General features: G+C 67.9%; 50 protein-coding genes (1 of these 50 running past the window's edge). 25 read left to right on the top strand and 25 right to left on the bottom strand.

The genetic code is table 11. From position 1 onward, the window contains the following. The first annotated feature begins 478 nt into the window (after positions 1-478). Positions 479-2,143 carry a serine hydrolase domain-containing protein gene (locus KEG38_RS24370; protein WP_272422275.1) on the top strand — a complete coding sequence of 555 codons (1,665 nt, stop codon included), beginning with the start codon at positions 479-481 and terminating at the stop codon, positions 2,141-2,143. A gap of 6 nt (positions 2,144-2,149) precedes the next feature. Here the strand turns inward: KEG38_RS24370 and KEG38_RS24365 are convergent, their stop codons facing one another. From KEG38_RS24365 to KEG38_RS24350, 4 genes are all read right to left on the bottom strand, one after another. Then, entirely contained in the window at positions 2,150-2,710 is a 561-nt protein-coding gene (locus KEG38_RS24365) for a cysteine hydrolase family protein (RefSeq protein WP_272422274.1), read from the bottom strand. Between the two features lie 123 nt (positions 2,711-2,833). Beyond that, complete coding sequence (locus KEG38_RS24360; protein ID WP_272422273.1) at positions 2,834-4,294, bottom strand: DUF2252 domain-containing protein; 1,461 nt, start codon at positions 4,292-4,294, stop codon at positions 2,834-2,836. An 85-nt stretch (positions 4,295-4,379) separates the two neighbouring features. Then, entirely contained in the window at positions 4,380-5,159 is a 780-nt protein-coding gene (locus KEG38_RS24355) for a bestrophin-like domain (RefSeq protein WP_272422272.1), read from the bottom strand. A gap of 587 nt (positions 5,160-5,746) precedes the next feature. After that, on the bottom strand, positions 5,747-8,890 hold the full coding sequence (locus KEG38_RS24350) for a UvrD-helicase domain-containing protein (protein WP_272422271.1): 3,144 nt from the start codon (positions 8,888-8,890) through the stop codon (positions 5,747-5,749). A gap of 393 nt (positions 8,891-9,283) precedes the next feature. Here KEG38_RS24350 and KEG38_RS24345 point away from each other — a divergent pair, with 393 nt between their 5' ends. From KEG38_RS24345 to KEG38_RS24335, 3 genes are read left to right on the top strand one after another with little or no spacing between them, the layout of a single operon-like run. Beyond that, the gene (locus tag KEG38_RS24345; RefSeq protein WP_272422270.1) at positions 9,284-10,492 is read left to right on the top strand and encodes an MFS transporter; all 1,209 of its coding nucleotides are present in this window, start codon (positions 9,284-9,286) and stop codon (positions 10,490-10,492) included. A 21-nt stretch (positions 10,493-10,513) separates the two neighbouring features. Next, positions 10,514-11,410, top strand: coding sequence for a hypothetical protein (locus tag KEG38_RS24340; RefSeq protein ID WP_272422269.1), 897 nt, complete (start codon positions 10,514-10,516; stop codon positions 11,408-11,410). 31 nt (positions 11,411-11,441) lie between these two features. Further along, positions 11,442-11,831, top strand: coding sequence for a hypothetical protein (locus KEG38_RS24335; protein WP_272422267.1), 390 nt, complete (start codon positions 11,442-11,444; stop codon positions 11,829-11,831). Here KEG38_RS24335 and lnt read toward each other — a convergent pair. Genes lnt through KEG38_RS24320 form a run of 3 tightly spaced genes read right to left on the bottom strand, consistent with a single transcriptional unit; the run spans position 11,737 to position 15,369 of the window. Further along, positions 11,737-13,470: an apolipoprotein N-acyltransferase gene (gene lnt, locus KEG38_RS24330; protein ID WP_272422266.1), complete on the bottom strand. Its 1,734-nt coding sequence runs from the start codon at positions 13,468-13,470 to the stop codon at positions 11,737-11,739. The genes KEG38_RS24335 and lnt overlap by 95 nt on opposite strands. Continuing rightward, positions 13,467-14,255, bottom strand: a complete 789-nt coding sequence (locus KEG38_RS24325; RefSeq protein WP_272422265.1) for a hypothetical protein — start codon at positions 14,253-14,255, stop codon at positions 13,467-13,469. The genes lnt and KEG38_RS24325 overlap by 4 nt, the downstream gene beginning before the upstream one ends. A gap of 7 nt (positions 14,256-14,262) precedes the next feature. Then, the gene (locus KEG38_RS24320; protein WP_272422264.1) at positions 14,263-15,369 is read right to left on the bottom strand and encodes an SGNH/GDSL hydrolase family protein; all 1,107 of its coding nucleotides are present in this window, start codon (positions 15,367-15,369) and stop codon (positions 14,263-14,265) included. Between the two features lie 239 nt (positions 15,370-15,608). Between KEG38_RS24320 and KEG38_RS24315 the strand changes: the two genes are divergently transcribed. Both KEG38_RS24315 and KEG38_RS24310 read left to right on the top strand, forming a co-directional pair. Then, positions 15,609-16,280 carry a DUF4230 domain-containing protein gene (locus KEG38_RS24315; protein ID WP_272422263.1) on the top strand — a complete coding sequence of 224 codons (672 nt, stop codon included), beginning with the start codon at positions 15,609-15,611 and terminating at the stop codon, positions 16,278-16,280. A gap of 445 nt (positions 16,281-16,725) precedes the next feature. Then, on the top strand, positions 16,726-17,199 hold the full coding sequence (locus KEG38_RS24310; protein ID WP_272422262.1) for a hypothetical protein: 474 nt from the start codon (positions 16,726-16,728) through the stop codon (positions 17,197-17,199). Here KEG38_RS24310 and KEG38_RS24305 read toward each other — a convergent pair. Next, the gene (locus KEG38_RS24305; protein WP_272422261.1) at positions 17,196-17,849 is read right to left on the bottom strand and encodes a polyamine aminopropyltransferase; all 654 of its coding nucleotides are present in this window, start codon (positions 17,847-17,849) and stop codon (positions 17,196-17,198) included. The two genes, KEG38_RS24310 and KEG38_RS24305, sit on opposite strands and share 4 nt — an antisense overlap. A gap of 49 nt (positions 17,850-17,898) precedes the next feature. On the opposite strand from KEG38_RS24305, the gene KEG38_RS24300 reads away from it, so the two are divergent. From KEG38_RS24300 to KEG38_RS24285, 4 genes are read left to right on the top strand one after another with little or no spacing between them, the layout of a single operon-like run. Next, positions 17,899-19,575, top strand: coding sequence for a Re/Si-specific NAD(P)(+) transhydrogenase subunit alpha (locus KEG38_RS24300; protein WP_272422260.1), 1,677 nt, complete (start codon positions 17,899-17,901; stop codon positions 19,573-19,575). 7 nt (positions 19,576-19,582) lie between these two features. Next, on the top strand, positions 19,583-21,031 hold the full coding sequence (locus KEG38_RS24295; protein WP_272422259.1) for an NAD(P)(+) transhydrogenase (Re/Si-specific) subunit beta: 1,449 nt from the start codon (positions 19,583-19,585) through the stop codon (positions 21,029-21,031). 40 nt (positions 21,032-21,071) lie between these two features. Continuing rightward, a complete protein-coding gene (locus KEG38_RS24290; RefSeq protein WP_272422258.1) occupies positions 21,072-21,860 on the top strand; it encodes an inositol monophosphatase family protein in 789 nt (262 codons plus the stop codon). A 38-nt stretch (positions 21,861-21,898) separates the two neighbouring features. Continuing rightward, positions 21,899-22,750 carry a DUF6891 domain-containing protein gene (locus KEG38_RS24285; protein ID WP_272422257.1) on the top strand — a complete coding sequence of 284 codons (852 nt, stop codon included), beginning with the start codon at positions 21,899-21,901 and terminating at the stop codon, positions 22,748-22,750. A gap of 4 nt (positions 22,751-22,754) precedes the next feature. Here the strand turns inward: KEG38_RS24285 and KEG38_RS24280 are convergent, their stop codons facing one another. Further along, positions 22,755-23,747 carry a Kelch repeat-containing protein gene (locus KEG38_RS24280; protein WP_272422256.1) on the bottom strand — a complete coding sequence of 331 codons (993 nt, stop codon included), beginning with the start codon at positions 23,745-23,747 and terminating at the stop codon, positions 22,755-22,757. A gap of 380 nt (positions 23,748-24,127) precedes the next feature. Between KEG38_RS24280 and KEG38_RS24275 the strand changes: the two genes are divergently transcribed. The 3 genes from KEG38_RS24275 to KEG38_RS24265 all read left to right on the top strand — a co-directional run bounded on the left by KEG38_RS24275 (position 24,128) and on the right by KEG38_RS24265 (position 28,102). Continuing rightward, positions 24,128-24,952: an SDR family NAD(P)-dependent oxidoreductase gene (locus KEG38_RS24275; protein WP_272422255.1), complete on the top strand. Its 825-nt coding sequence runs from the start codon at positions 24,128-24,130 to the stop codon at positions 24,950-24,952. A gap of 308 nt (positions 24,953-25,260) precedes the next feature. Further along, complete coding sequence (locus KEG38_RS24270) at positions 25,261-27,300, top strand: AgmX/PglI C-terminal domain-containing protein (RefSeq protein WP_272422254.1); 2,040 nt, start codon at positions 25,261-25,263, stop codon at positions 27,298-27,300. Between the two features lie 136 nt (positions 27,301-27,436). After that, positions 27,437-28,102, top strand: coding sequence for a lysophospholipid acyltransferase family protein (locus tag KEG38_RS24265; protein ID WP_272422253.1), 666 nt, complete (start codon positions 27,437-27,439; stop codon positions 28,100-28,102). 1 nt (position 28,103) lies between these two features. Here the strand turns inward: KEG38_RS24265 and KEG38_RS24260 are convergent, their stop codons facing one another. Beyond that, on the bottom strand, positions 28,104-29,030 hold the full coding sequence (locus tag KEG38_RS24260; RefSeq protein ID WP_272422252.1) for a LysR family transcriptional regulator: 927 nt from the start codon (positions 29,028-29,030) through the stop codon (positions 28,104-28,106). Between the two features lie 131 nt (positions 29,031-29,161). Between KEG38_RS24260 and KEG38_RS24255 the strand changes: the two genes are divergently transcribed. Both KEG38_RS24255 and KEG38_RS24250 read left to right on the top strand, forming a co-directional pair. Next, positions 29,162-29,647 (top strand): DoxX family protein, encoded by a 486-nt coding sequence (locus KEG38_RS24255; protein ID WP_272422251.1) that lies wholly within the window; start codon positions 29,162-29,164, stop codon positions 29,645-29,647. Between the two features lie 24 nt (positions 29,648-29,671). After that, on the top strand, positions 29,672-30,358 hold the full coding sequence (locus KEG38_RS24250; RefSeq protein WP_272422250.1) for a glutathione S-transferase family protein: 687 nt from the start codon (positions 29,672-29,674) through the stop codon (positions 30,356-30,358). Positions 30,359-30,371: 13 nt separating this feature from the next. Here KEG38_RS24250 and KEG38_RS24245 read toward each other — a convergent pair whose 3' ends face one another. The 6 genes from KEG38_RS24245 to KEG38_RS24220 form a co-directional block, all read right to left on the bottom strand. After that, entirely contained in the window at positions 30,372-30,758 is a 387-nt protein-coding gene (locus KEG38_RS24245; protein ID WP_272422249.1) for a VOC family protein, read from the bottom strand. 60 nt (positions 30,759-30,818) lie between these two features. Beyond that, positions 30,819-32,249, bottom strand: a complete 1,431-nt coding sequence (locus tag KEG38_RS24240; RefSeq protein WP_272422248.1) for an alginate export family protein — start codon at positions 32,247-32,249, stop codon at positions 30,819-30,821. Next, entirely contained in the window at positions 32,249-32,719 is a 471-nt protein-coding gene (locus tag KEG38_RS24235; protein ID WP_272422247.1) for a DoxX family protein, read from the bottom strand. Before KEG38_RS24235 ends, KEG38_RS24240 begins: the two co-directional genes overlap by 1 nt. Further along, positions 32,716-34,365, bottom strand: a complete 1,650-nt coding sequence (locus tag KEG38_RS24230; RefSeq protein WP_272422245.1) for an MFS transporter — start codon at positions 34,363-34,365, stop codon at positions 32,716-32,718. The genes KEG38_RS24235 and KEG38_RS24230 overlap by 4 nt, the downstream gene beginning before the upstream one ends. A gap of 14 nt (positions 34,366-34,379) precedes the next feature. Continuing rightward, the gene (locus KEG38_RS24225) at positions 34,380-36,242 is read right to left on the bottom strand and encodes an amidohydrolase (protein WP_272422244.1); all 1,863 of its coding nucleotides are present in this window, start codon (positions 36,240-36,242) and stop codon (positions 34,380-34,382) included. Positions 36,243-36,795: 553 nt separating this feature from the next. Further along, a complete protein-coding gene (locus KEG38_RS24220) occupies positions 36,796-37,746 on the bottom strand; it encodes a LysR family transcriptional regulator (protein ID WP_272422243.1) in 951 nt (316 codons plus the stop codon). Positions 37,747-37,952: 206 nt separating this feature from the next. On the opposite strand from KEG38_RS24220, the gene KEG38_RS24215 reads away from it, so the two are divergent. The 3 genes from KEG38_RS24215 to KEG38_RS24205 all read left to right on the top strand — a co-directional run bounded on the left by KEG38_RS24215 (position 37,953) and on the right by KEG38_RS24205 (position 41,318). Next, complete coding sequence (locus KEG38_RS24215) at positions 37,953-39,125, top strand: glutathione-independent formaldehyde dehydrogenase (RefSeq protein ID WP_272422242.1); 1,173 nt, start codon at positions 37,953-37,955, stop codon at positions 39,123-39,125. Between the two features lie 19 nt (positions 39,126-39,144). After that, positions 39,145-40,839, top strand: a complete 1,695-nt coding sequence (locus KEG38_RS24210) for a sensor histidine kinase (RefSeq protein WP_272422241.1) — start codon at positions 39,145-39,147, stop codon at positions 40,837-40,839. Between the two features lie 119 nt (positions 40,840-40,958). Beyond that, positions 40,959-41,318 (top strand): GFA family protein, encoded by a 360-nt coding sequence (locus KEG38_RS24205; protein ID WP_272422240.1) that lies wholly within the window; start codon positions 40,959-40,961, stop codon positions 41,316-41,318. Between the two features lie 62 nt (positions 41,319-41,380). Here the strand turns inward: KEG38_RS24205 and KEG38_RS24200 are convergent, their stop codons facing one another. The 4 genes from KEG38_RS24200 to KEG38_RS24185 all read right to left on the bottom strand — a co-directional run bounded on the left by KEG38_RS24200 (position 41,381) and on the right by KEG38_RS24185 (position 45,525). After that, entirely contained in the window at positions 41,381-42,745 is a 1,365-nt protein-coding gene (locus tag KEG38_RS24200; RefSeq protein WP_272422239.1) for an MFS transporter, read from the bottom strand. Beyond that, positions 42,742-43,917, bottom strand: a complete 1,176-nt coding sequence (locus KEG38_RS24195) for an alpha/beta fold hydrolase (RefSeq protein WP_272422238.1) — start codon at positions 43,915-43,917, stop codon at positions 42,742-42,744. Before KEG38_RS24195 ends, KEG38_RS24200 begins: the two co-directional genes overlap by 4 nt. A gap of 23 nt (positions 43,918-43,940) precedes the next feature. Further along, the gene (locus tag KEG38_RS24190) at positions 43,941-44,408 is read right to left on the bottom strand and encodes a MarR family winged helix-turn-helix transcriptional regulator (RefSeq protein WP_272422237.1); all 468 of its coding nucleotides are present in this window, start codon (positions 44,406-44,408) and stop codon (positions 43,941-43,943) included. 76 nt (positions 44,409-44,484) lie between these two features. Then, complete coding sequence (locus tag KEG38_RS24185) at positions 44,485-45,525, bottom strand: pyridoxamine 5'-phosphate oxidase family protein (RefSeq protein ID WP_272422236.1); 1,041 nt, start codon at positions 45,523-45,525, stop codon at positions 44,485-44,487. A 113-nt stretch (positions 45,526-45,638) separates the two neighbouring features. On the opposite strand from KEG38_RS24185, the gene KEG38_RS24180 reads away from it, so the two are divergent. Then, positions 45,639-46,355, top strand: coding sequence for a TetR/AcrR family transcriptional regulator (locus KEG38_RS24180; protein ID WP_272422235.1), 717 nt, complete (start codon positions 45,639-45,641; stop codon positions 46,353-46,355). Further along, the gene (locus tag KEG38_RS24175; protein ID WP_272422234.1) at positions 46,352-47,272 is read left to right on the top strand and encodes an oxygenase MpaB family protein; all 921 of its coding nucleotides are present in this window, start codon (positions 46,352-46,354) and stop codon (positions 47,270-47,272) included. Before KEG38_RS24180 ends, KEG38_RS24175 begins: the two co-directional genes overlap by 4 nt. Before the next feature lie 45 nt (positions 47,273-47,317). On the opposite strand, the gene KEG38_RS24170 is transcribed toward KEG38_RS24175, so the two are convergent. After that, entirely contained in the window at positions 47,318-48,109 is a 792-nt protein-coding gene (locus tag KEG38_RS24170; RefSeq protein ID WP_272422233.1) for a phytanoyl-CoA dioxygenase family protein, read from the bottom strand. A 202-nt stretch (positions 48,110-48,311) separates the two neighbouring features. After that, positions 48,312-49,208: an AraC family transcriptional regulator gene (locus KEG38_RS24165; protein ID WP_272422231.1), complete on the bottom strand. Its 897-nt coding sequence runs from the start codon at positions 49,206-49,208 to the stop codon at positions 48,312-48,314. Between the two features lie 108 nt (positions 49,209-49,316). Between KEG38_RS24165 and KEG38_RS24160 the strand changes: the two genes are divergently transcribed. Continuing rightward, positions 49,317-50,057, top strand: a complete 741-nt coding sequence (locus KEG38_RS24160) for an SDR family oxidoreductase (RefSeq protein WP_272422230.1) — start codon at positions 49,317-49,319, stop codon at positions 50,055-50,057. 157 nt (positions 50,058-50,214) lie between these two features. Here KEG38_RS24160 and KEG38_RS24155 read toward each other — a convergent pair whose 3' ends face one another. Then, entirely contained in the window at positions 50,215-51,069 is an 855-nt protein-coding gene (locus KEG38_RS24155; RefSeq protein WP_272422229.1) for an AraC family transcriptional regulator, read from the bottom strand. A 220-nt stretch (positions 51,070-51,289) separates the two neighbouring features. Here KEG38_RS24155 and KEG38_RS24150 point away from each other — a divergent pair, with 220 nt between their 5' ends. The 3 genes from KEG38_RS24150 (at position 51,290) to KEG38_RS24140 (ending at position 54,832) form a co-directional block, all read left to right on the top strand. Further along, a complete protein-coding gene (locus tag KEG38_RS24150) occupies positions 51,290-52,027 on the top strand; it encodes an O-methyltransferase (RefSeq protein ID WP_272422228.1) in 738 nt (245 codons plus the stop codon). A 373-nt stretch (positions 52,028-52,400) separates the two neighbouring features. Continuing rightward, on the top strand, positions 52,401-52,619 hold the full coding sequence (locus KEG38_RS24145; protein WP_272422227.1) for a hypothetical protein: 219 nt from the start codon (positions 52,401-52,403) through the stop codon (positions 52,617-52,619). Continuing rightward, positions 52,616-54,832, top strand: coding sequence for a ParB/RepB/Spo0J family partition protein (locus KEG38_RS24140; protein ID WP_308216887.1), 2,217 nt, complete (start codon positions 52,616-52,618; stop codon positions 54,830-54,832). Before KEG38_RS24145 ends, KEG38_RS24140 begins: the two co-directional genes overlap by 4 nt. Positions 54,833-54,981: 149 nt before the next feature. Here KEG38_RS24140 and KEG38_RS24135 read toward each other — a convergent pair whose 3' ends face one another. Together KEG38_RS24135 and KEG38_RS24130 are read right to left on the bottom strand one after the other, a co-directional pair. After that, positions 54,982-56,058, bottom strand: a complete 1,077-nt coding sequence (locus tag KEG38_RS24135; protein ID WP_272422226.1) for a hypothetical protein — start codon at positions 56,056-56,058, stop codon at positions 54,982-54,984. A gap of 51 nt (positions 56,059-56,109) precedes the next feature. Continuing rightward, a complete protein-coding gene (locus tag KEG38_RS24130) occupies positions 56,110-56,535 on the bottom strand; it encodes a hypothetical protein (protein WP_272422225.1) in 426 nt (141 codons plus the stop codon). A 50-nt stretch (positions 56,536-56,585) separates the two neighbouring features. On the opposite strand from KEG38_RS24130, the gene KEG38_RS24125 reads away from it, so the two are divergent. Then, positions 56,586-57,083 carry the beginning of a HEAT repeat domain-containing protein gene (locus KEG38_RS24125; protein WP_272422224.1) on the top strand. Its footprint extends 1,503 nt past the window's final position, so the window shows 498 of its 2,001 coding nt (coding positions 1-498); the start codon lies at positions 56,586-56,588; its stop codon lies beyond the right edge, outside the window.

Genomic DNA, 57,083 nt, shown 5'->3' with positions numbered 1-57,083 from the left:
GGCACGTGGGTTTCGTGGGTGCGGGTCGTGAGCACCGCGCGGGCTGTTCGACGCTGCGGCGGAACTTTTTCTGTCCGACTGATTCTTGCTCTCGTGAGGTGGGGGGAGAAGCGACGCCCGCGGCTGCGCCCATGCAAATCGAGCGCGAGCGCCTGCGCGGTCGTCCTTGCACCGGCGCGAAGGCGCCCGGTACACGTGCACAGCGCGGGATGCACTGGCGCAAACGCGGCTGTGACGCCGTGATCCGCGCCCTCGCGTCGATGCAAACGCCGAAAGGAACACGTCAGGGCGACGCTCGGACGCGCGCAAGTGCTCCCGCGCCGCGTGCTCGACGTCCCTTGAACCCGTGCAAGGCACTCGGCGCAGGTCGTTTGGAGCACCTTGCACGCGTGGAACACCCACCGAGCAGCTGCCATCGGGCGATTTGCACGCGTGCAAGGCGCGTGGCATACGAGGCTCTCAACCCCATCTTCCGAATTTGGCCAAACAGCAGGCGCGCATTCCCACTCGACCAAGCGCCTCGGAAACGCTCACGACCGACAGAGGCCTGACCATCATGTGGAACCGCTCGGCAATCCATGTGGCGTGCGCCTGTGCTCTTCTGGCCATGCCCGCGTGCGGCGGCATGAACCAGAAGGAAGCCACGGCGCCCGGCGACACCGCACCCACGGTGCCGAAGACCGATCCCGCTCGAACGCAGACGCCGGCCGCGCCCAATCTGCTCGTTGCCCTCGACCAGGGACTGCGCCCCAACGTGATCGCGCGGGACGATGCCATGCCGCGCTGGTCCTTGGCCGAGCGCATGCGTCACTACAATGTGCCCGGGGTGGCCGTCGCGGTCCTGAGGAATGGCGAGGTGGTGCAGGCGGTCGGTTATGGCGTGCGCGAGAGCGGCACACAGGACAAGGTCGATGGCGATACGCTGTTCTCGGTCGGGTCGATCAGCAAAGTGGTGACGGCGGCGACGACGCTGCGGTTGGTCGCGCAGGGGCAGCTGGATCTGGACCGCAACGTCGACGATTACCTGAAGCGCTGGAAGCTACCGACCTCGGCCGAGATGCCGAAGCCGCAGGTGAGCCTGCGCATGCTGATGTCGCATACTTCGGGGCTGGGCGTGCACGGATTCGCGGATTACCAGCCCGGCGAACCGCTGCCGACCCTGGTGCAGGTGCTCGACGGGCAGAAGCCGGCCAAGGGCCAGGCGGTGCGGTTCGAACACACGTCGGGGCTGCTCAACGATTACTCGGGCGGCGGCGTCACGGTGGAGGAGGTGGCGCTCGAGGACGCGACGGGCAAATCGCTGCGGCAGCTGGCCGAGGAGCAGGTGTTCGTGCCGCTCGGCATGCGGCGAAGCACCTTCGAGAGCCCGCTGTCGGCCGAGCGCGGCAACATTGCCAAGGCGCACGACGGCAATGGCGCACGGACTGCGTTGCCGCGTGGCTTTCAAAGTTTCGCCGAGACCGGGGCGTCTGGCTTGTGGACCAGCGCGTACGATCTGGGGCGGTTCGTATGCGGCTTGATCAAGAGCTACCAGGGACGCGCCGACTTCCTGCCGCAGCCCCTGGCGACGGCAATGATGACCGAGGTATCGCCGAGCGTGTTCGGCCTGGGGCCGCGCCTGGGCGGCACCGGCGTGGGCCGACATTTCTTCCACATGGGCGCCAACGATAGCTACCTGGCCTTCATGGAAGGTTATCCGGAAACGGGCGACGGCTATGTGATCCTGACCAACGGCAGCAAAGGCGGCCAACTGGCCGTCGAGATTCGCAACGCGCTCGCCGACGCGATCGGCCTGGGCGCGCATCCGCCGCTGCGCACCGTGTCGCTGCGTGTGCCGCCGTCGCCGGACTACGCGGGCCGCTACCGGCTCGACGCTGCCGTGCCGATGGACCTGCGCCGCGCTTTGGCCGACAGCTTCGAACACGACTCCATCCAGGTGCGGATTGCTGGCGACGCGATCGAGCTCGCGGTGCCGGGCCAGGACAAGCCGATGCCGCTGCTGCCGCTGGGGCCGGCGCAGTTCGTGCAGGCCGGCCTCTACATGTACGTATTCGATTTCCGCCGCGACGCCTGGGGCAAGGTGCGCGGGGTGACGGTATCGATCCCCGAAGCGGATTCGGTGGCGTACTACACCCGTGAGTGATTCCGCCTACGCGCTCCCGGCCGCGCCGAGGAACTCGTTGGTCGATCGCATCTTCGCATAGGCGAACCCGAGCGCCGCCATGAACGCCGCGTGGGCGTGCGCTGCGGGGACCCGCACGCCGTTGAACTCCAGATCACGCGAGGCGCAGGCGTCGTGAATGACCGTGACGGCGTAGCCGAAGTCGGCGGCCGCGCGCGTCACGGCATCGATGCACATGTGGCTCATGCTGCCGCAGATCACGACCTCGGTGATGCCATGGCGGTCGAGCACCGCCTTGAGGTCGGTGTCCCGGAACGAATTGATCTGGTGCTTCACCACGACATGCTCATCGTCCCGATTGAGCACCTTCGGGTGAATCTGCGCGCCTTCCGAGCCGGGGGCGAAGAAGGGGGCGTCGGCGCTCGGGAATTCGTGGCGAATGTGGACGACGAGGTCGCCCTTGCTGCGGGCAGCGGCGAGCAGTCGAGCCGCATTGTCGGCGGCGGCATCGGCCCCGCTGAGCGTCCACTTCCCTCCAGGGAAATAATCATTCTGGATATCGACGATGATGAGAGCACGCGCGGCCATGTTTCGATCCTTTCCCCCCCGTAGAGCAACGGCACGTCTACCACGATGCTCTGGATTTGGAAAGGGACGGCCCGCGCCTCCGTCCTCCCAGCCGAGGGCGCTCGACGGATTGGAATGACGAGCTCAGACCCCGGTCTCGGCCTGGATGCGCCCGTTCTTCACCGCGGCCACCAGCGCTTGGTGGTCGCGCTCCGTCTGGTCGGCGTAGGCGCTCGCGAATGCGGCGGTCGCCTTGTCGAAGGAGTCCCCCTTCCCGAGGTAGGCCGCGATCGCGATCCGATCGCCCGAGCGCGCATGCGCACGCGCCAGGGTCCAACCGCAGAGACTGCCGTACGTCGTCAATGCGGCCCGATCCAGCGAGGCGATGTCCACCGAGAACTTCCAGTCGCGTAGCTGGCGCACGTAGAAGTCGCGCTCGATCCCGCCTGTGCCCTTCACGCGCTGCCAGCCGAGGAAGATGTCGCTCGCGGCCTGCATCAGCCGCTGGCCCACCACCACGCGCTGGCCGCTGTTGGGGTATCCGCTCTTGCCGAGGAACGGCTCGAGGGCCGACGCATGCGCCTCCTTCGCTTGCAGGAAAAGCGGGTCCTTGTTGTCACGGCCGAGAAGCAAAAGGATCCAGGCGCGCGCGCCGACACTCCCGACCCCGACGACCTTGTGGGCCATGTCCGCGAAGTCGTACTCCTCCAGCAGGTGCCGCCGATCGGCCTCGAGGGTCGAGCGGTAGCCGCGCAGGAGCTCGCGCACCTGCTGCTCGAGCTGCTCGCGGGCCGGGCCCTTCAGGAACTCATCCATCGGGACGATCAAGGGAGGATCGCTGATGATTCGCCGCCGGCCGCCGACCTCGTGCGTCAGCTTCTCGTAGGCATGAATGCTGTCCTTCGTCCGAGCCTTCGCGAGGTTGTGCTCGGTGACGTGCAGACGCTTGTGACCTACCCGCGAGCCGAACTGGTGGAACACCTGCTCGGTGTCGAGGCTCGCGTACCAGACGTCGAGGTTGCCGAGCTGTCCGAAATTCCGCATGGCCTCGCGGTATTCGCGAACGGTCGTCTGGACGATGTCCGAGCGCGCCGACTTCGACAAACCGTTGTCGCGCCCGGCGAGCTCCAGGCTCGCGGCCAGCCGCTTCACATCCCAGTCCCACGGTCCCGGCAGCGTCTCGTCGAAATCGTTGATGTCGAACATCATGCGCCGCTCGGGGGAACCGAAGACCCCGAAGTTCGAGAGGTGTGCGTCGCCGCAGAGCTGTACCCTCAGGGCCGAGCGCGGGGCGGTGGCCAGATCGGAGGCCATGATGTACGCGGCGCCGCGGTAAAACGTGAACGGCGAGACCAGCATCCGGCCGTAGCGGATCGGCACGAGCTCGGGCACGCGGGTCTTTACTTGCTCCTCCAAAAGCGCGATTGGATCGGGCCGGTGGGGCGGCGCCTCCCAGGTCGCGTGGGCGGCGCGTGGAATCTCCGCGCGCGTTGCCTTGCCGCGCGCCGCGCGCTCCTCGGCGGAGAGGTGCGGCATCGCCCACTCCCCCATACCCGTTACGGATCCCTCGATTGATGATCTATCGATGGTGGCGATCTCCGTCATCCGTCCCTCCCTCGGCGCTCCTCCCACGGCCGGACGGGACGCGCCGTTCCGATCCTCGCCGGTCCGTCCGACACACGCGCGATGCTCAAGGGCCCATCGTGCGCCGCACATCGATCATCGCCTGCTGGCTCACCTTCATAGCGCCCTCCTGCGGGTGGTCGAGGTCGGCAGTCAACATCAGGACGACCGAGAGGCTCATGACCACCGTCGCGAGCGTGGGGGACCGGGGCGTCTTGACCAGACCGGCGTGATAACCCACGGCCAAAAGGTTCAGGATCGCGATCAGGTAGAGCGCCGCCCACAGGGCGTCTGGAATACCGCCCCGAACGGCGACCTTGACGCGCATCGCGTGGAGCTCGATCGTCCTGTTCAGCGACTGGATGAAGAGCCCCACGACGGTCGACTCGGGTTGGTCTCGTCCGACGGACTCCGCCTCTTTCCACAGCTCCCGGTGCAGCTCCTCCGAGCGCCGCAATGCGTGCTCGACGTTTCCGAGCCTCACCGCCTCCAGACGCACGTCCACGTATTCACGCAGCATCTCGCGGACCTTCGCGCCGCGGTCGCCGGGGAGCAGGCCGGCGCGCAGGTAGGTCGTCTCGATGGTATTGGCCTCGTCCACGACGATCTGTTTCCTGGCCTCGAAGCGGTTCGCTGCGAGATTGAACGTGAATGCCAGGACGAGCGCCAGCAAGCCCATCGTGGTCGTGACCAGAGCGAGCACGTGGGCCCCGTGCTCCTGCTCGGATCGACGCAGCCGGTACGTTCCCAGCCGATAGCCGCCCTCGACGGCGAGCAGGAGGGTCACGATCGTGCCCCCCAAGAGCATCCAGAGCGGAAATTGGTCGAGCGGTCCAGCCGCGAACATGGGTGCACCTCGCTTCAATCACGACGTTTTGCCGTCGCGAAGACGGAGCATGTCGTCGCGGCGCCGGCACGGGCGGTCGCCTTCCGTCCGATAGCCCGGCTGGCACTTGGCTTTATGGCCGCGATCCCTGGCGTGAGGTCAACCAAGCCAAGCTCGATCTGTCAAGTTCTTTCACCGAGGTTGTGCCCGCGTTCCGCTGACGAGAGCCCATGTGGCTCCGTTGCCGGCAGAATTGGTTTGTCCACGGAAGGCGCTGCGCTGGGGCTTTGCCCCAGGCCCCACCGGGGCTATCCGCCCCTGGACCCGGGGCCTACGCAAGCGCTGGACTCGGGGTCGATGAACTGCGCGATGCGCAGTTCATCGAACAGGCCAGGTCAAGACCAACGACGACCCTGCCCGTCGCCAGCGTGCAACGCACCTTCCTGGTCTTGCCACCGGCCTGTTGGAAGAACTGCGCATCGCGCAGTTCTTCCACGAACGGTCCAGGGCTTGCCCTGGTCCGGGTCGAGGGGCGGATAGCCCCCGCGGGGTCCGGGGCAGCGCCCCGGCACGGCGGCCCCAAGAAGAGACCCATCCTCAGCACCCCATCAAAACAACGTGAGCTGCTTCCTCCGCGGATCCGGCCCCTTCTTCGGCAGATCGGCCCTCTCCTCGGTGAGGAGCCGCTCCTCGATCTCGCGCAGGAACGGCGAGGCCTCCGTCGCCGCGGGTTTGCCGTGACGCACGCGTTCACGCGCGTAGGAAAGGAACAGGCGTTCACGCGCGCGCGTCATGCCCACGTAAAAGAGCCTGCGCTCCTCGGCCACGTCGGCCTCTTCCTCGCGACCTTTGAATCGTAATGGCAAGAGACCGTCCTCGCAGCCCACGACGAGCACCACCCGAAACTCGAGCCCCTTCGAGGCGTGCAGCGTGAGCAGCGAGATCCGATCCGCCCGCGGATCCCACGTGTCCACCTCCACCTCGAGCGCCACCTCCAAGCGGAATCGCTCCGCGTCTTCCCCCGACCGCGCCGCAATGACGAGCAGCACCGCGAGCGCCGCGTCGACGTCCGCCTCTCGGAACGACGGCGCCTCCTCGCCCTCCCCCGGCGTCTTCGAGGCTGCGTCCTCGGGCTCCTGCGGCGCCGCGATCTCCTCCCGCACGCGCGCCGCCGCGGACTCCAGCGAAGGCGCGAGCGGCGTGCCCTGCGTGTATGTCGCGACGAACGACCGCACGATTGCCATCGCCGCCGCCCGCTCCAGCACCCGATCGTGCGTGCGCCGCTGGAATGGCATCCCCGAGCGCCTCAACGCCTCGACGAGTGCGTGTGCCTGCGCGTCGGTGCGATACAGGATCGCCACGTCGCCGAAGGCGTGGCTCCCCTCCCCTTCCGTGGATTCGACACGACCCGAATCCATCGAAAAGAGCGAGGTACCGCCGACGAGGCGCTCGATCACGTGCACGACCCACTCGGCCTCGGCGCGCTCGGTCCGCGCCTCGTGGATCACGATGCGGCTCCGATCCTCGATGAGCGGGCGGAGCACGCGCTCGCCGACCGTCGGCGAGGGCGCGATGACGCCGAGCGCGGCGTCGACGATCGTGCGCGTCGAACGATAGTTTTTCCCAAGGCGCACCACGCTCGCCGCGGGGTAATCCTCCCGGAATCGAAAAAAGAACGAGACGTCCGAGCCGCGGAACCCATAAATGGCCTGATCCGGATCGCCGATCGCGCAGACGTTTTGCGCCTCGCCCGCGAGGAGGAGCAGGAGGCGGTATTGCCGTTCGTCCACGTCCTGGAACTCGTCGACCGAGACGTGCACGAAACGCTCGCGCAAGGCCGCGAGCACGTCGGGGCGGGATTCGAGAAGCTCGACCGCGAGCGTGACGAGGTCGTCGAAATCGACGAGGTTCCGCGCGGCGAGCCCCTCCTCGTACGCGGTCCACGCACGGTCGAGATCGGTCCCCGGGGAATACTCTTCCGGAAACCGTTGCAATGCCTCGGCCCGCCGCGCCACGCGCCGCTTCCACCGCGAGATCGCCGTGCAGAGCTGCGTCGCTTTGCGTTCGGTCACGGAAAGCGCCTCGGCGACGAGGCCGACCCGCTCCCGCTCCCCCGCAATGCCGATCTCCGCGCGGTCGCCATGATCACGCAGGATCAAGAGCCCGAGCGCGTGGAACGTCATCGCCGGCACGCGCTCTCCCGCTTCGCCGAGGAGCACCACGAGCCGCTCGCGCATCTCGTCCGCGGCGCGGCGCGTGAACGTGATGGCCAGGATCCGCTCGGGTGGGACGCCTTGATCGTGGACGAGGTGCGCGATGCGATGCGTGAGCGTGCGTGTCTTGCCCGTGCCCGGACCCGCGACGACGAGCAATGGCCCCCGCACGACCTCGGCCGCCGCGCGTTGATCGGGATCGAGGCCGTCGAGCAAGGACGGGGGCGTTTCCGGCGCCGCATTCGACTCGACGCGCGGCGCAAACAGCGTGACCTCCGGCTCCTCCTCCGTCGTGGCTTTTTTCTTGCGGCCGGGCTTTTCCGCGGAGCGCGCTGATTTCTTCGGCGCCGGCGTCGGGCTCGGCTCGTCCTCGAAGAGGGGCGCGACCACGAGGCGGCGCTTGATCTCGTCCGGCGAAAAGAGCCGGATTGTCCCGTAGAGGCCGTCATATCCGGCCTCGCGGATCACGCGCCCCTCGCGCATCCGCGCGATTCCCTCCGAGAGGAGCGACGAACCCGCCCGCGTGATGTCTTCGAGCGGCGCCTCTTGCAGAATGAAGAGCTCCGGCCCGAGCCGGGACAGCAGCCCCCGATAACTCTGCTCCACCACCTGGCTCGACGGCCCCACGGATGCGAGCTCGGCGAGGACCTCCGGCAGCGGGACGACGCTCCGAAAATCGGGGGGATTCTCCGGCCTGTATCCTTCGTCGCGGTCGGCGAGCGTCTCGACGCGATGGAGCACGCCCACCGTCACGGGGCGCCCGCAGGTCGGGCACATCTCGCCGCGGGCGAGCGTCTCCGAGGGTTCGAGGCGCACGCCGCACGCCCGGTGCCCGTCGAGGTGGTATTTGCCCTCCTCGGGGAAAAACTCCATCGTCCCGACGAACCCCTCGCCCGTCTCCAGGGCGTGGCGGAGCGAGAAATAATCGATGGGACCGTCGAAAACCGTGGTCTCGCGCCCGAGCTTCGGCGGCGAGTGCGCGTCCGAGCTCGACACGAGGCGGTAACGGTCGAGCCCGGAGAGCCGCCAGTTCATCGCCGGATCCGAGGACAAACCGGTCTCCAGCGCGAAGACGTGCGGGGCGAGATCCCCGTAAGCCTCCTCCACCGCGTCGAACCCAGCCTTCGAGCCGAGCACGGAAAACCAGGGCGTCCAGATGTGCGCCGGCACGAGATAACTCCCGGGGCTCGACGCGAGCACCATCTCGAGGAGGTGCCGCGAGTCGAGGCCGAGGATGGGCCGGCCGTCGGCGTTCAGGTTGCCGACGCGCGCGAGGGCCGCGACGAACCGCTCGGCCGCCTCGAAATCGGGCACGTACACGAGGTGATGCACCTTCCGGACGCGCTCGCCTTTCTTGTAAATGGTCGAGATCTCGACCGAGAGCATGAACCGCACGGTCCCCCGGCAAGGCCCTTCGAGCCGCGCCGAAACGGCCTGCTCGACATCACTCTGCAGCCGAAAAAGCCCCGGCTCGGCCGGTACGAGCTGCCGCTTGAGCTCCGCCATCCAGGCCGGATGCGTGAAATCGCCCGTGCCCACGACCGTGATCCCCTTCCGCCTCGCCCACCAGGCGAGGTGAAACAGGTCACAGTCCGAACTCGTAGCGCGAGAGTACCTCGAATGGACGTGGAGGTCTGCGTGGTATCGCATGTTTGTCTCTCGGGAACCCCTACGCCGCACCTAGCCGAGATCCTAGGCCTCGTCAAGCGGGGAAGGTTCGAAATGGTTTGGCGACCTGGAACCTCAGGTTTGGCGCCATGGAACCAGACGCGGCGGAGGTTTTACCGGAAGGACCGCCCCATCCAGAGATAGAACCCGGCGAACACGGCGACGAAGAGGCATGCCCGAAGCCGCTCGCAACCGATCGCAGGAGGGCCGTTGTTCGGCCGTTGTGAAAGGTTCGTTTCCCTGATACGCACGAAAGTGGTCCGGATGAGCGACGATCGATACCACCGCCGCCTCTTCGTGTTCCTCGGCGTGGCGAGCTTCTTCGAGGGGTTCGACACCTTCGCCCTCACCCAGCTCCTGCCCGCGATCCGCGCCGAAATGGGCCTCTCGCCGAGCGACGCCGGCTGGCTCGTCGGGGCCATCTGCGCCGGCTCGATCCTCTCCTACGGCCTCGTCCGGTACGCCGACCGCGCCGGGCGGCGCGGCGTCCTCGCCGTCACGATCCTCGGCTACGCCCTCTGCACCGCGCTCACCGCGCTCGCCCGCGGACCGTTCACCTTCGGCGCCGCGCAGATCGCCGCGCGGTTTTTCCTCATCGCCGAGTGGGCCCTCTCTCTCGTCGTAGCCGCCGAGGAATTCCCCGCCGATCGCCGCGGCCTCTACATCGGCGTTCTCAATGCGCTGACCGGCGTCGGCGCCATCGTCTGCGCGGGGATCACGCCCGCCGTGGTCCAGTCGCCCCTCGGCTGGCGAGGCATCTACGTGCTCGGCACCGCGCCCCTCTTCCTGCTCGCCGTCGCCCGCAGATCCCTGCGCGAGACGCGCCGCTTCACCGAACAGGTCGAGGGCACGAGCCTCGCGAAGCGGCCGTTCACGCAGATCCTCTCCCCGCCCCACCGAAAACGGATGCTCCTGCTCGCGGCCATCTGGATGCTCACGTACGCGTGCACCACGAACGCGATCATGTTCTGGAAAGAGCACGCGATGGGGGAACGCGGGTACACGGAGGGGCGCGTCGGGCTTTACATCTCGATCGCCGCCGTCGCCGGGCTGCCGCTCGCATTCCTCTCCGCGAAGCTGCTCGACGTCATCGGCCGGCGCAGCGCCTCGATCGTCATTTACCTCTCGGTCGTGGCCGGCACGGTGGGCTGTTATCTCGCCGGAGCCCCTGCGCTCGTCCTGATCTCGCTCGTGCTCGCGATGGGCGGCATCACGGCGACGGGCTCCGTGCTCGCCGCTTACAACGCCGAGCTTTTTCCCACGGAACTGCGCAGTGACGCTTTCGGGTGGTCGAACCACCTTTTCGGTCGCACCGCGCAAGTCGTCACGCCCGTCGTCGTCGGGTACGCCGCCGAATCCGTGGGATGGGGCAAGGCCGTGTCTTCCACCGTCGTCTTCCCGGTGATCGCCCTCGCCCTGATCCTCCTCACATTGCCGGAGACGCGTGGTCGCGAGCTGGAGGATATCGCCTGAATCGCGTGCTATCGTGCACGCATGGCCGACGCGCCCGAATCCGCCGCGGAGACGAGCCCCCCTGGGCGAGATGCATTCACCGTCCACGCCTACGGTCCGGCCACGCGGACATTGGCGGTGGCGCTCCGCCTCGCCGCGCTCCTCAACGTCCTCTACGTCGCCGCGCACATCGTACGCGATATCGTGACCGGCTCGAAGACCGCGCCGCCGATCGCCGTCGCTTTCGGCATCGCCTTTTTCTCCGGCGGCCCCCTTCTCCTCGCGCTGCTCCTCGGCCGAAACCATCGAGGCAAAGCCGAGGTCGGACCCGCGCGGCTCGCGCTCACGTTACGCCGCGAGCGATTCGAGATTCCCTTCGATGCCATCCAGGCCATCCGTCCGTGGCGCGTGCCGATCCCCGGTCCGGGCCTCCGGCTCGTCCTCGGCTCGAACCGCTCGTTCCAGCGCCGCCTCGTGCTCCCCGATCCCGCGAGCTTGCTCGAAGCCCTGGGCGAAAAACTCCCCGCGGCAAAATCCGCGCTCGATCACCCGGCCATTCGTTTCGCCGAGGCGCGGCGCGCGCTCGGGCGGCGGCGGTGGCCTTATTTCGTGGTGAAATACGGGCTCATCCCGCTCGGCCTCGCGATCATCCTTTTCCGCCTGCACCAGTACATCGTGTATGGCGGGGCCTTCGGGCAATATCATCTCTTTGGCCTCGGCCCGTACCTCGGCGCATTTTTCGTCCGATGGCTGGGTGTGCTCGGCGCGCTCGTCGTGTACGGGGGGCTCGTGCGGCTCGTCGTGGAGGTGCTCGCGCTCGGCGCGACGTACCTGCTCCCGCGTCGCGCCAAGGGGCTGCGGCGCGCCGCCGAAATCGTCGCGGACGTCGCGTATTTCGTCCTGATCCCCGCGTACGTCCTCGCGCATCTCCTCGCCTGATCCGGGAACCCCTGATACAATCGGGGGACGCATGGCTGGGACGCTGGAGACGACATACCGCACCGCCTCGCCGGGGAGACCTCACACGCCCGAGGCCGAAGCCGAAGCCGCGTCGGAGCTCGCCCGACGCGCGAGCCTTTTGCACAAGCTCGTGATCGTGCCCTGCGTCCTGCTCGGGCTGGGGCTCGGCGTCGCGAGTTATTTCCTGCTCCGGAACCTCCAGTTCGAACTCCTGGGCGCGCACATTCCGTGGCTCACGGCCATCGTCGGCATCGGCGGCCCGCTCGGCGGGTCGTTTTACGTCGCCGAGCGCGTGGCGTCGTTCCTCAAGGCGCTGCGGCGGGGCCCGTGGCTCGAGGACGTCGCCGCTCGGTACGGCGTTCCGGTCGAGACGCTCGAGGATTACGCCGCCCTGCTCTGAACCACCACGCGTGCCCGAGGAGGAGCGCGGCGAGCGCGAGGAATGCAGGCGCGCGCAGGTGCCCGAACGCCATCATTGGCGTCACAAGGCGCGCGGCAAGCTGGACCTCGGCGGCGAGTGTCTCCTCCTCGTCGAAACGCGTCCTTGCGAGGATTTCCCCGTCGGCGGAGACGATCGCCGAAATGCCGGAGTTCGTGGCGCGCACCTGGGGCAGACGCGTCTCGATGCTGCGGAATGCGGCGGACACGAGGTGGAGCCTCGGGGCGCGTCCGTCCGGGAACCACGAGTCGTTCGAGAGCGTGACGATGAGATCCGCGCCCTTCGCCGCGGCCTCGGCGACGAACCCGGGGAAAAGGACGTCGTAGCAGATGAGCGGCAAAGCGGTGACGTCGTCGTGCCCGGACGAACCTACTCGCACGACCGCCGGCCCCGGCCCTCGTTTCCAGTGTCCCGCCCAGGGCATCAGGCTGCGCAGCGAGGGCGAATCGAGCATCGGCGGGACCCACTCGGTGAACGGAAAGAGCATGCGCTTGCGGTAGGAAGCGCGCCGCACCTTGCCATTCCCGTCGTTGGTCAAGAAAAACGCCGCGTTGTACTCGTCGTCTCCTTCGCTCTCGTAAGACCCGAACACGAGCGGGACGCCGGTCTTCGCCACGAAGGCGCCGATCTCCTCGTCGAAGGCCGCGCCGTCCTCGCTCTTCGGCGCGCCGAACGTCGTCGGATAGACGGTCTCGGGCCACACGAGGAGCTCGAGGCTCTTCCGTTCGCGAATCGCGTCGGAGAGCTTGAAATGCGTGTCGAGGATCGTGCGAACGGTCTCGAAGGCGCCCTTTTCGGCGCGTAGCTTGTCGTAGTTCGTGATGTTCGCCTGGACAACCCCGACCAAGATCGCGGGCCTCGTGTTCGCCTCGGCGAGCGCCGCGCGCCGGGCTCGACCATACCCCACGCCGGCGAGGACAGCGAGGATCACGAGCGCCGCCGGCAGAGCCGGATGAGCGAATCCGCGGTCCTTCGGCGCCCGCACGAGGCGCACGATCGAGAGCGCGAGGCCCTCGTTCACGAGGAGCAAGAGGAACGAGAGGCCGTGCGCGCCGACGATTTCGGCCCCCTGGCGCAACGACGCGGCCGGGTGGAGGCCGAGCCCGACGGTATCGAAAAAGAGCTTGGGAAACACGAGCTCGACACCGACGTACGCCGCCGCGGCCGCGAGCGCGGCCCGGAGCGCGGGGTATGGACGATCGGCGCGCCGCACGGCGAGGCGCACGAGGGCAAACACCACGAACTGCGGTTCGAGCACGGGCGCGAGGAGCAAAAAGAGAGGCCAGACGAGGCTCGGCGAGGTCGCCGCGTACGAGGCGGCCGTTTCGGGGAACCAGGGGAAAACAAGCGCGACGAAAAAGACGCTCATCACGAGGCCGGCAAAAAGCGCGTCGCGGCGGCGCTCGGCGCGCTCCAGCGTGAGGAGCCAGGGCACGAAGGCGACCAGACAGGCGAGGTACGACGAGCCCGCCGTGCGGCTGCAAACGCCAAGCAGGTATGCCGAGGCGAATGCGCCGAGCGCGAGGACGAGGAGCCGATCCCGGAGGCGCTTCGAGGTCCAGAATCGGCGCAGTCGCTTCGGGAGCGGGCGCGTGCTCATGGTTCTTCGTCCGCGGGCTTTTCCTCCTCGACGCCGGTTTGTCCGGGATCGGCATTCGAGGCGGGGCCACGTTCGTCGCGGTCCGCATAGGCGTCCGCCGGGACCTCCAGGGAAGCGAGGGGCAACCCCTCCGGGGCCATGTCCGGCGGGACGACACGGTCGGGCGGAATCGGAATCACCTTGCCGTTCGCGTCGACGAGCTCGTAATCGGGGTGGTAGAGCAGAATGGGTTCGAGCATCCGCCCCTTGTCGGTCGCCTGGTAATGCCGCACGTACCCGGGCGGCAGCGGAAAATCGTCGGGGACGACGAGGCCTTGCTTGATACGTTTCGTCCCGGGCGCGGGGAACGCGTGAATGCCCGTCTTGGTTTTCGACGCGGTTCCTGGATTTCCGGCAGGGTCGTCGGAAGCGGAAGCTTCATCCGGAACATCCTCGCCTTCCGGGTCCGGATCCTCGACGCCGATCACGCGTGCATTCGGCGCGACGTCTGCCGCGGGGGCGGCTCGCGTGGCCAAGCGGAGCGTCGGCGCGCCCTTGGGACGCGCAGGCGCGCGGACCTCCGTGGTTTGTCCCGGTTTCGCTGTCGTGCCCGAAGCCACTTCGGCCGGCGTCTCCGCTTGCCATTTCCACGACAGAAACGCGACGATCCCCGCCGCGACGAGGCCGAGGGTGATCGGCCCCATGGGAAGACCGCCCCGCCGGAGCTCGACAAGGACGACGCCGTCCCGGTCGACGGATCGCCTTCCGGCACCACGCGAGCGCTCGGCAGGGCGTCGTTTCGTCATGGATCGCTCAGGGCGCGAGCGGGTTGAAGAGCGAATGCGCCCAGCCAGCGCGCTCGTGGCCGTACCGGTTCCAGACCGGGTTCTTGCCGCCCACGATCTGCGCGCCCGAATACTCCGGCGCGCCCGAGCCGGAGCCCGTACCGCCGAAGAGGCCGACATAAAGGGTGCTGCCCGAGTACGAGGGGTGCGTGTCGTCGGAAAGGATGTAGTCGAAGCTCGTCCCCGAGTTCTCGAAATGGCTGTTCGCGTCCCGGATCGTGCCGCGCAGCGTGCTCGTGATACGCGTCACGTAGGCGTCCTCGGTTTCGCCTGGGATGTAGCGGAGCCCGTCCGAGTCGATTTTGCCATCGCCGTTGGAATCGTAGTCGGCGCCCATGTACTCCGCGAACGCGTCGACGCAGTCGAAGCCGTATTGCGCCGCGAGCTTGCATGCGCGGTAATTGCTACGCGCCAGGCGCGGGAACATGGCGGTTTGCTTGTTGACCTTCTGCCCCGAAGACGCGTCCGTGCAGCTCGACGTGGCGTTGTCGGCGTCGTAGCCGGGGTAGTAGAGGTTCATGATCATCTTCTTCTTCGTCGCGGCGTTCGTGTTCGCGTTGATGAACTGCATCGCGAGCTCCTGGTACTTGGTACAGTTCGCCAGCGCCGTGTCGAGCACGCCGTAGCTACACGTTCCGGACTGATCGGCGAAGCTGTCGCGCGCCTGCAAGAAGTCGTTGCCGCACATCTCGAACGTCACGACGCGCGTGTTCGCCGTCTGCATGTGCGATTTCTCGGCGACGATCTTGTTGTTGTAGATGTCGTCGGCCTTCGCGCCCGACTTCGTGCGCCTGATGACCTCGATGTCGCTGTTCCAGCTATTCGAGAGATATTCACCCTGAACCCAGGTGGCGGCGCGCTTGTCGACGTTCGACAGACTGCCATTGTAGCCCGCGAAGATGGAGTCGCCGTATGCAACGACGCGATATTTTGCCGTCGTGCCCGCCCGGTCGATCGTCCACGAGCTGTTCTGCGTCAACGTATTGGCCAGCGCTTCGCGGCCTCCCAGCAGGATCCCGAGCGAAAGAACGGCCTGGCCGAGGCGAAGGGCCGCGACGTTTCCAATGGTGCGCATGACATTCCTCTCCTCGACGATCGCGAAGGATCGTCATCACATGGTCCGCCGGCATCGGCGCGTGGACAAAGGAAACCACGGGCCGGCGTCTATTCAATAACGTAAGTCCTGATCTGTCAACGCGCGAATCGCTGATGGATTGCGTGCACTTCCCATGGAATGTTGCGTGACCAGTGGAGGCGTTGCTCGCGACGCATTGCGAAATGGAGCGGGGCGCCCTCCGCTGCTACACTCGCGCCGTGCCCGACCCCTCGTCCGAGCGCCCCTCTCCGCTGACCCGGCTCGTCGCATCGCTGCACGGCGCGTGGAGGCTCGGGATCACGATCCTCGTGGCCGCGACGCTCGGCGGCGCGCTCGCCGTGCTCGCGCCGAAGCTCCTGTCCCAGCCGGATCACGTGATCACGGAACGGCCGACGCCGTCCCTGCTCCACGCGATCCGCGAGGTGTCGCGGCTGGAGACGGCCGAGGTGCACGTGGAGAAGGTCGTCGACCTGACGGACCGGCAAAGCGCATTCTTCGGGCTCGTCGAGGCGAAAGACGCGCTGCTCCTGGTCGCCGTCGGGCGCGCAGTCGTCGGCGTGGATCTCGGCAAGATGCGCGAAGAGGACGTCTCGTTCGATCCAAAGACCGGCGCCGCGCGGATCGATCTGCCCGAGCCCGAGGTGCTCTCCGCAACGCTCGACGAGGACGGGACATACGTGTTCTCGCGGTCGACGGACCTGCTCGCGAAGCGGAACGAGCAACTCGAAGCAAGCGCGCGCAGGCAAGCGCAACGCGCAATCGAGGCCGCCGCACGCACGCCCGACGTGATGCGCCGCGCGCGAACACAAGCCGAGAAGCAGCTCTCAGCGCTGGCGAAGGCGCTCGGCGCGAAGCGCGTCGAGGTTCACTTCCAATCCCGAGATCGGTGATACGGCGAGCGGCGCTCCCCGCCACCGCCCCCAACCGCCGCGCCGGGGCGCTGCCCCGGGCCCCGCGGGGGCTGTTCGCCCCTCGACCCGAACCAGGGCAAGCCCTGGACCTCAGGGGGAAGAACTGCGCGATGCGCAGTTCTTCCCACAGGCCGGTGGCAAGACTGCGAAGGTGCGTCTCACGCCGTCGGCGTCATGGGTCGAGACGTCAGCGCTGCTGTCTTGGCTGGCGGGGTCGTCGTTGGTCTTGACCTGGCCTGTTCGATGAACTGCGCAATGCGCAGTTCATCGACCCCGGGTCCAGCGCTTGCGCTGGTCCGGGTCCAGGGGCGGATAGCCCCGGTGGGGCCTGGGGCAAAGCCCCAGCGCAGCGCCTGCCAGTTTGTCGGCGCGCCGAACCGTTTGTCCCTTCTCATCTGCCGTTTGTCCGTGTACCGTCTTCCCCATGACGGAAGCGCGATCCACGGCTCCGCAGCGCGGCGACTCCGCAGGCGCGGAGTTCGTCCGGGCTATGTTCAACCTCATCACAGGCGCGCTGAGCATCGGCGTCGCGGTCATGTGTCTCGTCAACGTCTTCGGCTCCACCATCGAGGTCGACCGTCTGGCGAGCCATACCGCCTGCGAAGGCCAATCGGCGACGTGCCAAACACAATATACGATGTGGGAGCGAACGCCCTGGGCGCACACGCTCCAGTTATCGACGCCCGCGGGGACGAAGTCGGTGCAATGCCAGCGCGAGCACATCCTCGTCGGTGCATGGCACTGCACGGAGCTCGGCAAGGCGGTCACGACGACGCCGAGCGCAAGCGCCGCGCCTGCCGTCGCCTTCTCCACGACCGCGCCGCGAAGCGTGGCGCCGAAAGGCAGGCCCCCGGAGCCTTCGCCGTCGCCTCCCGCGCCAAGCGAGGGCGACCGTTAGCCCCGCCGCCGCCCCACGTAGGCCCGCGCGCGCACGACGCCGCGCTCGTAGAGCGGGACGATCGAAGGCGAAAAGCCCGCCTTGCGCAGCTCGGCGAGGAAGGCGTCGGCGGGATACCCGCTCCACACCGCGTAGGCGCCGCCTGGACGCAGCGCGTTGAAGGCGAGGCCCAAGCCCGCCTGCGTATAGAGGCGTGCGTTCGTCCGGAACGACGCCCAGCCTGGGCCGTTGTCGACGTCGAGCAGGATGGCGTCGAGGTTCGAACGACGGCCGATCTCCTCGGCGACGTCGGCGTGCACGAGCTCGACGCGCGGATCGTCGAGCACGCCTGGGGCCACGTGCGAGAGCTCGCCGCGCACGATCTCCGCCACGGCGCGGAGTTTTTCCACGACGATCACGCGCGTCTCGGGGCCCACGGCCGCGAGTGCCGCGGCGAGCGTCGCGCCGAACCCGAGCCCGCCGATCAGGATCGTCTGCGGCGAACGGTCGTCCCGGGCAGAGCCGGCGAGGGCGCCGAACGCCCGCTCGGTTTCCAGGGCTTTGCTGGAAAGGATGGGAGTTTGGCCGAGCAGGAGCTCATGATGCGTGCCGAGATCACGGAGCACGAGCGTCTGACCGGCTTCTTCGAGGACACGAACGACGGCAACCACCCCCGGAGTTTACCCCGCGCGGACGATTTCTCGTACACTGCGCACCGCAATGGTTGAAGAAGTGAAGGCGGGTGCGATCGCCGTGCTTCCTACGGAGCCGGCGAGCGGGGCGCAAAAGCCTGGGGGTTCGGCGAAGGAGGCCGGAGGCGAGGCGAAGGTCTCCATCGGCGTCCTGAAGGAGATCGAGCCGCGCGAGCGGCGCGTGGCCGCGACGCCGGCGTCCGTCGGGCGGCTCGTGAAGATGGGCCTCGAGGTCATCCTCGAGAGCGGGGCCGGCGCGTCGGCCGGGTTCGAGGACGCGGCGTACGCCGAGGCGGGCGCGCGTATCGTGCCGAAGGCGGCCGATGTGTTCCACGAGGCCGACGTGATCACGAAGGTCCGCCCGCCGGGGGCGCACCCGGAGACGGGCGAGCACGAGGCCGATCAGCTCCGCGCCGGGCAAAAACTCATCTCGTTCCTCTGGCCCGCGCAGAACAAGGAGCTCGTCGAGCGGCTCGGCAAACGCAAGGCGACGGTGCTCGCGATGGACGCCGTCCCGCGCATCACGCGCGCGCAGAAGCTCGACGCCCTGAGCGCGATGGCGAACGTGAACGGCTACCGGGCCGTGATCGAGGCGGCTTCGCACTACGGGCGGCTGCTCGGCGGGCAGGTGACGGCCGCGGGGCGCATCAAGCCCGCGCAGGTCTTCATCATCGGCGCGGGCGTCGCGGGGCTCGCGGCGATCGGCGCCGCGCGCGCGCTCGGCGCGATGGTGAAGGCGTTCGATACGCGGCCCGTCGTGCGCGAGCAGGTCACGAGCATGGGCGCGGAGTTCGTCCCGTTCGAGTTCCAGGGCGAGACGGGCGAAGGCCAGGGCGGCTACGCGAAGGAAGTGAGCGAGGCGTACCTCGCGGCCGAGCAGCAGCTCATCGCGGAGCACTGCCGGACGAGCGACATCGTCATCTCGACCGCGCTGATCCCCGGGAAAAAGGCGCCCGAGCTCATCACGTCGGGCGCGGTCGTGGGCATGCACCGCGGCTCGGTGATCGTGGACCTCGCGGCCGAGCAAGGCGGCAACTGCGCGCTCACCGAGCGTGATCGCACGGTGGAGCGGTACGGCGTGACGATCGTGGGGCACACCGATCTCACGAGCCGGATGGCTCGCCAGGCGAGCGAGCTCTACGCCATGACGATCGTCAACCTGCTCGACGAGATCATGGGCAAGAAGAAGACGTGGGAGCTCTCGCTCGACGACGAGATCCAGCGCGGAATGCTGGTCCTGCTCGACGGCGAGCTCAAGTGGCCGCCGCCGCGCCCCGAGATCCGAGGCGGCGCGCCGGCGCCTGCGCCGAAGCCGCCCGCGCACGCCCATCCGAAGCCGGAGGTCCCGGAGAGTCCGTGGCCCGCGCGGATCGGCACGGGCCTCGCGCTCGCGTTCCTCGCGCCCGTTGGCCTCTTCGGAAGCCAGGAGCTCGTGCAACACCTGACGGTCTTCCTGCTCGCGTGTGTCGTCGGCTGGCACCTCGTCTGGAACGTCACGCCCGCGCTCCACACGCCGCTGATGAGCGTCACCAACGCGATCAGCGGCATCATCCTGATCGGCGGCATGCTGCTCGCGGCGAACGGCGGCGGAGGGGGCGCGCCCGTGGCGGCCCTGCTCGGCGCCGTCGCGGTCTTGCTCGCGTCGATCAACGTGGCCGGTGGTTTCCTCGTGACGCAGCGGATGCTGCGCATGTTCCGCAAGTGAGAGGCCGATGCGCATCACCCTCGTGAACGTCGCTTATCTCGTGGCGAGCCTCCTGTTCGTGATGTCCCTCCGCGGGCTCAGCACGCAGCAAACGGCTCGTCGGGGCAACCTCCTCGGTACGGTCGGCATGCTCCTCGCGGTCGCCGTCACGCTCGGCGCCGTCGTGGCGCCCGAGAACAAGGCCCTCGCGGCCGGCCCTTCGGATCTCGGCCTGCTCGCGGCGGCGATCGGCGTGGGCGCCGTGATCGGCGCGGTGCTCGCGGCGCGCGTCGCCATGACGAGCATGCCCGAGCTCGTGGCGGTGCTGCACAGCTTCGTCGGCGCGGCCGCGGCGCTCGTGGGCATCGCCAGCGAGATGAACGGCGTGCGCGCCGGCGGGGCGCCCGACGTCGCGCACCACGTGGAGATCCACGCGGGCGTGTTCATCGGCGCCATCACCTTCACCGGCTCGGTCATCGCGTTCCTCAAGCTGCGCGGCACGATCGGATCGAAGCCGCTCGTGCTCCCGGCGCGTCACGCGCTGAACGCGTCGATGGTCTTCGCGTGTATCTTCCTCGCCATCGCGGCGTTCCGCGGCGGCGAGGACGTGCGCGTGCCCTACCTGCTCGTGTCCACGGGCGTCGCCAGCGTGCTCGGCGCGCACCTCGTGCTCGCGATCGGCGGCGGCGACATGCCCGTCGTGGTCTCGCTCCTGAACAGCTACTCGGGCTGGGCCGCGTCCGCGGCGGGCTTCATGCTCGGCAACGATCTGCTCATCGTGACCGGCGCGCTCGTCGGCAGCTCGGGCGCGATCCTGAGCTACATCATGTGCAAGGCGATGAACCGCTCCATCTGGAACGTGGTCTTCGCGGGCTTCGGCGAGCAGGGCGGCGCGGTGCCGGCGGCGAAGAAGGGCGAGCCGGCGAAGAAGGTGAACGAGACGAGCATCGACGGCGCGGCCGATCTCCTGCTCGGCGCGAAGAACGTGATCGTCGTGCCCGGCTACGGCATGGCCGTCGCGCAGGCGCAGCACGCGGTCAAAGAGATCACGACGCTGCTCGAGCGGCGCGGCACGAAGGCGCGGTACGCGATCCACCCCGTCGCGGGCCGCCTCCCCGGGCACATGAACGTGCTGCTCGCCGAGGCGAACGTCTCGTACGAGGCCGTGAAGGAGATGGAGGAGATCAACGAGGACTTCGAGGAGACCGACGTCGTCATCGTCATCGGCGCGAACGACATCGTGAACCCGAGCGCGCTCGACGATCCCGAGAGCCCGATCTACGGCATGCCCGTGCTCGAGGTGTGGAAGGCCGGGCGCGTGATCATGCTGAAGCGCGGCATGGCCGCGGGCTACGCGGGCGTCGACAACCCGCTCTGCTACCTCGACAACACGCTCATGCTCTTCGGCGACGCCAAGGCGAGCGTGCAGAAGCTCCTGAGCGCTCTCTCCGCCCGCGCCGAGCAACAAGCGGCCTGACGCCGGCCGCGCGATTCCCGACTCCCGCGTCGTAAATCCCATGAGCGAGATCGATCTCCAGCAAGCAGCCGCCACGGCGCGGGCCGCAGTGGAGGCCGCGTCCGCGGCGAGCCTCGTGCACTTTCGGCGCGGCGTCAGGGTGGAGACGAAGCCCGATCGGACGCCCGTCACGGCCGCGGATCGTGACGCCGAGGCGGCCATCTTTGCCGTCATCCGCGCGCGCTTCCCCGATCATGCCCTGCTCGGCGAGGAGACGGGCGCGCACGAAGGCGCGGACAACGAGGCCCGCTGGATCGTCGATCCACTCGACGGCACGCGCGGGTTTTCGCGCGGCGGCTCGTTCTGGGGGCCGCTCGTGGCCCTCGAGCACCGCGGCGTCATCGTGGCCGGCGCGATGGCCCTCCCCGCGCTCGGCGAAACGTACTGGGCGGCGCGGGGGCTCGGCGCGTTTCGTCAGATCGGAACGGAGCCGCCCGAGCGCCTCGCCGTCTCGGGCATCACGAACATCGAAGACGCGACGCTCTCCCTCGGCGAGCCCCGCTGCTTGCTCGCGCCTCCCCTCGGCGAGCGCGTGTCTCGCCTCGCGCTCTCCGCGGCGCAGGCCCGCTGCTACGGAGATCTCGCCGGCTGCGCGCTCGTGCTCACGGGGCGCGCCGAGGCGTGGATCGAGGCGGGCGTGAAGATATGGGACATCGCCGCGCTCGCTGTCCTCGTCGAGGAGGCGGGCGGGCGGTTCACCGATTTCGAGGGCCGTTCGACCGTCGCCTCGGGCCATTGCGTCGCGTCGAATGGCAAGCTGCACGATCACGTCCTCGCCGCGCTCGCCTGATCTTCCCGAATCCGCGCCATCCGGGTACGCTTCCGCGCATGTCGGACGACGCGGGCTGGATCTTCGACCAAGTAAAAACCCTCGTGCGCGCGGGGACCACGAAGAAGGAGCTCTTCGATTCGGTGAAGGCGATGTGCGCCGATCCGAAGTACGACGCGGTCGCCGAGAAGGTGCGCGGCTACGCGGCGAAGTTATGGAACCGGGCCGAGGCCGAGGAGCGCGGGTGGAAAGATGTGAGCACGAACGACCGCATCGACGCGGCGTTCGAGGACCTCACGAAGCGCGGCATCTTCACCGCGCAGAACTTCACGTGCTGTAGCTCCTGCGGTCACTCCGAGGCCTGGGGGACGATGTCCGAGACCGGCGCGCGCGGATACGTGTTTTACCACCAGCAGGACACCGAGCGCGGCGTCGAGGGCGGCGGGCTCATGCTCGCTTATGGAGCGCGCGAGGACGGTCCCTCCGCGGTCCAGGCCGTGGGCCGCGAGATCTGCGACGCGCTCGATCGGTTCGGCGTTCCTTGGACGTGGAACGGACAATCCGACACGCGGATCGAGATCGAGCCGTTCGAATGGCGAAAGCGGCGCGTCTCGGCGCGGCCGCCGATTCCACTCGGCACGCGCGGAACCGTCCTCCCCCGCCCCGAACGTGGCCCCGCCTGGACCGAGGATCTCGACGGCGAGACCGCCGTGCCCGCCGAGCCTCCGCCCGCGGTCACGCTGCGCCATGCCGATGGCCGCGAATGGTCGGCGTGGACCGAATTCAACGCCCTCCGCATCCGCATCAAGGACAGCGACGGCGACATCGTCGAGCGCAAGCGCGCCTGCCGCGACCCCCGCGCGGAGCTCGACGGGATCGTCGCCGAGCTCCGCGCCGACGGTTTTTCCTGAACGATCATTCCGCCGGCTTGTGAATCTCCGAGCTCGCCCACGATGACGGCGGCGCCCATCCGCCCGTGAAGAGCACCGATCCATCGTCGAGCAGCGCCGCCGCCATCAGGCTGCGCGGGCTGCCCAGTGCGGGCGCGAGGAGCCACGTGTTCGCCGCGGGATCGTAGATCTCGACCGAAGCGAGCGTGCTTCCGTTGTCATTCTCGCCGCCGGCCACGAGCAAGCGGCCGTCCGGGAGCCCGAGCGCCACGTCGTTGAAGCGCGTCTCGTGCATCGACGCCGCGCTCGTCCACGAATTCGTGACCGGGCTCCACCGCTCCGCCGTCGCCACCGCGTGAATGCCGACGATCCCGCCCGCCACGAGGACCCCGCCGTCTTCGAGCAGCGCCGCGACGTGCGCGCCGCGCCGCGCCCGCAACGGGCCGGTTTGTCGCCACCGATCACTCTTCGCCTCGTAGATCTCCGCCGTCGCGAGCCGCGCCGATCCGCCCACGCCCGCCGCGACGAGGACGTTTCCGTCCGCGAGCGCGGTCGCCGTGAACTCGGAGCGCGGCGCGGACATCGGCGCGGCGGGACGGAAGACGGAGGTAGCCGGGTCGAACACGTCGACGAGCGCGAGCGTCCGCGCGCCGTCGTATCCCCCGGCGATGAGGACACGGCCGTCCGAGAGCAAGGCCGCGGCATGGTCGATCCGCGGCGCCAGCATCGAGCCCACGCGCGTCCAGGTATTCGATGCCGGATCAAAAACCTCCGCGCTGTCCATCGGAGCGCCCGGCGCTCGCTCGCCGCCGGCGACGAGCACGCGGCCATCGGCGAGGCGGATCGCGATATGATGTGCACGCGCTTCCGATAAGGTTCCAACGGGAACGAATTGCGCTGCGATCGGATCATACACTTCCGCGGTGGCGAGGTACGAATCGCCGTCGAGGCCCCCGACGACGAGGACGCGGCCGTCCGGAAGCGTGGTCGCCGTGTGCGCGCGCCGCGGCGTCATCATCGACGCCACGCTCCACATACGCCCCGCGTTATCGAACGGGGAACGAATACGAGGCCCGAGCAGGCGTGCAGGCACGGGCAATCGAGCGGGCTCGGGCCCCGCGGGACCTGGGGCGGCATCCGCAGGCAGAGCAGGATGGAGGAGCACGAATCCGAGGGCGAGGATCAAGGAGCGAGCTTGTGGGTGTCGCATTTCTCTCGCCCCGCACGCCCTGGCAAGAGCCGCGCCGTTCGCGTCGGCGCAAAAAAGGAAGGCCGCGAGAACGGGGAGAGCGGTGATACATGGATGCACGAGAACCGTGCCTCTCGCTTGACCCGGGACCGCGCGAGGGCGCATCGTCATTTGGCGGGGGATGGGGAAATAAGGAGGAGAGCGACGACATGCCGGCACCGGGAATGAAAGTGCTCGTCACGGGCTCGACGGACGGTATCGGGCGGGCCACGGCGAAGCTGCTCCTCGAGCAGGGCAGCGAGGTGATTCTCCACGGGCGATCGTCCGAGAAGGTGCGCGAGCTGGCGCATGAATTCGAGCTCGTCACCGGCACCCGTCCCCGCCACGTCGTGGCGGATCTGAGCTCGCTCACCTCGACCGCGTCCATGGTCCGCGCGCTTGCCGCGGAGCTGCCCGCGCTCGACGTCATCGTGAACAACGCGGGCGCCGGGGCCGGCAAGAAGCAGGACGCGCGGGAGGAGACCGAAGAGGGGCACGAAAAGCGCTTCGCCGTGAACTACCTGGCGCCCGTGGTGCTCACCGAGCTTTGGCTCTCGCTCTGCCAGCGCCCGCCGAAGGCCATCCTCAACGTTGCCTCGTCGGGACAAGAGCCGCTCGATTTCGAGGATCTCATGAGCACCCACGGGTACGAGGGGCTCCGCGCTTATCGCAGGAGCAAGCTCGCGCTCATCCTCTGGACCTTCGATCTCGCGCAGAAATACCCCGATATCGCGATCAACGCGGTGCACCCCGGAGCGATGCTCGATACGAAGATCGTGCGCGAGACGTTCGGCCAGTCCTGGGGCAAGCCGGAGGACGGCGCCCGCGCGATCCGCGCCGTTCTCGAACGCTCGCTCGACGAGCAGCTCACCGGCGAATACTTCGACGTCGAACGTACCGCGCGCGCCAACGCGCAGGCCTACGACGACCGCGCCCGCGGGGCCCTCCGCCGCGCCACCGAGACCCTGCTCGCGCCGATCCTCGCGGCGCGCTGACCTCCGACCCGACCTCGCTTTTTTCGTCCCCCGGCCGCGTCCGGAGGCGGGCCTCGGTCCGCGCGGGGCGGGCTTCCGGACGCCCCTGCCGATCGATCGCGCGCCGTTCGGGAACCTTGGGTCCGAACGGCTGTCGATGGAGGCGAGCAGGGAGCAAGCGCCGATCGAATGTGGGGCTCGGCCCCGTTCATCGGACCCCCTCACGGAAGAAAACAGGCTCCGAGCACGAAAACGCTAACCCCCCGAGCCTCTCGCGGGGGCATTTGCCCGCCTCGGCGGGACGGCACGGCAGGAAAGGCTGGCTCACCATGGAAGGCAAGCAGAAGGTCGCGCTCACGTTCGCGCTGTACCAGAATGACGCGCTCGTCCGTCGAGAGACGGTGACGCAAGACATCGTCAAGGTCGGAAAGGATCCGAAGAGCCACCTCCGGGTGGACGATGAATTGGCCTCGCGTATGCACGCGGTCATCGAGGTCGCGTCGCCCGAGGACATCACCCTCATCGATCTCGGCAATGAGCCGGGGACGCTCGTCAATGGCGCGCGCGTCAACAAGGTGAAGGTCAAGGCGGGCGATCAGCTCCAGATCGGCGGCACGAAGATCCTGCTGGAAAAGGCCGAGCCCGTGGCCGTCGCGATCGGCGCGTCGAAGCCCGGGGCAAACCCGTTCGCGTCGCCCTCGGCAAACCCGTTCAGCGCGCCCGCGGCGCCCGCCGCGTTTGGCGGGGCGAACCCGTTCGGCGCGGCGCCCGCGGCGAGCCCGTTCGGCGGCGGGGATCCGTTTGGCATGCAGAACCCGTTCGCGCAGCCGAAGCCGCCCTCGCACGATGAAGTGCCGCACGACGCGCCCGAGGGTTCGTACACGTACCAGCTCGTCAAGAGCGGCCCGGACGTCCCGTCGGACGAGGTCGAGACGCCGTCCGCGTCGGTCGAGGTCATGATTCTTTGGGATCAAATGGTCCTGAACGTCGCGCACCTGACGCCGCCGCGCTCGTATTACGTGGGCGAGGAGGAGACGAAGAACTTCAAGTGCGATTACTTCGTGCCGCAGGAAAAACTCGGCACGACGCGCGCGCCCGTGGTGCTCGCGGACAAGGGCGGGTCGGTGGCGGTGGTGCTCCTGCCGCGGGCGAAGGGCACGATCGAGCTCGCCGGTCAGCCGAAGATGACGGTGCAGCAGGCGATCGACAGCGGGAAAACGCAGCCGTGCGCGGAGCTCTCGGGCGCGTTCCAGATGACGCTGCCTCCGGGCTCGAAGGCGCGGATCGAGGTGGACGGGCTGATTTTCCAGGTGTCAACGGTGAACGCGGGCCGCGTGGTCGCGGGCCACGTGCAGCTCGATACGCAGAATTACCTCTATCACGGTCTGTCGACGGCCGTGCACGTGGGCCTGCTCGCCGCGATGGCGTTTTTCATGCCCCCGATGGGCGCGACCGACGAGGACGGGGTCTCGGACGATCAGAAGTTCATGATCCAGCAGTTCCTCAATGCCGCGGCCGAGAAGGAGCAGGAAGAGAAGCCGACCGACATGACGGCGGAGAACAACGCCGACAACAAGGAGGGCGGCACCGGCACGAAGGCGAAGGGCGAAGAGGGTTCCATGGGGAACCCGACCACGAAGGCGACGGGCAATCGTTATGGCGTACAGGGCCCGCAGGACAACACCGATCCGCACATCGCGCGGCAGGCGGCATTGCGCGACGCGGCCGAGTTCGGCATGATCGGCCTGCTCAATGCGGGCGCCGGCGGCGATCCGAATGCGCCGACGGCTCCGTGGGGCCGCGACGATTCGCTCGGCAATGACGCGCTCTCGGCGCGCGGCAACATGTGGGGCGACAACATCGGCGATTCGTTCGGCGCGGGCGGCCTCGGTTTGTCCGGTATCGGCGAGGGCGGCGGTGGTCGCGGCGAGGGCATCGGCCTCGGCTCGATCGGCACGATCGGGCACGGCGCGGGCACGGGCACGGGCCAGGGCTTCGGCTCGGGTCACGGCCGATTGTCCGGCGCGCACCGCACGAAGCCGCCGCAGGTGCGCATGGGCGCCACGAGCGTGAGCGGACGGCTGCCGCCCGAGGTCATCCAGCGCATCGTGCGCCAGAACTTCGGCCGATTCCGCCTTTGCTACGAGAATGGCCTGCGGAACAACCCGAACCTGCAGGGCCGCGTGGCGGTTCGATTCGTCATCGGCCGCGACGGCGCGGTGTCGAACGTGGGCAATGGCGGATCGGACATGCCGGACGGCGGCGTGGTGTCGTGTGTGGTCCGCGCCTTCTATGGTCTGTCCTTCCCGCAGCCGGAAGGCGGCATCGTGACGGTCGTGTATCCCATCATGTTCAGCCCCGGCGGCTGATCCCCGCAATGGGGGCGCCAGACCCATGACGGTCCGGCGCCCCCGCATTCTCTCGCACGTCCCGATTGAATCACCTGCGCGCGGGTGCGGGGCCCTTGCATTTCGAGGCCCGAGCGGTGGATGCTCGTGTTCACGCATGCCTCGAAAACCTTCGACGATCTACACGGTCGATAGCGTGCCGCCCCACCTCCGCCCCTTGCTCCGTGGGTATGCCCGGGTCGGGAGCGCGGCGCTCCACGGGTACCTGCAGGTCCTGCTGGAGACGTGTCGTATCGAGGTCGAGGGCCGAGAGATCCTCCAGGAGTTGCCGAGCTCCATTTGCTGTTTCTGGCACACGTGGGGCGTGCCGGGTTTCCTCACGATCCTCCACACGCAGAGGGATCGGCGCTTTGGCGCGCTGGTCCACCCGTGGTGGCCCAATGCGATCTGGGACGTCCTCGGGCAGAAGCTCGGGTGGCGCGCGGTGATGGCCTCAGCGGGCCACGGCGGCGCCCAGGGGCTCGACCGCGTCATCGAGTGCCTCAAGCAGGGGTACAGCACCATGGTTGCCGTGGACGGTCCGCGTGGCCCGCTTCATCGCCCCAAACGTGGCGCGTTCCAGATGGCGGTCGCGGCGCGCGTCCCCCTGCTCCCGATGCATGTCGAGTGCGACCGCGCGCTCTGGCTCCCCCGCTGGGATCACATGTGCTTGCCCGTGCCGTCGGCCACGATTCGCGTGCGTTACGGGCCGCCCATCCACGTCACCGAAATGACGTTTGCGAAGGCCGAGGCTGCGCTGAGCGAAGCGCTCGGTCGAGCCTGATCTAACACGGCTGGGAGGCCCTGTCGCGGAGGGCCTCCCAGCACCGGTCCTCGAACCATTTGCTCAAGAAATCGAGCAGCGCGCGGGTTCGTCGAGGTAGCCCCTTGCCCTGGGCCGTGACCGCATGAATGCCGATCTCCCCCCGACGATGCTCCTCGAGCACGAGAACGAGCCGGCCCGCGGCGACCTCGGACGCCACCATGAACATCGGAACGACCGTGAGGCCGAGGCCGGCGATCGCCGCCTGAACGAGGGTGGCGCCGTCGTTCACGTCGAGGTTTCCGTGCACGGGGATGGCCTCGCCGCGGAATCGCCATTCGCCGCTCGCCGGGACGAGCGTATAACGCAGGCAATTGTGGTTCACGAGGTCCTCGGGCGTCTGCGGAATGCCCGCGCGTTCGAGGTAGGAGGGCGCGGCGACGACGACGATTCGATCGGTGGCGATACGGCGAGCGACGAAGCTCGCGTCCTTGAGCCGGCCGATGCGCAGGATCAAATCGAAGCCGCCCTCGATGACGTCGACGAATCGATCGTCGAGCACGAGATCGATCTCGACCTCGGGGTGCTCGCGGAGGAACGCGGCGAGCGCCTGGACGAGGTACATTCGCGAGAATGTCACCGGCGCGCTGATGCGGATGCGGCCGCGGATCACTTCGCTCGCGGCGGAGACGGCGTCCTCGGCGGCGCTCGCGGCTTCGAGGATCTTCTTGCAATGCTCGTAGAAGCGCAGGCCCTCGTCCGTGAGGGCGAGCTTGCGCGTGGAGCGGCGCAGGAGCTCGACGCCGAGGCGCTGTTCGAGGCCCGCGATGCGCCGGCTCACGGCGGACTTCGCGATGCCGGACTGCGCCGCGGCCGCCGTGAAGGAACGCGCCTGCACGACACGCGCGAAGAGGGCCATGGAAGCGAGGGACTCGAGATCGAACGACATGCCGGCACGATAGCAGGTAGGCGCGTCGCGGGGTGCGGGATTGTTGCCCGGAGGAGAACAGTCCTTGCTCCAGGCCCCACCTAATCGAGATCCGCCGGGCGCGTTAAAGAAGAGGGGCAAAGGAGATCGTCATGAAGCGACTTCTCGAGACCCAGGAGCAGAACCTCGCCCTCTTCGTGCAACGCCTCGTCCTCGCCCTCGTGGTGTTCCCCCACGGCGCGCAGAAGCTCTTCGGCTGGTTCGGCGGACATGGATTCTCGGGCACGATGGGGTTTTTCACGAACACCATGCACCTGCCCGCGCCGCTCGCCTTCCTCGTCATCCTGGGCGAATCGGCGGGCGCGGTCCTGCTCGCGTTCGGCGCATTCTCGCGCGCCGCCGCGTTCGGGATCACCTCGATCATGCTGGGCGCGATCGTGACCTCGCATGCGCAGCACGGGTTCTTCATGAACTGGTTCGGCGCGCAGCAAGGCGAGGGCTTCGAGTATCACCTGCTCGCGCTCGCGCTGAGCGTGCCCGTGATGGTCTTCGGCGGCGGCAAGTACGCGCTCGATACGTGGCTCGTGGAAAAGCTTGCGCCCGCGCCGCGGCTGTCCAAGGCTCTCGCCCACGGCTAACCCGCCAAGACGAAAGAGCACGTCATGACCCACCTCACCCTCATCAGCCACGAGCTTTGCCCCTACGTGCAGCGCGCCGCCATCGTGCTCGCCGAAAAGGGGGTCGCATTCGATCGGGTCGACATCGATCTCTCGAAAAAACCAGACTGGTTCCTCGCGATCTCGCCGCTCGGCAGGGTGCCTTTGCTCCGCGTGCGCGACGAAAACGGAAAAGAGGCCGTGCTCTTCGAGAGCCTCGCAATTTGCGAGTACCTGGAGGAGACGCTTTCGGGGCCGAAATTGCACCCGGAGGATCCGATCGAGCGCGCCCGTGACCGCGCGTGGTTCGATCTCGCCTCGGGCCTGCTCGGGGACATCTGGGCGCTCGAAACGACGAAGGATGCCGAGGTGTTCGAGGCCAAGCGCAAGGCGATCGTGTCGAAGGTGGAGATCCTCGAAGGCGCGGTCTCGGACGGGCCGTATTTCCACGGGCGCACGTTCAGCATGCTCGACGCCGTCATCGCCTCGGCGTTCCGGTACTTCGAGGTCATCGACGCGATCAAGGACACGCGCGTGTTCGAGAAGGCGCCCCGCGTGCGGGCCTGGAAAGCCGCGCTCGCGGAGCGGCCGAGCGTGAAGAATGCGGTGCCGGCGAATTACCCGGACAAACTGCGCGCGTTCCTCGCGTCGCACGACGCCTACCTGCTTCGTCAGGCGCCCGAAGGCGCCTGAACCACGCCGCCCGTCACCCCATCGGGGTGCACAACTCGACGAGAAAGCCGTCGAGATCCCGCACATAAGCAACGGTTTGTCCCCACGGCTTCGTCTCGGGCGCGCTCATGGCCGCGGCGCCCGCGCCGACGGCGACCGCGAAGGCCGCGGGGACGTCGGGCGTGGTGAGCGCGATCTCGACCGCGGCCGCAGGTTCGGTCGGCCGGCTCGCGCGGAACGAAAAGCCGTGGGATCCGGCGAGGGATTCGCTCGCGAAGGCGAGCGCGGTCGCGCCCGTCTCCATCTCCGCATATTGCTTGGATTCGTGGACGAACCGGCGCGCGAGCCCGAAGGCACGCTCGTAAAAGGCGACGGCCCGCTCGACGTCCTGCACATAGAGAATGACATATCCGAGCTTCATGCCGGCGGCTTGTAGCACGGAGCGGGCGCCGGACTCAAGCGCGGAGCGTCGCTCGGCGTTTCAATAGGTGAACGTGGTCCACGTACCGAAAAAGTCGACGTCCGTGCCGCCGGCCTCGACGTACGCCGGGCCCGCGAACACGTGCGAATACTCCGCATTGAAGGACAGGTGCCGCGTCGCGCGGTAGCCGAGCGAGAGGGACATCTGGGCGGCGGTGAACGGAGCCCGCGACTCGGTCGCGCGGATGAACGGAGCGCCGGGCGGCTGGTAGACGGCGTCTTCGACGGCCTGGCGCCAGAAAAACGTGCAGCCGGCCTCGGCGCTCACGGTGCCCCTTTCGAATTGCATGAGCGGGTGCACCTCGTAAAGGTTCGTCGGATAAATCGCGGGCAGCGCGCTGAAAAACGTCTGGTTCGGGAAGAGCGGGTGAAACGTCGAGACGGTGCCGTCGCCGGCGCGCGAATCGCCGCTCAGGGCGTCCCATCGGACGCCGATCCGGAGCGGCGAAAAGGCCCCGGGGAGGCGCTGCCAGAGGCCTCCCGCGAATCCCCAGGCGAGGATCGACGCGTCGCCGACGGTGCCGCCCTGGAAGAGCCCGTGCACGATGTACTCGAACCCCGAAGCCAGTTCGCCGAACGCGCGGACGCCGAGCGTGTGGCGCACTTCGCGGCCGCTGATTTCGCGATAGGTGACGTCGGGCCGGTCCCGGCCGAGGTAAAACGCGTCGAGGCTCGCGGCTTTCCCGGGGGCCACGGCGAGCGTGAAATAGGTGCCCCAGAACTTGCTCTGGAAGCTGGGCGCGTCATCGAAGACGCCGCGCTCGAGGGCCGGGACGGTGCCAAAGAAGGTGTCGTTTTTCCACGTACGTCCCGAGAGGGAGATACGCGCGAGGTCGAACGATTGCCGGACGTTCGTCCCGTCCCTCGCACTCACCCAGCGCGTGGATCCGAGCGACATCTCCTGGCGCCCCGCGCGCGCGACGATTCCGACGCCGCGGGCCTTACCGCGAATCTCGAGGAAGAACTGCGGCGCATCGAGGAGGTTCGCGCCGGGCGGCTCGTCGCGCGCGGGGGCGCCGAGCGCCTCGAACGATCCGATCTGCGCGAAGAGTCGGATCTGCCGGTGAAACACGAGATCGGCGTGCAGGAGGTTGCGGACGAAGAGGACGCTCTCCCGCGGCTCGGCAGAGGCCGGCGCGAGATCGACGGGCGCGAGATACTCGTACCGCAATCGATGCTGGCCGCCGATGGAGAGGTGGCCGCCGGGCCAGAGCGGCACGTATTTGAGGCGGTCGAAGGGGTCGTCGCCGCGCGTGTGCGCGAGGTAGCTGTAATCCTCCAGGTATCGCAGGGATTGATAACGCGGGGCCGGCGCCGCCGTTCGCTCGCCACCGTGGACGTCCTGCGCGCGCGGCGCGGAGATCGGCGTGGTCGCGAGGCCGAAGAACACGCCCGTCGCGAGGACGAGCGCCGAGGTTCGAGCAGGTCGCATCAGGCGCCCTGTGAAGGAGCGCGGTGGAGGTATCGGCGAAGGAGCGCCTCGTACCGGTGCCGGAGCAAGTGATCGATGGAATGGCGGCCCGGTCCGACGAGCGCGAGCGTCAGGTATGGCAATGCATAAAGGAGCGCCGCCTGCACATCGGCGCCCTCGAAGCCGCGCACGGCGAGGAGGAGGACCATCGCCATCGTGAACACGATCGGCAAGGCAGAAAGGCGTGTCAAAAGGCCGAGCGCGCAAAGGACGCTGCAAAGCCCCTCCGAGACGAGCGCGAGGAGGAAGCTCGGCGCGTGCCCGATGCCGATCGGATCGGGAAACGAGCGGAGCTCCTCGTCGAAATGGGCGAGCTTCGGGCGCATGTGAAAGGCCCAGATGAGGAGGGCCGCACCCACGCGAAGCACGAGCAGGCCGGCGTCACGGGAACGATCGAGGAGATGGCTGATGCGATGTTCGGGGGTTGTCACGGTTCCTCCCTGTGCGCGCGGTCCGCGATTTCGAGGCCCCGCGCACGGGCGGCGGCCGCCGAGCGCGCGTCGACGAGGTGCACGACGCCTGCGTCTTCGGAGAGGGCACGAATGCGTTCGAGGAGCGCCTTGTCGGCCGCGACAGCGCGGCGGTGCTGGCGGAGGTGCTCGGCCCACGAGGCGACGAGGAACGTCTCGACCAGCCCGTCCTTGCCGCCGAGGTCCTCATAAAGCGCCCAATCGATGGCGCCGTCACGACGCCGGAGGGATTCGAGCTCCGGGGCGAGCGAGAGGAATTCGGCGCGCTGCTCCGGTCGCACGACATAACGGCGCTCGACGAGCACGGGGCCGGCGTCGATATCGATCGGGACCTCGATCACGGGCTCGGGCCAGGCATCGAAGCTCGCAACGTCGTCCTTCCGCGCGGCGCCGAGCTTCCAGCGGAGCGCCGAGAGCAAGCCGGCGAGCACGCAGGCCGCGGCCGCCGAGAGCGTCGCGGCGCTGCCGATGCGCCCGGCGAGCGTGCCCCACGCGAAGCTGCCGAGCCCGAGGCCGCCCTGAAAGACCAAAAGGTAAAGGCCGAGCGCGCGGGATTGCACCCAGCCCGGAGCCGCCGAGCTCGCGGCGACATTGAAGCTCGACATGATGCTGATCCACGCAACGCCCGTGGCGAGCATGGACACATAAAGCGCCGCCTCGACCCGGACGTGCGCGAGGACGGCCATCGACCCGGCATACACGACCGTCGCAATGGCGACGAGCCCGTCGGAGCCGAGTTTTTGGCGCGCGCGTGGCATGACGGCGGCCCCGGCGAGCGCGCCCGCTCCGATACAACCGAGCAAGATGCCGAAGCGGAGCGGAGTCATGTGGAGCTCGCGCCGCGCGATGACGGGGAGGAGCGCCCACAATGCGCTGCCGGCCAGGATGAACGCGGCCGCGCGGACGAGCACGGCCCGAAGCGCGGGCGCCCGGCGCGCGAAACGAAGGCCCGCCACGATGGCGCCCGCGACACGCTCGGGTGGCAAGGTCGCTTTCGTGACGGGAGGTTTCCAGCGGAGGACCTGGATGACGACGACGAAAAACGCGAGCGCGTTGAACGAATAAACGGGCCCGCTGCCCGCGAGGGCGAGGCCAATGCCGCCGATGGCAGGGCCGAGCGCCCGCGCGACATTGACGGCGACGCCGCTCAAGGTGACGGCCGACGCGAGCTCGGCTTTGTCGACGAGCGACGGGAGAACGGCCTGCCAGAGCGGCGCCGAAAGCGCCGCGCCGAGGCCGAGAGCGAACGTGAGCGCGAGCAGGCTGGTTGGGCCGAGGAGCCCAGCAAAAGAGAGCGCAGCGAGCAGGACCGAGACCAGCGCCATCCACGTGGCGAAGGACGCAAGGAGCTTTCGGCGATCGAAGATGTCGCCAAAGGCCGCCGCGGGCAAACCGATGAGAAATACCGGCAAGCTCGAAGCCGTCTGGAGCAGCGCCACGTAGACCGGCGCCGTCCCGAACGACGTCATGTCCCAACTGCCCGCCGCATTCTGGATCCAGAGCCCGACGTTCGAGGCGAGCGCGCCGAGCCACAAGGATCGAAAGACCTCGCGGCGCAGCGGCGCCCACGCGTTGGGCGCGGCGGTCTGGCTTGCCCCTGCCATCATTGCGGTTTTTCCTTCTAGAACGCCCAGCAAGAGCAGCCGAGGACGCCCCAGAATGAGCTCTCATCCGAGGCGGGGATGTGCGAAAGGAGCGCGCGGGCCCGATCGTGGCCGTGCACGGCGCACGGATCCGCGGCGAAACAAGCGGTGCTGAGGGCATGGCCGCGGCCCTGCGAGGGGGCCACGCGGCGCTGGTAGCCGCCGAACGTGCGCACGGGGGACCAGTCGGGCATGGCGGGCGGCAAGGGCGGCGCGAGCGATGCGTGCTCCTCGGCGCCGTGGACCACCTTGCCGCCGAGGATCGTCAGGACAGACTCGATGTCCTGGATCTCGTCCTCGGGCACGGTGAGGTAATCGGCGGAGAGCACGGCGAGATCCGCGAGCTGCCCGACCTTGATTTGCCCCTTCTTGCCCTCCTCCGAGGAGAACCAGGTATTCCGCTCGGTCCAGAGCCGCAGCGCCATTTCCCGGTCCAATCGGTTGTCCTCAGGGTAAAGCGACAAACCGCCGATCGTCTTGCCGGTGACGAGCCACGCGAGCGAGACCCAGGGATTGTAGGAGGCGACGCGCGTGGCGTCCGTACCGGCGCCGACGGGCAATCCCGCCGCGAGCATCTTTCGCACGGGCGGCGTATGTTCGGCCGCACGTGCGCCGTAGCGCTCGACGAAGTATTCGCCCTGGTAAACCATCCGGTGCTGCACCGCGATGCCGCCGCCGAGGGCCGCGACCCGATCGATGTTGCGATCCGAAATCGTCTCGGCGTGGTCGAAGAACCAGTGCAGGCCGCCGAACGGGATGTCACGATTCACCTTCTCGAAGACGTCGAGCGCGCGGGAAATCGTCTCGTCGTAGGTGGCATGCAGGCGGAACGGCCAGCGGCCCTCGACGAGCACACGCACGACGCCCTCGAGCTCGGTCTCCATCGACGCGGAAAGATCGGGCCGCGGCTCGCGGAAATCCTCGAAATCGGCCGCGGAGAAGACGAGCATCTCGCCGGCGCCGTTGTGCCGGAACGAGTCGTCCCCCTGCCCCGGGCTCACCATGCCGATCCATTTGCGGAAATCGTCGACCTCGCCGCCCTTGTTCTGGGTGAAGAGGTTGTACGCGATGCGCAAGGTGAGCTCGCCATCGGCCGCGAGCTTGCGAATGATCTCGTAGTCCTCGGGGTAATTCTGAAAGCCGCCGCCCGCGTCGATCACGCCCGTCACGCCGAGCCGGTTCAACTCGCGCATGAAATGGCGGGTCGAGTTGAGCTGGTATTCGGGGGGCAACTTCGGCCCCTTCGCCAGCGTGGCGTAGAGAATGAGCGCATTGGGCTTCGCGAGGAGGAGGCCCGTCGGCTCGCCATTCGAATCACGCTGGATCTCACCGCCCGGCGGGTTCGGGGTGTCCTTCGTGTAGCCGCAGACGCGGAGCGCCGCCCGGTTGAGCAAGGCGCGATCGTAGAGGTGCAGGATGAAGACGGGCGTGTCGGGCGCGACGCGGTTCAACTCGTCGAGCGTCGGGAGGCGCTTCTCGACGAACTGAAGCTCCGTGAAACCACCAACCACGCGCACCCATTGCGGCGCAGGCGTCACCGCGACCTGCCGCTCGAGCATGTGCATGGCATCGGCAAGCGAACGCACGCCGTCCCAGCGGAGCTCCATGTTGTAATTGAGCCCGCCGCGAATGACGTGCAAATGGCTGTCGATCAGCCCAGGAACGACGCGGCGGCCCCGAAGGTCGACGACACGGGTGCGCTCGTCCGCAAGCGCGAGGATCTCTTTCGTGCCGCCGACGGCGGAGAACTTGCCGCCCTCGATCGCCACCGCCTCAGGCGCAGGTTCGCCCGGGTCGAGCGTGGTGAATCGTCCATTCGTGAGAATCAAGTCCACTGCCATGTCGACCTCCTCGCTTCCTCGACCTATGCGCGGGGCGTTGCCCCGCACCCCAGAAGGGGGCTGTCCGCCCCCTTCACCCCGGACCAGGCACGGCCTGGACCGAGGGCGGAAAAACCACGCGATGCGCGGTTTTTCCGACGGGCCCGTGGCAAGACCACGAGCGGCGTTGCCAACCAAGACAGCAGCGCTGCCCTACCTGCTGGGAACGTTTTCCCTGTCGACAGCGCGCATCGCGCGCTGTCGCCCCGCGTCCAGGGCTTGCCCTGGTCCGGGTCCAGGGGTGGATAACCCCTGGTCGGGTCCGGGGTGAAACCCCGGCGCTACGGGGCAGCGCTGCCGCCGAACCTAATCTTGGCATACGTGATGCCGAGACCATACGCGCCTCCGAGCTCCTTGGCGAGACCCGTGACGGTCGTACGTCGCGGTGCGCGCCCAGTTGCATGAGATGCCTCCTCTGCTCGATGTCGACCGAGTTCGAGCCCGGCCGAGGCACGCGGGGAATCTATCGGCCTGGCGGAGCCTTTCGCAATCCGCATTCGAATGATGGGACCTATCACCTCGGCCGATGGTTCCGGCGTCGACTTTTTGCTTCGCGTGGCCGATGCGGGAGGCCTGCGTCGCGCGGGCAGAGCTTCGCGAGCTCCGCGAGTATCCAGCGATGGACCGGGCCAAAAGCCGCGTCCGGTCGGTAAATGGCAGAGAGATGAAATACGTGCTCGCCTTCACCCCAGGGCTCGGGCTGGATTCGCGCGAGGCGCTTCGACCGTACGTCAGCCTGCACCACGTGCTCGGGCAAGTTGCCCCAGCCGAGCCCGGCCCGCACGAGGGCGTGCTTCGTGGCGAGATCGGCCACGCAGAACGTGCGAAACGAGAGCACGGAGTGCTCATCCCCCTGCTCCGGCGCCGCGAGGACGACTTGCACGTGCTCGGCGAAACGCGATGCGGGAATGCGGCCCTCGTGCCGCGCGAGCGGGTGCTCGACAGAGACGACCGGAATCATGCGAATGGGCGAGAGTACCTGGCGCTCGAGGCCCGGGGGGATGCCCGTCGCGCCCACCACGCCGAGCGTGGCCGCGCCCGAGAGGACACGCGCGGCGACGAGCGACGTCGGCTGCGTATCGACGCGCAGATCCACGGAGGGAAAGGCGGACGCGAGGCCGCGGCAGAGATCGACGAGCGCACAGACCGGGAAAAGAGCGTCGACGCAAAGAGAGACGGAGGCTTCGAGCCCCGTGACCATTCCCGCCGCGAGCTTGCGCAGCGAATCGGCCTCGCCCACGACCCGGCGAGCGGCGGTGAGCATGGAGCGCCCCTCGGCGGTCAAGGTCGGCAGCTTCGTCGAGCGATCCCACAGGGCCACGCCGAGCTGCGCTTCGAGGTTCCCGATCGCCTGGCTGACGGCCGATTGCACACGGCGCAGCTTGCGCGCGGCAGCCGAGAAACTCCCCTCGTCCGCCGCGGTGATGAACACGCGGAGCTGATCCAGGGTCACCGTGTCGAGCATGGGGAAATCCTATCTCTTTCTTGCGCAGACATCCGCACCTGGGTTGAGCCTGACGCCTGTTCAAACCGTACGTGCGGTTTTCCCGCAAACGGCGTCGTTCCTTCGTCCAGCTCGGACCCCTCAGCCGCTTTCGCAGGTTGGCGCGCGGACCCCGCCTGGGCTTGACGCGAGATCCGGCGATCCGACATTGCCGCGAGGGAGATGTCGTGAGGGCGGTCGTCTACAAAGGTCGGCTCGACGTCGCGGTCGAGGAGGTCCCCGATGCGCGCATCGAGGAGCCGACCGACGCGATTGTGCAGATCACCTCGGCCGCCATCTGCGGCAGTGATCTGCACATGTACGAAGGCCGCACCGCCGCGCAGCCAGGGACCGTGCTCGGCCACGAGCCGCTCGGCGTCGTGGAGGAAGTCGGCTCCGCGGTCGAGCGGGTGAAAAAGGGCGATCGGGTGGTGATGCCCTTCAACATCTCCTGCGGGACGTGCTTCAACTGCAAGCGCGGGTACACGGCGGCATGCCTCAACGTCAACCCGAGCGCGCACGGCGGCGCGTACGGGTACGTGGGAATGGGCCCCTTCCGCGGAGGGCAGGCCGAGCACCTCCGGGTGCCGTTTGCCGACACCAACTGCCTCTCGCTGCCCGGCGAGCCGAGGGACGTCTTCGAGAACGACTTCGTGCTCCTCGCCGACGTGTTCCCGACAGGCTGGTTCGCCACGGATCTGGCCGCCGTGGAGCCGGGGATGAGCGTGGCCGTCTTCGGCGCGGGGCCCGTCGGGCTCCTCTCGGCGTACGCGTCATCGCTGCGTGGAGCGGACGAGATCTACGTCGTCGACTACGTGCCAGACCGGCTCGCCCGGGCCGAGGCGATGGGCGCAACGGCCATCGACTTCATGCGCGGCGACCCGGTGGAGCAGATTGTCGCGCTCCGGAAAGCCCAGGGGATCGCTACCGCCAAAATGGATGGCGTGATGTCTGGCATCGAGGCCGTCGGATTCCAGGCCGTCGACTGGACGGACCCATCCCACGAGGCGCCGAATCGGATCATCGAGGACCTGATCCGCCTCGTCAATCCGACCGGCCACATCGGCATCGTTGGCCTCTACGTCCCCGAGGACCCGGGCGGGAAAAACCCGCATGCGAAGAAGGGAGAGCTCCAGATCTCGTTCGGCAAGCTCTGGGAAAAAGGAATTTCCTTCGGAACGGGCCAGACGCCGGTGATGCGTTATGGTAGCCGCCTGCGCGATCTCGTCACCTCCGGCCGGGCCCGCCCGAGCCAGGTCGTGACCCACAGGATGCCGCTCGACGCCGCGCCCGAGGCGTATGCCAAGCTCAGCCGCCGCGAGGACGGGTTCGCGAAGGTGGTCCTCGACCCGCACATGTAATGCAAGGGGGAATGGGGAAGTGACGACCGATCTCATCGCGAGATCCGGCGCGGCTGGGGCACTCATATCGCGGCTCGAGTGGTCGAAGACGCCGCTCGGCCCCCTCTCGGACTGGCCTCCGCGGGTGAGGGTGCTCATCGAAACGGCGCTCCCGAGCGGCATCCCGCTCTGCGTGCTCCTCGGGACCGATCCGGCCCACGCGCGGGTCGTTTACAACGACGCGTTCTCCGCGCTCCTCGGTCACAAGCACCCCTCTGCGATGGGGCGGCCTGCGCGCGAGGTGTGGCCAGAGAGCTGGGATTTCTTCGAGTGGGCGCTCCGCCAGGTCTGGTACGCCGGGCAGCCGGTGACGGGGAAGGATCTCATGCTTCTCCTCGATCGCGGCAACGACCTCGAGGAGGTGTACGTGTCGATTTCATTCAGCCCCATCCGCGACGACCAGGGCGCCGTGTGTGGAGCGCTGATGTGCGGCATCGAGACGACGGGCTCCGTGCTCGCCGCGCGGCGCGAGCGCGCGCTCCGCCTGCTCACCGAGGCGCTCCGCCCGGCGAAGACGGAGGACGACTTCTACCGGATCATGCCGAAGGCCCTCTCCTACACGCTGAAGGACGTCCTCTTCGCGTTCCTCTACGAGTTCGATCCGGCCGGCACGAGGGCCACGCTGCGCGCCTCCGCGGGGCTCGCGGCCGAGGTGCCCGAGGCGCTCCGCGAGATCGTGCTCTCGCCCGGGTGTCCCTGGGAGATGGCGTGCGTGGCGCGCGAGAACCAGATGCGGCTCGTCCCGGTGTCGGGCCTCGGGCTCTGCGTGATGAACGCGCTCGCGGGCCCGACGCACGCGGCGGTCCTCCCCGTGACGGGCGGCTCGCCGTCGGGCCGCGCCGGCGTGCTGGTCGTGGGCCTCCGCCCGGCCCGCGCGCTCGACGACGACTATGGCGCCTTCGTCCACCGCGTCGCGCGCGAGATCTCCGTCGCGCTCGCCGACATCCAGAGCCGGCGAGCGGCGGAGTTCCACGCGGCGGCCGTGGCCGAGTCGAGGCTCAAGGACATGTTCCTCGGAATCGCCTCCCATGAGCTGCGCACGCCGCTCACCTGCCTGAAGCTCAACGTGCAGCTCGTCCACCGCGAGCTCCAGGCGCTCGAGCCGCGCCTCGCCGAGCGGCTCGAGCGCCTCACTCGCTCGATCGATCGCATGACGCGGCTCGTGAACGAGATGCTGAGCGTGTCGGCGATCGCCGCGGGCAAGCTCGCGCTCCGAGAGACGCACTGCGATCTACGCGCCATCTGCAGGAGCGCTGGGGCCGAGCAGTCGCAGGTGGCGCGTCGGCCGCTCTCGCTCCACCTGCCGGAGGAGCCCGTCCACGTCCTCGCGGACGAGGACAGGACGGCCGAGGTGATAACGAACCTGCTCGCCAACGCGTACAAATACTCCGCGGCGGAGGAGCCCGTGGACCTCTCGCTCGAGCAGTCCGGCGCGGAGGCCATCGTCACGGTGAAGGACCGGGGGCCGGGCATCCCGAGAGACTCCCTCCCTCACGTCTTCGATAGGTTCTATCGCGTTCCCGGCGTGAGCGTGCGCACGGGCTCCTATGTCGGCCTGGGGCTCGGCCTCTACCTGTCCAAGGCGATCGTCGAGCAGCACCACGGCCGCATCTGGGTGGAGAGCGAGGTGGGCCGGGGGAGCGCGTTCTCGTTTTCGATGCCGCTCGCGGCGTGATCGGGGGCGTCCCTTTCCCCACGCGTCCGGCAGGCAGACGCATTTCGCCGTGGACCCGGGACGAGCGCTCGGACAAACTGCGCCGCGCGTCAGGACGACGCACGAGGAGAGTCGAGCACATGACCGAGGCAAAGACGTACACGGGCGGGTGTCACTGCGGGAAGGTTCGTTACGAGGTGAAGACCGGCATCCAGGACGTGGTGTCGTGCAATTGCACCATTTGCATGAAGACGGGCTCGTTCCTGGCCTTCGTGCCCGCCGCGGCGGTCGAGGTCCTCTCCGGCGGGGACATCGTCAACGATTATCAGTTCGGCAAGAAACACATCCATCACCTGTTCTGTCCGACCTGCGGGGTGCGCTCGTTCGCCCGCGGCTCGATGCCTGACGGGACCGAGATGTACGCGATCAACGTCCGCACGCTCGACGACGTGGACCTCGGCGCGTTCAAGGTGAAGGAGTTCGACGGGAAGAGCCTCTGACGAGGCTCGGGCAGATGAGCTCCGCCTTCGCCTTCGGAAGGCGAAGGCGTGATCTCCGCGTGTTAGGCAGGCGCGGCCGCGCGGTGCGCTCGGAGCGCGAAGGCCGACAGGCAGGTGACGAGCCCAAAGCACGCGATGGCGAGCCACGCGGGAGCATACTGGGACGCCAAGGTCGCCGTGCCGGTCAGCGCGACGAAGAGCGCGACGCCGACGGCACCGCCGAGCTGCCGCGCCGTGTTGAGGATGGCCGTCCCCGTCGCGTATTCGGACGCCGGCAGCGAGGCCGTTCCTCCCGCGAGGAAACCCGTCTGCGCGATCCCCGCGGCCGCACCGAAGAGCAGCGACGCGGGCAGGAAGTGCGTCGTCCACGTCGGCACCTGATCGAGCAGCGCGTACCACCAGAACGCCGCGAGGACGAACAGACCTCCGCCCACGATCGTCGCGTACCGCGGCGGCACGGAAAGCCGCCCCGCGACGAGCGCCGTGACCGCCGCCGTCGCCGGGCCCCACGCGAATCCCGCGCCAGCGACGAGCGTGTCCCATTGCCAGACCGAGGTGAGGAACAACGTTCCTCCGAGGAGCATCATCGCAAAGCCGATGTAGAAGCAGCCCATGCCGATCGTTGCGACTGCAAAGGTTGGAATACGAAAGAGTCGCAGGTCGAGCGCGGGGGACGCGGAGGTTCGGCAGCGCCGGACGAACCAGGCGAGCAGGACGACGCCGACGGAGCTCGTCACGAGGAAACTCGGGCTCAGGGCGCCCCAGTCCGGGGCGTACGAGATGGCAGCGACGATCGCGCCGATGCCGAGCGCGAGCAGGGACGAACCGAGGAGGTCCGGCACGTCGGCTCCCCCATATGCCGTGTCGACGAGCTCTTTGCTCCGCCACGTCGCCACGGCCACGAAGGGCACGTTGATGAGGAAAATCAGGCGCCAGTCGAGGTGAACGAGCGCGCCGCCGACGACCGGGCCGAGCGCAGCCGCGACCGCGCCGGTTGCCGCCCACACGCCGACCATTTGCGTGTGCTTCTCGCGCGGATAGGCCGCGAGGACGAGGCCCAGGCTGGTCGGGACCATCATCGCCGCGCCGATTCCCTTGACGGCGCGTGCGAGGATCAGCATCGAGACGCTCGGCGCAAGGGCACAAGCCGCGCTCGCGACGCCGAAGACCACGAGTCCGAGGCGGAAGACGCGCTTGCGTCCGTACCGATCCGCGAGCCTGCCCGCGGGGATCATCATCGCGGCGAAGAGGATCGAGTACGCGGAGAGGACCCACGAGAGGGCCTGGTTCGTCGTGTCGGCGAAGCTCTGCTTGATCGACGAGAAGGCGATGTTGACGACGAAGAGATCGAGCGACGAAAGGACGCTGGCCGTCCCGACGATGAGCAAGGTCTCGACCGGTCGATGTTTCGTGGAGGAGTTCGTCACGGCGTGACTCCTTCGAGCTCGGCGAGGAACGCGCCGACGTTTTGAGCCCAAAGCTCCGGATGCGCTTGCGTGAAGTGGCCGAACGACGCGCTCGTGCCTGGCTGAATGACGTATTTCCCGCGAGGAACGCGCCGCATGCTCGATTCCAGGATGCCGAGCGCGACGGGATTGAACTCGTCGTCGGAGAAGTTGAGCGCGAAGACGCGGGCGCGAATGCGCTCCAGCGCCGGGCTCGGGTCGTAGTCGCGCGATGCTTCGAGCGAGTAAAGAATGTCGTTCGCGTCCATACGAGCGGCTTGCGCGGAGGCGTCGCGGACGAACGCGTCGGCGGTGTCGCGATCGGGCACGGTCTCGTGGAGGTGGGGGACGCCGTCGAGCATCATGCGGAAGACGGGGAACGCCTCGGTCCATCCGCGCGGCGGGCTCGTGTAGTTGCCGCCTTCCCACGTGGGATCCTTTCGGATGTGCATGGCCACGAAGCGCCGCCAGATCAGGTTGCGCCCGGAGATAGGCGCCGGCAGCGCGACGATCGGGAGGATCGCGTCCATGAAATCGGGGTAACGCACGGCCCATTGCCATGCGTTCATCCCGCCCATGGACAACCCCACGATCGCGTGAAGATGGTCGAGGCCCAGCGCCTCGGTGACGGTGCGGTGCTGCAAGCCGACGATGTCGTCGTATCCGTACGAGGGGAATCGTGCACGCATGCCGTCGCTCGGCTTGCTCGAGCGCCCGTGCCCGAGCGCGTCGAGGAAGACGAGGTAATGACGCGAGAGATCGAGCGGTTTGCCCGGCGCATACAGCGCGTCCGCGAAGGCGCGTCCCTGGAGGACGTCGCCGCTCGATCCCGTCCAGTGGAGCATCAAGACGGCGTTGACGATGCGCCCGCGGTCGTCGCGGCGAGGCGTGCCGGCCGTCGCGTAATGGATGCGGACCTCGTCGAGCACGCGGCCGTCAGCGAAACGAACGTCGTGAAACACGGCCGTGCCGTCGTTCGCTGCAATCACGCTGGCCGAGGTGAAAGGGGCGGCCGTCGTCGGCTGCGCCCTCGCCTGCGACGGGGCCGGCGTTTCGGCCGGCGGAGAGGCCACGCACCCGGCGCCGGCGAGGCCCAGGGTCACCATCACCCATGTCGATAGGTGCATATGCACCTTTATGAACCGACGATTCATCGAGGTCCTCCTTGGGGAAACCGTCAGGTGCGCGCGGCTTCGACGGCCCGAGCGAGCTGCCTTCGTAGCTCGGCGGCGTCGTCCGCGCCGTAGGCGTCTTCGAATCGGGCCTGCGCGCGCGCCCATGCGACGCGTGCTTCTTTCAACGTCGCCGTTCCCGCCGGGGTGAGCCGGAGCTGACGCACGCGGCGGTCGTGCTCGGCGACGCCCATCACGACGAGGCCCTCTCGTTCGAGGGGCTTCAGGTTATGCGTGAGCGTCGTCCGATCCATCACGAGCGCCTCCGCGAGATCCTGCATCGTCGCAGGAGCGATGCGCGAAAGGCGGGAGAGCACGGCATACTGGGTCGCGCGGAGCCCCGTGCCCGCGAGCTCCTCGTCGTAGAGCTGGGTGATCTGGCGAGCCGCCTGGCGAATGGCGAGGCAGTTGCAGAGGATCTCGCTCGGGGCGAGAGATGCGTCCGAAGACTGGCCACGCGTCGATGACGCCATGACCTTCCTATAGGTGCATATGCACGTACTTGTCAAGCCAAGCGCGTGCGCGCGCGGCAGGAGCACCGCCGAAGCGTCAGTAGCGGTTCTTCTCGTAGTCGTGCTCGAGCGCCCAGCCCACCACGGTCTTCGAGGCGAGCGCGCGCACCGCGGACGCCGCGAGGCCCTTCTGCTTGTTTTGCTTTAGGTGGTCGATGCAGATCTCGGCCATCTTCGGCAGCTCGCTGCGGGGCACGTGGCGCGACGTGTTCCAGAGCTGCGCGTCGCGCACGGCCGTGCTGGGGACGAGGCGCGCGAATTCGACGTCGAGCAGCATCGACAGCTTCGGCGTCTTGTTCTCGACCGCCATCGACGAGAGCAAGGTCGGCTCGATCGTGAGCGAGGCGCGGCCCGAGAGCTCCACCACGCGATCATCGCCGGGCCGGAGCGCGAGCAGCGCAACGCGTGGCTGTTCGAGCAGGTTGTGGAAGGTGTCGGTGCGCCGATTGCCCGGCCGATCCGCCACGGCGAGCCGGCCTTGCGCGTCGACCTTGAGGAACCCCGGAGGATCGCCTTTGGGGCTCGTGTCGCCCTCGCCCTTCGCATCCCACGAGCTCAGCGTCACGAAAGGCACGTGGGAGAGGAACGAAAGCACTTCGGCGTCGGCCAACAGCCCCGAGGGAGCGGCGAGCCGCGGAAGCGAGATTTCAACCGGCTTCTCCCACAACGAGGACCGCAGAATCGACTTCGCGCAGTGCATGAAGGCTTCTTCGACGGTGACCAAAAGCTCCGCGCCGTCGAGCGAGGGCCGGCCATTCACGCGCAGCGTCTCGCCCAGCCCCGGAACGAAGAAGAGGAGCGAGCACCCGATGCGAACATCGACGGCCGCGGGCTCCGGCAGCGTGAAGCGCAGGTGCGTTCCCTCGATGGAGCGCGCGAAGCCAGGGGTGCCTCCCACCGGCCACGCGCGCGCTCGGCCATCGGTGTCCGCGAAGCCCAGCACGGCAAACGGCGAGCGCGCGAGGAGCCGCACGCAGTGCACGTCGAGCGTGTCGATGGACTTCATCAACACCCCGAGCGGCCTGCTGCCGACGACCTGCTCCAGCGCTTCGACCGTCTTGAGTTCCACGGACCTCATCCTGCGCTTGTTGATGATGACTTGCAACTTCATTTTGTCTGAGCGCGTTCGCCGCCGGCCGGGTCGCCGCATTTTTCTTGCGGTTAGTGAATGACTAACTAAGTATCCGAGACGTGCCGCTCTCCGCAGAGTCCGAAGGAACGTTCACCCGCATCCTCGACGAAGCCGAGGCGTTGTTCGCGACGCGCGGCTATCGGCGTACGCGGCTGTCGGAGGTCGCCGCGGCCGTCGGGGTCAGCGAACCGGCGCTCTACCGTTACTTTCGCGGCAAGGACGCGCTGTTCGAGCAGGTGCTGCGGCGCGCCGCCGCCTCGCCAGGTCCTTACGAGCCCCCCGGAAACCTCCCGGTGCCGAACCCCGAGCCCGGCCAGATCGAGTCCTTCCTGCGCGCATTCTTCGAGAAAAGCCGCCGCGTGGCAGCCCTCGAGCGCGCGCTCCGCGGGTCCGCTCCCCGCACCACGGCAGAAGCGCGAACGGAGCTCGCGGGCGTCGTCGGCGAGCTGTTCGACCTGGCGACGAGGTATCGGGCCGGAGCGCGCATCATGAACGCGAGCGCGCTCGAATCGCCCGAGCTCGGGCGCATCTGGGACGAGAACGTCCGCGCGTATTTGACGCGCGCCGTCGAGCGCTACCTCGGCCGGAGGTCGGACGAGGGCCTGCTCGCCTTGCCCACGAATCCGAGCGACGCGGCCGTCGTCCTCGCGAGCCTTGTGACGAGTTACGCGGTGCACGCCGCCGATCTCGGGCTGCCCGGCTCCCTCGAGCACCGGCGCGAGGTCGTCGTCGCGTCCGTCGTCGCCATGCTCGAACCCCGAAAGGTCATCCGATGAAGCTCTCCATCCCCCTGCGCACACGCCGCTGGGACGACGAGATCGCCCGGCTCGATCCCGAGCGCGATTACGAGGCCATCGTCTACGCGCTCGCGAACCACGTCTTCCCGTTCGAGATCATCGCCGCGATGGAGATCGCGCAGCTGAGGACGTTCACGATCCCGAGCATCAGCAAGCTGCTCCACGCGACCGGGCAGTACGAGCGCGAGGGCCCGAAGCGGCTCGACGACACGAAGGCCATCCTGAACGAGATCCACCGACCCGGCCTCGAATCACGCGCGAGCCGCGAGATGGTCGAGCACCTGAACCGCATCCACGGGCTGTACCGGATCTCGAACGACGATTTCCTCTACACGCTGAGCACGTTCGTCTTCGATCCCATTCTCTTCATCGAGAAATGGGGCCACCGCGCCATGACGGAGAAGGAAAAAGATGCCTTCTACTTCCTCTACCGCCGGCTCGGCGAGCTCATGCACATCCGCGACATCCCGGAGAGCCGCGCGGCGTTTTTCGCGTGGCGGCAGGACTACGAGCGTCGCGCGCAACGCTACGCGCGCGAGAACGAGGCGGTCGCCCGCGGTCTGCTCGTCGCCGTGCAGAGCCTCTTGCCGCCCGCGCTCGCCCCGTACATCGAGTCCGTGGTCGTCCTCCTCACGGAAGACGACGGATTCCGCGCCGCGCTCGGTCTTCGCGAGCCCGACCCTAACCTCGCTCGTTTCCTTCACGCGCTACTCGCCGTCTATCGCCGCGCCACGCGCCACGTCTCGCTCTACGAGCACCGTGACTTCGGGGAGACCGAGATTTACAGCTACTACCCCACCTACCCCTCGGGCTACGACCGGCTCCGCCTCGGCCCCACCAAAGTGCTCGAGATTCTCGCGAAGAAGGGGGCCGCGCAAGCCGTCGCCGGAGAGTAAAACGTGCCGGTCTCGGCCGCGCAGCCCTGCTATGGGCGGGCGAATTCAGTCGAGCGCGAGGCGGATGGCTCTCTCGACTGGCGAGTCGTTACCATCGGTACGGGTGGGCTCGAAGGGCACACGCGGCAGCAAGGGGGGCTGGGCGAGGAAACGTGGAACGCGGCCGCGATGCGGCTGCCCCGCGTGCACCAGGAACGGATGGCAGAGGTAGACAGTCCCCGCGGGGCCCGTGGCGAGCGCCTCGGGCAGGTGCGCCGATTCGCGAAAGTCCGTGCTCACGAGCTCGCGCAGCGTGAGACCACCTTCGCCGTGCGGCGCGAGGCGACGTGCAATCTCGGCGTGCGAGCCGATGCGAAGGCGCGTCGGCGCGTCGTCGTCACCGACGTCCGAGAAGAGAAAAAGCATCAAGAGCGCACGGCCTTTTGATGCGACGTTGGCGCGCCACGCGAAAAAGTCCGGCTCGTTCTCCCAGCCGAAGCTGGCATCGATGTGCCATCCGCAGTCCCCCGGCTCGTCGGGAGATGGGAAGCGAATGGGAAACGTGCCGAGGCTCGCGCGGGGCAACCAGCGATCGACCCCGACCAGCGAATCGAAGGCGGCAAGGAGCTTCGTGGTGTTCACAGCCGCTCGAAAAGGCGGATGGGCTTGGTCGCCGATGCGAATGACGGGCTTGGTCCAGGTGGACGGGTCGTCGGGCGAACAGCCCGTTGCGGCCCACAAGATGGCGCGACACGCGTCGGCGAGGTCGCGGGGGAAGGCGTCGTCGATACGGACGTAGCCTTCGTGGACGAATTGATCGATCTGCGCTCCCGAGAGCGCGAACTGGCGATGAGGCATGACGATTCTCCAGCAAACGGACTGAGACGTGGCGCACGCCTGCCCACACGCGGGCAAGCGCGCACAGCGAATTGCGCGGGCCTTGGGCCACGCTCAGCCGAGCAGGAAAACTGCGAAACGCATCGTCATCCGGGGCGGAGGATGCCACTCCGCTCGGCATGGCGCAAGCGCGCCGCGACGCCGCAAGGGCGGATGGGACGTTCTAACCGGCACGCGCATAACGACTCGGCGGCTGGCCCACGTGGCGGCGGAACGCCGTGCTGAAGGTGCTCGCCGAGCTGTAGCCGACGCGCTCGGCGACCTCGGCGATTCCCATGTCGTGACGGCGGAGCAGATCCCTCGCGACGGCCATCCGCCAGGCGAGCAGGTATTCCATCGGCGACACGCCCACGGTGCGGATGAAACGCTCAAAGAACGACGAGCGAGAGAGCGCCGCCGTCTTCGCGAGCTCGGCCACCGTCCACGAACGCGCGAGCTGACCGTGCATTTGCCGTATCGCCGGCGCGAGCCGCGCATCGGATAGCCCGCGCAAGAGCCCCGGAGGCGCGTCGTCGCCCGACGTCGACCGCAACGCTTCGATGAGCAGGATCTCCACGAGCCGCGTGAGCACGAGGTCGCGCCCCGCTCTCTGCTCTTTCGATTCCTCGCCGACGAGCCGCACCAGCACCAACAGCCGCTCGACACCACGCACGTGCAAGAGCGCCGGCAAGAGCGACACCAGGAGAGCCGCGTCCGGCGAGTCGAAGACGAAATAGCCGCCGAGCAGCCGCACGTCGGGCCGTCCACCACGCGTGCCGTGGCGGACTTCATCCGTCGGCGCGGGCGTCATCTTGGGGTCGATGCGCTCCGGCGTCACCGGTTCGAAGCCCGACATGGTGAAGCCCGGCGTCGCCGGCAGGAGGACGAAGTCGCCTGCCTCGAGCGTGACGGCAGGCTGGCCGTCCACGGCGAGACGGCAGCGACCCTCGAGCACGACACAGAAGCTCGGCTGGCCAAACTCCGCGTAGCGAACACCCCAGCGACCAGCGCCGCTGATGCGCTTCGAAAACACAGCCTGCGGCTGAAGCAGCGCGATGATTTCCGAGAGAGGGTCATTCATGTCCGGACTCTAGCAAACGACATTCGGACTCTCCATGGTAGATCGTCCGGCTCGCCGCAATTACATTCTCCCCATGGACGCCGCGCGCATCGCGGCAAAGGAGCCGACATGAAAACGGTACTCATCACGGGTTGCTCTTCCGGCTATGGCCTCGAGACCGCGCGCCATTTCCACGCGCAGGGCTGGAACGTCATCGCCACCATGCGAACGCCCCGCGAGGACGTTCTACCCCGATCGGACCGGCTGCGCGTGATCGCGCTCGATGTGACGAAGCCCGAGCAGATCGCGGCCGCGCTCGAGGCGAGTGGGCCCATCGACGTGCTCGTCAACAATGCTGGCATCGGGCTCCTGGGCGCCTTCGAGGTCACACCGATGAGCACGGCGCGCGAGGTGTTCGAGACCAACACCTTCGGCGTGATGGCAATGACGCAGGCCGTGCTGCCACAATTCCGCGCGCGCAAGTCGGGCGTGATCGTGAACGTGACCTCGAGCGCGACGCTTTCGCCCATGCCGCTGGTGGCCGTGTACACGGCGAGCAAGATGGCCATCGAAGGGTTCACCGCGTCGCTCGCGTTCGAGCTCGAGGCATTCGATGTGCGGGTGAAGCTGGTCGAGCCGGGCTATTGCCCGAACACGAGCTTCACGAGCAACGGGGGGTCCCGCATGGAAGGGTTGATCCCCGAGGCGTACGCGCCTTTCGCAGCGCGCATCTTCGCTTCTTTCAGGCAACTCGCTGCCGTGACCCGCGAGTCCGATGTGGCCGAGGGGGTGTGGCGTGCCGCGAACGACGCGACCGGAAGGCTCCGTTTCCCCGCCGGTCCCGACGCGGTGGCGCTGGCTCCGGCCTAGAACATCGATCGGTTTGACAACCGCTCGATGTTCTAGGCTTCTTTCGTCCCGAGGGGGACGCCTCGCGTCCCCCTCTCGTCCGGGCAAAGCCCGGCCGATTCACCCCCCGAGGCGAGCTCGCTCCGCGATCTCGCAGAGCGCCGAACTGTTCGGCGCTCTAGCCAGCGTCTGCAAGCGCGGACAGGCGGCTCGCCATGTACCGCGCGGGCGACGTCCCGAGAGCTTTGCGAAACATGGTCACGAAGCTGCTCGCGCTCTCGTAGCCGAGGTCCAGCGCCACGCTTTGCACGGTCGCGCCGCGGGAAAGCTTCTGGATGGCGAGGATGATGTGGAGCTGCTGGCGCCAGCGGCCGAAGCTCAAGCCCGTCTCCTCGACCAGGAGACGGTTCAAGGTGCGCTCACCGATGCCGATTCGCTTCGCCCACGTCTTCGTCGTCGCGCCGTTCGCCGGATTGGCGGTCATCGCATCCACCAAACGACGGAGCCGCGGATCGATCGGCATCGGCAAGCGATGCTTCTCGATCGAGACCGTCGCGAGCTCGTCGAGGAGCACGCTCACCAGGCGCGCGTCCGGTCCTTCGAGGTCGTAGAGCGCGGGACGCGTCGCCAGGCGAAGCAAGAGCTCGCGGAGGAGCGGCGTCACCGACACCGCGCAGCAATCCGGTGGAAGGTTCGGCGCCGCGCCGGGCTCGACGAAGACGGCGTAGCCCTCGAGCGGCGCGCGCGCGCGGATCCGATGCGTCACGGACCCGGGGATCCACAGCGCCGATTGCGGCGGCACGATCCAGAGGGCGCTCGACGCTTCGCAGATCAGCTCTCCGCGCACCAAGTACATGAGCTGCGATTCGCGGTGCGCGTGAGGCTCGCTCTCGAGCCCGCCGCTCGCCATGCTGAGCCCGATCGCGTTCGCCGGTCGCGCGACCCCGGTCTTCCAGCGCCCGCTCGCCTCGAGCACGAAACGGCTCGCGAGCAACTCGAGCGACGCCGCCGCGCCACGGGGCTCGTTCGCCACCTGGACGTCTCCGCGAAACGTCCAGCCCGTCGGATGCACAATCTGTGTCGCCTTCGAACTTCGCCGCTTCGCTGCCATGGCCGTTCTGAAAAACAATTTGTCTTGATTGCGCAATGCAGTCAACAGCGCCGGGATCTACCTTCTCCGCCATGCCCACGCCTTCCACCGCGCCTTCGGGCATGTAAGCCACGAGCGCTGTCATTCGATTGCAAGAGGAACGATGACGAAACCTGATCCCTTTTCTGTGCTCACCGATTCACGTGTGGCGCGCGTGTTGCGCCGCCTTCATGAAGAAGCGGACGAGCAATTCTTCGGTCTGGCACTTCACTATCTCCCAAAGCTGCCCGCCCTCCTTCTGGGGCGTAAGGTCGCCCTCGATGATGCCTCGGCTCTCCGCTCGCGCTATTTCGCGGACAAGTTCATCGCGCTCGAGCGTCCTCAAGGTGCCTTCTGTCATCAGACCGTGCGCGCGCTTCAGGCGAAGCTCGTCGTCGAGTTCGGCACGTCATTCGGCATCTCGACGATCTGGCTCGCCGCTGCCGTACGTGCGAACGGTGGAGGCAAGGTCATCGGTACCGAGTTCGTCCCAGAGAAGGCCGCGCGCGCGCAGAAGCACATCGAGGAGGCCGGCCTCGCCGACATCGTCGAGATCCGCGTCGGCGACGCGCTCGAAACACTCCGCGTGCTGCCTGGAGACGTCGACATGGCGCTCATCGATGGCTTCCCGCAGAAGTCGGTCGACGTGGTGAAGCTCCTCCGGCCATGGCTACGTACCGGCGCCGTGGTCGTCGCCGACAACGTCGGGGTCATGAAAGGCGACTACCGTCCCTACGTGGATTTCATGCGCGACCCACGCAACGGCTTCACGTCGATGCTGATCCCGTTCAAGTCCGGCACCGAATACTCCGTCCGGACGCCGGCCAACCCCGACCGGACGGCCGAGGCAAAGGCGGTGTGAGACGGTGTCTCTCGAGCTGTTCCTCGTTCTCGGCTCCCTCGAAGGTCGCGGGAACGGAGGACAAAAGACGACGGCCCCGGAGATTGCTCTCCGAGGCCTCAGTTTCGAAGGGGATTGGCTCCCCAACGCAGTCTCTGGCGCGAACTTCCGGACCGGCTTCACGGTCGAGCTTGGGAAGCCGGCCAACGCGAGGCGATGCAGCTTGGAGCACCTGTCCCCTCCCCCGGTGGCCGGGCATGTGGCCTTGGCGGAGGAGTTCCAGAATCTTCTTGACACTGGGGAAGTTTGTTCTCGGGCCGAGCTCGCCGAACGCTTCGAGCTGACCCGGGCGCGGGTCACGCAGCTGCTCAACCTCCTGAGCTTGGCGCCGGAGGTGATCGCGTTCGTTCGGGCGTTGCCGCCGGGTACGCCTGCGCGGCAGGTGACCGAGCGTGGTCTACGGCGTCTCACGGGCCTGCCGCTCGATCGGCAGGTCGCGCGCGCCAAGGCGTGCCTGCCAGGTTTCGCCGCGTTCCTCACGAGCAGCGTCGAGCCGGCCACCGCGCGTGGGGTAGAACGCGCGGCGAAGCGGTGCTCAGGACAGCAACGATGATGCGGAAGAACAGACACATGCAGATGAAGGACAGGAAGAACGGCTCGAGGTCCACGACGCGCATGAGCAGTCAGTGCCACGAGGACGTCCGCGAGCTCCCGCTCGTCGACATCGTGGTGCCCAAGCACCGGGCTCGTCGGCTCCGCGACGTCACTCCACTCGTCGAATCGATCGCGCAGTCGGATCTCATCGAGCCGATCATCGTGCGCCGTCTGCAGGACGGGAACCTCGTGCTCGTCGCTGGCCTGCACCGGCTTGAAGCGCATCGCAAGCTCCACCGGAAGACGATCCTCGCGCGCATCATCGAGGTGTCCGATCTCGAGGCCGAGCTCATCGAGCTGGATGAGAACCTGGCGCGGACCGAGCTGACAGTGCTCGAGCGCAGCGAACAGCTGCTGCGCCGCAAGCAGATCTACGAGCGACTGCACCCCGAGACGAAGCAGGGCGGCGCGCCAGGGAAGAAGGGCGGCGGCAAGAAGGCGAAGGACGCGACGGTCGCGTCCTTCGCAGAGGACGCTTCTGCGAAGACCAGCCTCTCGATCCGGACGATCCAGGATGACGTGAAGATCGCACGGCTCGGCGACAACACGAAGGAGGCCCTCCGCGGCACGCCGCTGGAGGATCAGAAGCGCGTGCTCCTGCAGATCACCCGGATCGCGCCGGAGATGCAGGCGGCGGTCGCCGAGGCGGTGGCCTCCGGGCGATGTCGCACCGTGAAGCAGGCTGTGATCGAGCTCGGCGTGAAGGAGAAGCCCCAGCCTCGCCATCCACGCGGCGGCATCGCATCCCTCGTACGCGGCGTGGTCGAGCCCCTCTTGGACGCCAAGAAGCGCTTGGCACGTCTCGCGGCGGGCCTGGACACAGCAAGCGCGCAGGAGGCGCAGGCGTTGGGCGAGGAGATCTCTGCGGTCGAGAAGAAGCTCGGCGCGCTCGCGAGCTCGGTCGAGGCGCGCACTGTGGTGACCCGCGACGCACAGGTGCAGGGCCAGCAGGAGCTACCGCTGCAGCGTCCAGACACGCCGCGCGTCGATGTTCTAGGTGCCGTTCAGGCCCTGCTCGAGCTGGAGAGCGAGGGGATCTTGAAGGCGCCGCCGATGACATTCATGGACGTCTTCTTCGCGGATCCGACGGATCCGCATGGGCTTCGCAGGCAGCTCGCAGAAGTGCGGGGGATGATCCAGACACGAGCAGCGCGCGGATCGCGGGGATCGAGGCGCGGCCGGGGTGTCGTGCCTGCGAACGACGTCGTCGACCAGGGCCATGGGAGGCTCTTGTCGTACAAGACGTATAACACGATTCAGCGCTATCTCGAGCGACACGAGCCGACGCTGGAGCCCATCTACAACAAGTACGCGGAGACGCGCACAGAGAACTCAGCACACGCACGGATCTGCGAGAAGATCGACCGCTTCCTCGAGAACGGTGGCATCGAGATCATCGACAACAGCTTCTCGTACGTGCATTACCTCAAGGTACACTGCGCGGATCCACAAGCGCTTCAAGTGGCTGCACGGGCTATGGAGCAGGAGACGGTGGCGTATCTCCGGGCGCTGAATCAGTTCTCGGACAAGGTGCTGCAGAGCATGCGGCATTCCACGATGAAGCAAGGTTCAGCGCCCGCGGCAGCGCCGGGTCATGCCTCACAGCTACCTTTCACGCAGTCTCCCAAGCAGCCGGAAGGACCTGTACCCCCATTTCCAAGCACTCAAGTTCTGCTATCCCCTGCATTAGCACCTGCCGCGAATACGCAAGCGTCGCCGCCGTCGATCCCAGTCTTGATTACCGCCTCCGCGGCGCCGGACAAACCGCGCGAGTGCCCCACGGACGAACGGATCGAGGAGGAGGTATCGCAGCTCATCGATGACTTGCAGAGTGGACGGCTGCGTCATTCGTTCGAGGCTGAGAAAGCAATCCGGCAGAAGAAGTGGCCTCAACCCGAAAAGGACAAAGCGCTCAAGTCATTCTTCAAGAGGCGCGGAAAACTACCACCGTCTGGGCGCACGACCATGCCATCGCAATCGTTGCCAGCGGACTCCACTGTTCCGGCTGCTGGGCCAGCGCCGACGAGTGCTTCCCTGACGCCTCCTGTATCATACCAGCCTTGCCGCAAGGATGTAGAGACGGGCGTGCTGTCAAGGGTCGCGGCATTGCTGGAGAGCGCACCACCGGACGTGTTACAGCAGGCTATGAGCTTGGCGAGCGCCGTTCGGTGATCGGCACGGGCTCAGGGAGGCGACGGACGCGGGCTCGGATAGACTGGGTACCCCGATCCCGCGGCGGCACGGGCTACGCGTGTATTGCGCTACGGGGAGGCGGGGATGTCATCGCCAGGGCGCGAGGCGGGCCGCTCTCACCGGGACGATCAGCGCGCGAAAAACCTCCGATAGAGCTGCTGCCACTCCTGATAAAGCCTCGGCTCCTGGCGCAGGCGCTCTTTCCACGCCTCGTCGACGGCCCTCCGTTTTTCGAGCGAAGCGAGCCCGTATCGCGCGAAAATCTTCTCGGTGTCTCTGGGGAAGCGGGCGAGTTCCGCGCATAAGGATGCGTGGGCCTCAAGCGTGAGCGAATGACCTCCCGCCGGGGGTGGGAGCGTGGGGCTGTCTGAGTCGTCCTCGTCTGCGGCCCTACCTGCGTCCTGAGTCGTCGCGAAGGGAAGCGCAGGACCGCGAGGGACGAGCGGCGCTCCGAGCATCGTCATCCCGGCCAGGTCCGCGCCTTCGGGCTCGGAGTGACGCTCCGGAGGCGATGCAACGGGGCGGGCGAACGTTGTTTTCGCCTCCGGCTTGTCCTCGTCTTCCCGACGCGGCTGGAATGGCAACGCAGGCCGAGCCGGAATCAAAGCTGGAGAAAGCGTGGTCGCCCCCGCCTCATCCGCGCTGTCATCGTGCATTGTCTCTGTGAGCCGATCCCGGACAGGCTGGGCGGTTCTCGTCGGCAGCGGCGGTGCGGCCGTTCGTTCGGGCGGCGCGGCGCCCGGCTGGAAAGGGAGCACCTTGGGCGGGAGATCATGCACGATGGGTGGCAGCGTCGCCTCGATGTCGGTGTCCGCGGGCAAACGAGCGACCCAGGCAATACGCGAGAGATCCACGGACGCCAAGGCGACGCTGTTTTTTTCCTCCGGGGGCGCGAAGACGGGTTCAGGCACGCGAGGCGGTGTGGGAGGGACGCTGGGACTCTCGGCAGGCGCGTCGATCCGGTCCTTCTCGGCTCCTGATAGAGCGCTTTGACGATCGAGGAACGCTTGCGTGTAGCGGTTCGTCAATTCGAACCGCCCGCGCTCAAGTTCTGCGCTCATTTTTTGCAGCCAGTGGCGCTGCTCGGCCGTCCAGGCGTCCATGCTGACGCCGGCGCGCGCAAGTACCTCGTCACGGAGCTTGCCGGCCTCCATCTCGGCGCGGATCTCGGCGTAGCGCTCGATGGTCAGGGACGTGCTGTTCATCGAGGGCATGCTACCGGGTCCGCGTTGCGAAGTCAGGAGGGGAGCGCAGGCTCATCCGTCGCCGCGCAGCGCTTCTCGGAAGCGACGCTCCTCGGCCGGATCCTCGGTCATCCGCCGGCTCCAGTGCTCGTTGCTCCGGACGTAGTCCGCGAGCGTGGCGCCCACCTTGGCGAGCGCAGCCTGGAGATCACCCGTGGCCTGCAGGAGCCGGGTGATCCTGGCGAATCGTTCGAGTGAAATGGGCGGCGCGAGGGCGCTCTGGGCAGCCTGGTAGGCGGCGGTGTACGCCGCGAGCAATGCGGGGACGCCCTCGCCCTCCTCGGCCAGAGCCTCCGTGAGCCGTTCCTGCCAATGGGCGTCGATACCTTCCCAGCTCTCCTCGTCGAGCCCGCGACGCGCGAGCACCTCGGCCCGCGCCTCCCCGGCCGCGGCGAGCTCGGCCATCACGGCCGCGTACGTTTCGAGGTCGAGGTCCATGTGGGGATCGTACTCGTGCGCCGGGAAAAAAGCGGGTAAAACGAACAGGCATGGCCGACGAGCTCGCTGTCCTCGACGTGCAGGCGCCCTGGGTGCAGCACCTGGAGCGCGCGCACAGCCTCCTTCACGTGGTCGCCCGCTTCATCGAGGAGGAGAGCGAGCCCTCGGCCCACCTCGCGCCCGCGGCGCGCAAGCTCGAGAGCGGCCTCTCCGCGATGTACGACGCGTTCGACGGCCGCGCCGACCGGGTCACGGCCATCGGCGTCGCGCATGGCAGGATCTGGGAGGCGGCGATTTTCCTGGCGCGCGCGGGTTTGTCGAGGGAGGTCACCTCGCTGCGGGACGCGTGCGTGGAGCTCGTCGCCGCGGAGGAACGTTTCCCGCGGGTGCCCCTCGCAGGCCCACGCGTGGCGCCGCTCTGCGCGGGGACCGATCGACCTCCGCTCCACGCCCTCGAACGAGCGTCGCTCGCGCCCTCGTTCCGCGCGCCCGAGGTGCCCGCGGCCGAGTCCGAAGAACCCGCGCTCGCGCTGCCGGAGCCAAGGACG

The sequence above is a fragment of the Polyangium jinanense genome, from assembly GCF_028435265.1.
Classification (GTDB): domain Bacteria; phylum Myxococcota_A; class Polyangia; order Polyangiales; family Polyangiaceae; genus Polyangium; species Polyangium jinanense.
The sequence above is the reverse complement of the archived record's forward strand: the minus strand, read 5'-3'. Positions and strand labels throughout refer to the sequence as shown.

Coding starts and splice junctions, on each gene's coding strand:
- KEG38_RS24300 (WP_272422260.1), top strand. CDS start 17,899: ATGGTTGAAGAAGTGAAGGCGGGTGCGATCGCCGTGCTTCCTACGGAG.
- KEG38_RS24225 (WP_272422244.1), bottom strand. CDS start 36,242: ATGGCAGTGGACTTGATTCTCACGAATGGACGATTCACCACGCTCGAC.
- KEG38_RS24205 (WP_272422240.1), top strand. CDS start 40,959: ATGACCGAGGCAAAGACGTACACGGGCGGGTGTCACTGCGGGAAGGTT.
- KEG38_RS24170 (WP_272422233.1), bottom strand. CDS start 48,109: ATGCCTCATCGCCAGTTCGCGCTCTCGGGAGCGCAGATCGATCAATTC.
- KEG38_RS24270 (WP_272422254.1), top strand. CDS start 25,261: ATGGAAGGCAAGCAGAAGGTCGCGCTCACGTTCGCGCTGTACCAGAAT.
- KEG38_RS24355 (WP_272422272.1), bottom strand. CDS start 5,159: ATGTTCGCGGCTGGACCGCTCGACCAATTTCCGCTCTGGATGCTCTTG.
- KEG38_RS24230 (WP_272422245.1), bottom strand. CDS start 34,365: ATGATGGCAGGGGCAAGCCAGACCGCCGCGCCCAACGCGTGGGCGCCG.
- KEG38_RS24240 (WP_272422248.1), bottom strand. CDS start 32,249: ATGCGACCTGCTCGAACCTCGGCGCTCGTCCTCGCGACGGGCGTGTTC.
- KEG38_RS24255 (WP_272422251.1), top strand. CDS start 29,162: ATGAAGCGACTTCTCGAGACCCAGGAGCAGAACCTCGCCCTCTTCGTG.
- KEG38_RS24310 (WP_272422262.1), top strand. CDS start 16,726: ATGACGGAAGCGCGATCCACGGCTCCGCAGCGCGGCGACTCCGCAGGC.
- KEG38_RS24250 (WP_272422250.1), top strand. CDS start 29,672: ATGACCCACCTCACCCTCATCAGCCACGAGCTTTGCCCCTACGTGCAG.
- KEG38_RS24325 (WP_272422265.1), bottom strand. CDS start 14,255: ATGACGAAACGACGCCCTGCCGAGCGCTCGCGTGGTGCCGGAAGGCGA.
- KEG38_RS24130 (WP_272422225.1), bottom strand. CDS start 56,535: ATGGACCTCGACCTCGAAACGTACGCGGCCGTGATGGCCGAGCTCGCC.
- lnt (WP_272422266.1), bottom strand. CDS start 13,470: ATGAGCACGCGCCCGCTCCCGAAGCGACTGCGCCGATTCTGGACCTCG.
- KEG38_RS24285 (WP_272422257.1), top strand. CDS start 21,899: ATGTCGGACGACGCGGGCTGGATCTTCGACCAAGTAAAAACCCTCGTG.
- KEG38_RS24220 (WP_272422243.1), bottom strand. CDS start 37,746: ATGCTCGACACGGTGACCCTGGATCAGCTCCGCGTGTTCATCACCGCG.
- KEG38_RS24160 (WP_272422230.1), top strand. CDS start 49,317: ATGAAAACGGTACTCATCACGGGTTGCTCTTCCGGCTATGGCCTCGAG.
- KEG38_RS24185 (WP_272422236.1), bottom strand. CDS start 45,525: ATGAGGTCCGTGGAACTCAAGACGGTCGAAGCGCTGGAGCAGGTCGTC.
- KEG38_RS24365 (WP_272422274.1), bottom strand. CDS start 2,710: ATGGCCGCGCGTGCTCTCATCATCGTCGATATCCAGAATGATTATTTC.
- KEG38_RS24135 (WP_272422226.1), bottom strand. CDS start 56,058: ATGAACAGCACGTCCCTGACCATCGAGCGCTACGCCGAGATCCGCGCC.
- KEG38_RS24290 (WP_272422258.1), top strand. CDS start 21,072: ATGAGCGAGATCGATCTCCAGCAAGCAGCCGCCACGGCGCGGGCCGCA.
- KEG38_RS24340 (WP_272422269.1), top strand. CDS start 10,514: ATGGCCGACGCGCCCGAATCCGCCGCGGAGACGAGCCCCCCTGGGCGA.
- KEG38_RS24335 (WP_272422267.1), top strand. CDS start 11,442: ATGGCTGGGACGCTGGAGACGACATACCGCACCGCCTCGCCGGGGAGA.
- KEG38_RS24280 (WP_272422256.1), bottom strand. CDS start 23,747: ATGATGACGCCGCGGCGCGCGCACACGGCGACCACGCTTCCGGACGGC.
- KEG38_RS24275 (WP_272422255.1), top strand. CDS start 24,128: ATGCCGGCACCGGGAATGAAAGTGCTCGTCACGGGCTCGACGGACGGT.
- KEG38_RS24260 (WP_272422252.1), bottom strand. CDS start 29,030: ATGTCGTTCGATCTCGAGTCCCTCGCTTCCATGGCCCTCTTCGCGCGT.
- KEG38_RS24360 (WP_272422273.1), bottom strand. CDS start 4,294: ATGACGGAGATCGCCACCATCGATAGATCATCAATCGAGGGATCCGTA.
- KEG38_RS24150 (WP_272422228.1), top strand. CDS start 51,290: ATGACGAAACCTGATCCCTTTTCTGTGCTCACCGATTCACGTGTGGCG.
- KEG38_RS24140 (WP_308216887.1), top strand. CDS start 52,616: ATGATGCGGAAGAACAGACACATGCAGATGAAGGACAGGAAGAACGGC.
- KEG38_RS24295 (WP_272422259.1), top strand. CDS start 19,583: ATGCGCATCACCCTCGTGAACGTCGCTTATCTCGTGGCGAGCCTCCTG.
- KEG38_RS24175 (WP_272422234.1), top strand. CDS start 46,352: ATGAAGCTCTCCATCCCCCTGCGCACACGCCGCTGGGACGACGAGATC.
- KEG38_RS24165 (WP_272422231.1), bottom strand. CDS start 49,208: ATGAATGACCCTCTCTCGGAAATCATCGCGCTGCTTCAGCCGCAGGCT.
- KEG38_RS24265 (WP_272422253.1), top strand. CDS start 27,437: ATGCCTCGAAAACCTTCGACGATCTACACGGTCGATAGCGTGCCGCCC.
- KEG38_RS24195 (WP_272422238.1), bottom strand. CDS start 43,917: ATGAATCGTCGGTTCATAAAGGTGCATATGCACCTATCGACATGGGTG.
- KEG38_RS24245 (WP_272422249.1), bottom strand. CDS start 30,758: ATGAAGCTCGGATATGTCATTCTCTATGTGCAGGACGTCGAGCGGGCC.
- KEG38_RS24320 (WP_272422264.1), bottom strand. CDS start 15,369: ATGCGCACCATTGGAAACGTCGCGGCCCTTCGCCTCGGCCAGGCCGTT.
- KEG38_RS24345 (WP_272422270.1), top strand. CDS start 9,284: ATGAGCGACGATCGATACCACCGCCGCCTCTTCGTGTTCCTCGGCGTG.
- KEG38_RS24190 (WP_272422237.1), bottom strand. CDS start 44,408: ATGGCGTCATCGACGCGTGGCCAGTCTTCGGACGCATCTCTCGCCCCG.